This is a genomic window from Ruegeria sp. BA2 (assembly GCF_056539605.1).
Window position 1 is genome coordinate 115,343 of the sequence record NZ_JBQFVE010000009.1, and the last position, 57,671, is coordinate 173,013.

At 57.6% G+C, this 57,671-nt stretch carries 41 protein-coding genes (2 of these 41 running past the window's edge); 24 read left to right on the top strand and 17 right to left on the bottom strand.

Annotation, left to right across the window (positions count from 1 at the left end):
- Positions 1-448: the 5' portion of a CopD family protein gene (locus tag ACR0NN_RS17885; RefSeq protein ID WP_170684710.1), read on the bottom strand. The gene continues 2 nt to the left of window position 1, outside the view; 448 of the gene's 450 nt are visible here — the first part of the coding sequence; its start codon is at positions 446-448; only part of the stop codon is in view: it crosses the left edge, with 1 base visible at position 1.
- Positions 449-853: 405 nt separating this feature from the next.
- Here ACR0NN_RS17885 and ACR0NN_RS17890 point away from each other — a divergent pair, with 405 nt between their 5' ends.
- The 4 genes from ACR0NN_RS17890 to dnaQ are packed head-to-tail and all read left to right on the top strand — an operon-like array spanning position 854 to position 3,588.
- Positions 854-1,453, top strand: coding sequence for a nucleoside triphosphate pyrophosphatase (locus ACR0NN_RS17890; protein ID WP_170722720.1), 600 nt, complete (start codon positions 854-856; stop codon positions 1,451-1,453).
- The gene (locus ACR0NN_RS17895; protein ID WP_170722717.1) at positions 1,450-2,283 is read left to right on the top strand and encodes a shikimate dehydrogenase; all 834 of its coding nucleotides are present in this window, start codon (positions 1,450-1,452) and stop codon (positions 2,281-2,283) included. The genes ACR0NN_RS17890 and ACR0NN_RS17895 overlap by 4 nt, the downstream gene beginning before the upstream one ends.
- Positions 2,280-2,873, top strand: a complete 594-nt coding sequence (gene coaE / locus ACR0NN_RS17900; RefSeq protein ID WP_170722714.1) for a dephospho-CoA kinase — start codon at positions 2,280-2,282, stop codon at positions 2,871-2,873. The genes ACR0NN_RS17895 and coaE overlap by 4 nt, the downstream gene beginning before the upstream one ends.
- Positions 2,866-3,588 carry a DNA polymerase III subunit epsilon gene (gene dnaQ, locus ACR0NN_RS17905; RefSeq protein WP_170722712.1) on the top strand — a complete coding sequence of 241 codons (723 nt, stop codon included), beginning with the start codon at positions 2,866-2,868 and terminating at the stop codon, positions 3,586-3,588. The genes coaE and dnaQ overlap by 8 nt, the downstream gene beginning before the upstream one ends.
- Before the next feature lie 25 nt (positions 3,589-3,613).
- On the opposite strand, the gene secB is transcribed toward dnaQ, so the two are convergent.
- Both secB and ACR0NN_RS17915 read right to left on the bottom strand, forming a co-directional pair.
- Positions 3,614-4,117, bottom strand: coding sequence for a protein-export chaperone SecB (gene secB, locus ACR0NN_RS17910; protein WP_170722710.1), 504 nt, complete (start codon positions 4,115-4,117; stop codon positions 3,614-3,616).
- A gap of 54 nt (positions 4,118-4,171) precedes the next feature.
- Entirely contained in the window at positions 4,172-4,672 is a 501-nt protein-coding gene (locus tag ACR0NN_RS17915; RefSeq protein WP_170722707.1) for an FxsA family protein, read from the bottom strand.
- A gap of 108 nt (positions 4,673-4,780) precedes the next feature.
- On the opposite strand from ACR0NN_RS17915, the gene ACR0NN_RS17920 reads away from it, so the two are divergent.
- The 6 genes from ACR0NN_RS17920 to ACR0NN_RS17945 all read left to right on the top strand — a co-directional run bounded on the left by ACR0NN_RS17920 (position 4,781) and on the right by ACR0NN_RS17945 (position 25,685).
- On the top strand, positions 4,781-5,440 hold the full coding sequence (locus ACR0NN_RS17920; RefSeq protein ID WP_170684697.1) for a Tim44/TimA family putative adaptor protein: 660 nt from the start codon (positions 4,781-4,783) through the stop codon (positions 5,438-5,440).
- Positions 5,437-6,477: a murein transglycosylase A gene (mltA, locus tag ACR0NN_RS17925; protein WP_170722705.1), complete on the top strand. Its 1,041-nt coding sequence runs from the start codon at positions 5,437-5,439 to the stop codon at positions 6,475-6,477. Before ACR0NN_RS17920 ends, mltA begins: the two co-directional genes overlap by 4 nt.
- The gene (locus ACR0NN_RS17930; protein WP_170722703.1) at positions 6,477-7,064 is read left to right on the top strand and encodes a Smr/MutS family protein; all 588 of its coding nucleotides are present in this window, start codon (positions 6,477-6,479) and stop codon (positions 7,062-7,064) included. Before mltA ends, ACR0NN_RS17930 begins: the two co-directional genes overlap by 1 nt.
- 367 nt (positions 7,065-7,431) lie before the next feature.
- Positions 7,432-15,330 (top strand): SpvB/TcaC N-terminal domain-containing protein, encoded by a 7,899-nt coding sequence (locus ACR0NN_RS17935; RefSeq protein WP_170722697.1) that lies wholly within the window; start codon positions 7,432-7,434, stop codon positions 15,328-15,330.
- Between the two features lie 28 nt (positions 15,331-15,358).
- Entirely contained in the window at positions 15,359-22,306 is a 6,948-nt protein-coding gene (locus ACR0NN_RS17940; protein ID WP_170722695.1) for a neuraminidase-like domain-containing protein, read from the top strand.
- Positions 22,307-22,325: 19 nt separating this feature from the next.
- Entirely contained in the window at positions 22,326-25,685 is a 3,360-nt protein-coding gene (locus ACR0NN_RS17945; RefSeq protein WP_480685245.1) for a Tc toxin subunit A-related protein, read from the top strand.
- Positions 25,686-25,708: 23 nt separating this feature from the next.
- Here the strand turns inward: ACR0NN_RS17945 and ACR0NN_RS17950 are convergent, their stop codons facing one another.
- Positions 25,709-27,238: a sulfatase-like hydrolase/transferase gene (locus ACR0NN_RS17950; RefSeq protein WP_170722689.1), complete on the bottom strand. Its 1,530-nt coding sequence runs from the start codon at positions 27,236-27,238 to the stop codon at positions 25,709-25,711.
- 367 nt (positions 27,239-27,605) lie between these two features.
- On the opposite strand from ACR0NN_RS17950, the gene ACR0NN_RS17955 reads away from it, so the two are divergent.
- From ACR0NN_RS17955 to ACR0NN_RS17995, 9 genes are all read left to right on the top strand, one after another.
- Positions 27,606-28,409 (top strand): inositol monophosphatase family protein, encoded by an 804-nt coding sequence (locus ACR0NN_RS17955; RefSeq protein WP_170722687.1) that lies wholly within the window; start codon positions 27,606-27,608, stop codon positions 28,407-28,409.
- Between the two features lie 4 nt (positions 28,410-28,413).
- A complete protein-coding gene (locus ACR0NN_RS17960) occupies positions 28,414-30,114 on the top strand; it encodes a Na/Pi cotransporter family protein (RefSeq protein ID WP_170722685.1) in 1,701 nt (566 codons plus the stop codon).
- Positions 30,115-30,121: 7 nt separating this feature from the next.
- Complete coding sequence (locus ACR0NN_RS17965; RefSeq protein ID WP_170684686.1) at positions 30,122-30,961, top strand: EamA family transporter; 840 nt, start codon at positions 30,122-30,124, stop codon at positions 30,959-30,961.
- A 178-nt stretch (positions 30,962-31,139) separates the two neighbouring features.
- Positions 31,140-32,033, top strand: coding sequence for a DeoR/GlpR family DNA-binding transcription regulator (locus ACR0NN_RS17970; RefSeq protein ID WP_170722683.1), 894 nt, complete (start codon positions 31,140-31,142; stop codon positions 32,031-32,033).
- Between the two features lie 20 nt (positions 32,034-32,053).
- On the top strand, positions 32,054-34,093 hold the full coding sequence (locus ACR0NN_RS17975; RefSeq protein ID WP_170722680.1) for an ABC transporter substrate-binding protein: 2,040 nt from the start codon (positions 32,054-32,056) through the stop codon (positions 34,091-34,093).
- A 61-nt stretch (positions 34,094-34,154) separates the two neighbouring features.
- Positions 34,155-35,159 (top strand): ABC transporter permease, encoded by a 1,005-nt coding sequence (locus ACR0NN_RS17980; protein ID WP_170684680.1) that lies wholly within the window; start codon positions 34,155-34,157, stop codon positions 35,157-35,159.
- A gap of 4 nt (positions 35,160-35,163) precedes the next feature.
- On the top strand, positions 35,164-36,294 hold the full coding sequence (locus tag ACR0NN_RS17985; protein ID WP_170722677.1) for an ABC transporter permease: 1,131 nt from the start codon (positions 35,164-35,166) through the stop codon (positions 36,292-36,294).
- Entirely contained in the window at positions 36,291-37,286 is a 996-nt protein-coding gene (locus ACR0NN_RS17990) for an ABC transporter ATP-binding protein (protein ID WP_170684678.1), read from the top strand. Before ACR0NN_RS17985 ends, ACR0NN_RS17990 begins: the two co-directional genes overlap by 4 nt.
- Positions 37,283-38,281 (top strand): oligopeptide/dipeptide ABC transporter ATP-binding protein, encoded by a 999-nt coding sequence (locus ACR0NN_RS17995; protein ID WP_170722675.1) that lies wholly within the window; start codon positions 37,283-37,285, stop codon positions 38,279-38,281. Before ACR0NN_RS17990 ends, ACR0NN_RS17995 begins: the two co-directional genes overlap by 4 nt.
- 7 nt (positions 38,282-38,288) lie before the next feature.
- Here the strand turns inward: ACR0NN_RS17995 and ACR0NN_RS18000 are convergent, their stop codons facing one another.
- Together ACR0NN_RS18000 and hslU are read right to left on the bottom strand one after the other, a co-directional pair.
- Positions 38,289-39,386: an alpha/beta fold hydrolase gene (locus ACR0NN_RS18000; RefSeq protein WP_170722673.1), complete on the bottom strand. Its 1,098-nt coding sequence runs from the start codon at positions 39,384-39,386 to the stop codon at positions 38,289-38,291.
- Positions 39,387-39,483: 97 nt separating this feature from the next.
- Positions 39,484-40,791: an ATP-dependent protease ATPase subunit HslU gene (gene hslU, locus ACR0NN_RS18005; RefSeq protein ID WP_170722671.1), complete on the bottom strand. Its 1,308-nt coding sequence runs from the start codon at positions 40,789-40,791 to the stop codon at positions 39,484-39,486.
- Between the two features lie 179 nt (positions 40,792-40,970).
- On the opposite strand from hslU, the gene ACR0NN_RS18010 reads away from it, so the two are divergent.
- Positions 40,971-42,212 carry an MFS transporter gene (locus ACR0NN_RS18010; protein ID WP_170722668.1) on the top strand — a complete coding sequence of 414 codons (1,242 nt, stop codon included), beginning with the start codon at positions 40,971-40,973 and terminating at the stop codon, positions 42,210-42,212.
- On the opposite strand, the gene hslV is transcribed toward ACR0NN_RS18010, so the two are convergent.
- Positions 42,204-42,761 (bottom strand): ATP-dependent protease subunit HslV, encoded by a 558-nt coding sequence (hslV, locus tag ACR0NN_RS18015; RefSeq protein ID WP_170722665.1) that lies wholly within the window; start codon positions 42,759-42,761, stop codon positions 42,204-42,206. The two genes, ACR0NN_RS18010 and hslV, sit on opposite strands and share 9 nt — an antisense overlap.
- Before the next feature lie 199 nt (positions 42,762-42,960).
- Here hslV and ACR0NN_RS18020 point away from each other — a divergent pair, with 199 nt between their 5' ends.
- A complete protein-coding gene (locus ACR0NN_RS18020) occupies positions 42,961-43,158 on the top strand; it encodes a DUF1127 domain-containing protein (RefSeq protein WP_170684666.1) in 198 nt (65 codons plus the stop codon).
- Positions 43,159-43,213: 55 nt separating this feature from the next.
- On the opposite strand, the gene ACR0NN_RS18025 is transcribed toward ACR0NN_RS18020, so the two are convergent.
- Positions 43,214-43,576 carry a Lin0512 family protein gene (locus ACR0NN_RS18025; RefSeq protein WP_170722663.1) on the bottom strand — a complete coding sequence of 121 codons (363 nt, stop codon included), beginning with the start codon at positions 43,574-43,576 and terminating at the stop codon, positions 43,214-43,216.
- Complete coding sequence (locus ACR0NN_RS18030; protein ID WP_170722660.1) at positions 43,573-43,923, bottom strand: Lin0512 family protein; 351 nt, start codon at positions 43,921-43,923, stop codon at positions 43,573-43,575. The genes ACR0NN_RS18025 and ACR0NN_RS18030 overlap by 4 nt, the downstream gene beginning before the upstream one ends.
- A gap of 192 nt (positions 43,924-44,115) precedes the next feature.
- On the opposite strand from ACR0NN_RS18030, the gene ACR0NN_RS18035 reads away from it, so the two are divergent.
- Positions 44,116-44,454, top strand: coding sequence for a hypothetical protein (locus ACR0NN_RS18035; protein ID WP_170722659.1), 339 nt, complete (start codon positions 44,116-44,118; stop codon positions 44,452-44,454).
- An 84-nt stretch (positions 44,455-44,538) separates the two neighbouring features.
- Here the strand turns inward: ACR0NN_RS18035 and trxA are convergent, their stop codons facing one another.
- The 8 genes from trxA to regB form a co-directional block, all read right to left on the bottom strand.
- Positions 44,539-44,859, bottom strand: coding sequence for a thioredoxin (gene trxA / locus ACR0NN_RS18040; protein ID WP_010442999.1), 321 nt, complete (start codon positions 44,857-44,859; stop codon positions 44,539-44,541).
- Between the two features lie 59 nt (positions 44,860-44,918).
- On the bottom strand, positions 44,919-48,278 hold the full coding sequence (gene addA, locus ACR0NN_RS18045; RefSeq protein WP_480685247.1) for a double-strand break repair helicase AddA: 3,360 nt from the start codon (positions 48,276-48,278) through the stop codon (positions 44,919-44,921).
- Positions 48,275-51,202, bottom strand: coding sequence for a double-strand break repair protein AddB (gene addB / locus ACR0NN_RS18050; RefSeq protein ID WP_170722657.1), 2,928 nt, complete (start codon positions 51,200-51,202; stop codon positions 48,275-48,277). The genes addA and addB overlap by 4 nt, the downstream gene beginning before the upstream one ends.
- A complete protein-coding gene (locus ACR0NN_RS18055; RefSeq protein WP_170722656.1) occupies positions 51,195-51,881 on the bottom strand; it encodes a nucleotidyltransferase family protein in 687 nt (228 codons plus the stop codon). Before ACR0NN_RS18055 ends, addB begins: the two co-directional genes overlap by 8 nt.
- Positions 51,878-52,882, bottom strand: coding sequence for a phosphotransferase (locus tag ACR0NN_RS18060; RefSeq protein ID WP_170722654.1), 1,005 nt, complete (start codon positions 52,880-52,882; stop codon positions 51,878-51,880). The genes ACR0NN_RS18055 and ACR0NN_RS18060 overlap by 4 nt, the downstream gene beginning before the upstream one ends.
- Complete coding sequence (gene tsaE, locus ACR0NN_RS18065) at positions 52,879-53,349, bottom strand: tRNA (adenosine(37)-N6)-threonylcarbamoyltransferase complex ATPase subunit type 1 TsaE (protein ID WP_170722652.1); 471 nt, start codon at positions 53,347-53,349, stop codon at positions 52,879-52,881. The genes ACR0NN_RS18060 and tsaE overlap by 4 nt, the downstream gene beginning before the upstream one ends.
- A 41-nt stretch (positions 53,350-53,390) precedes the next feature.
- Positions 53,391-54,899, bottom strand: a complete 1,509-nt coding sequence (locus ACR0NN_RS18070) for a PAS-domain containing protein (protein ID WP_170722650.1) — start codon at positions 54,897-54,899, stop codon at positions 53,391-53,393.
- Between the two features lie 65 nt (positions 54,900-54,964).
- Positions 54,965-56,356 (bottom strand): sensor histidine kinase RegB, encoded by a 1,392-nt coding sequence (gene regB / locus ACR0NN_RS18075; RefSeq protein ID WP_170722646.1) that lies wholly within the window; start codon positions 56,354-56,356, stop codon positions 54,965-54,967.
- Between the two features lie 93 nt (positions 56,357-56,449).
- On the opposite strand from regB, the gene ACR0NN_RS18080 reads away from it, so the two are divergent.
- Positions 56,450-57,067, top strand: a complete 618-nt coding sequence (locus tag ACR0NN_RS18080; protein ID WP_170722643.1) for an SCO family protein — start codon at positions 56,450-56,452, stop codon at positions 57,065-57,067.
- Positions 57,068-57,154: 87 nt separating this feature from the next.
- A protein-coding gene (locus ACR0NN_RS18085; RefSeq protein ID WP_039542641.1) for an ActR/PrrA/RegA family redox response regulator transcription factor crosses the window boundary here: on the top strand, positions 57,155-57,671 show its 5' portion. 38 nt of this gene lie beyond the right edge of the window; 517 of the gene's 555 nt are visible here — the first part of the coding sequence; the start codon lies at positions 57,155-57,157; the stop codon falls past the right edge of the window.

Consider the following 57,671-nt stretch of genomic DNA (forward strand, 5'->3'; position numbering starts at 1 on the left):
AGAACTTCACAACAACCGCGAGAACGATCAAAACCATCAAAATGGTCGGAACCTCGTTCATCATGCGAAACTGCCGCCCTGTGAGCTTATTTCGCCCTTCTGCGAAATCCTTGCGCCGCGCCATCAGCCAGTGATGAAACCAAGTCATACCAAGCACGGCAGCACCCTTCACCCAGGGCCATGACCAATCCCAGCCGACAATCCCCGGCGTGAAGACCATGATAAGACCACAGACCCAGGCCACGATCATCGCTGGGCGCATGATCACGCGCAGAAGCTTTTCTTCCATTTCAAAGAAAATCTGTTCTGCCCCATCCACTGACTGGGCTTTTTCCACGTGATAGACAAACAGTCTGGGCAAATAGAACAACCCTGCCATCCATGCGATCACTGCCATGATGTGCAACGACTTCACCCATGGATAGATCGAGAAAAGAAGATCGGTCATTCCGGCTCCGAATGTTGTTCGGGACCCTCCCTAATAAAAAAATAAGAAAAGAAAAAGGATGATGGTTTTGTAGGGTGGTCAGATTCCGTGGATTACTTTTTTACTCATGCGTTTTCCCCAGCAAGGATAAGATTGCCTATGGCTGCTCTGATTCTGTTGATGGCGAAATTAATGTAATTATTTCAATGTATTATTATCAAATGGACGATCATACCATGTGGATAAATGATAGGGTAAATTGGGACATCCAGGTTATCCCAAGGATTGAAGTTATCCTTGTCCCGGATGGATATTATCCGGGCGACTCGGAGATGTTTTTGACGAAACTCTTAGGGTTGCGTGTCAACCGGAAAACCATACAAAACACCCCAGATCAGTCATCGAATTGCTCACGGGGTTTTCCACATGTCTGTCCCCATCATTCTGGCTTCGGGTTCAGAAATCCGCGCGCAACTGCTGCGTAACGCAGGTGTGCCGTTTACGGCCCAATCAGCGCGCGTGGATGAAGATACTGCAAAACGCGCATTGCTGGCTGAACAAGCCTCGCCTCGTGATATTGCAGATACGCTGGCCGAAATGAAAGCGCGCAAGATCAGCGACAAATCCCCCGGCGCGATGGTGTTGGGCTGTGATCAGGTGTTGGATTTCGAGGGTCAGCTGCTGTCTAAGCCCGAAACGCCTGAGATGGCGCTGAAGCAACTGAAGATGATGCGGGGCAAGCGACACATGCTGCTTTCAGCTGCGGTGATCTATCAAAATGGTGAACCGATCTGGCGGCATGTCGGGCAGGTGCGGTTGCGGATGCGGATGAGTTCGGACGCTTATCTGCGGGACTATGTTACGCGGAACTGGGATAGCATTTGCCACGCAGTTGGGGCCTATAAGCTGGAAGAAGAAGGTGTACGCCTGTTCGCCACCATTGACGGAGACTATTTTAACGTCTTGGGTATGCCCCTGCTTGAGCTACTGAATTTCTTAGCGATCAAAGGTGTGATTGAACAATGACCAAGACCAAAATACCTCTGGCCGGAGTCATAGGGCACCCGATCGCGCATTCGAAGTCCCCCGTTTTGCACGGGCATTGGCTGAAATCCTATGGGCTGACCGGTCACTATATACCGATGGATGTGGCGCCAGCAGATCTGGAGCAGGTGTTACGCACATTGCCAAAGGCCGGCTTTGTGGGTGCAAATGTCACCGTCCCCCATAAAGAGGCGGCGTTGCGCATTGCAGATCACGTGTCGGACCGCGCTTCGGTTATTGGGGCCGCGAATACGTTGGTGTTTCGTGAAGATGGCTCGATCCATGCGGATAACACGGATGGCTATGGGTTCATGCAAAACCTGCGCAGCGGTGCGCCAGATTGGGTTCCCGGCGATGGCCCTGCTGTGGTTTTTGGTGCGGGAGGTGCCGCGCGCGCTGTTTTGCAGGCATTGGCCGAGGCTGGTGTGCCAGAGATTTTGCTGACAAATCGAACACGCGCCCGTGCTGACCACCTGAAAGAGGAATTTGGCCAGCGGATCACCGTGGTTGACTGGGTGCAAGCTGGAAATGTGATCGAAAACGCGGAACTGGTGGTCAACACAACCTCATTGGGAATGCAGGGTCAGTCGGAATTGCGCGTTCCACTGGATGGGTTACAGCCTGGAACCGTGGTGACCGATCTGGTCTACGCGCCTTTGAAAACCCGCATGCTGGAACAAGCGGAAGAAGCCGGATGCACAACTGTCGATGGCCTTGGAATGCTGCTGCATCAGGCAGTTCCGGGATTCGAACGGTGGTTCGGTATTCGTCCCGAGGTGAATGACGATTTGCGCGCGGCTGTGTTGGCATGAGTTTTGCTCTGGGGCTGACGGGCTCGATCGGGATGGGCAAAAGCACCACCGCGCAGATGTTCGTTGATGAGGGCTGTGCGCTTTGGGATGCGGATGCGGCGGTGCATCGGCTGTACGCAAAAGGCGGAGCCGCTGTTGGACCAATGGGCGAAGCTTTTCCCGAGTCGATAATTGATGGTGCCGTCAGTCGCGACGCATTGAAGCGGATCATCGCAGCGGACACCACAGCGCTGAAGCGAATCGAGGCAATTGTGCACCCTTTGGTGGCAGCAGACCGCGCGGCATTCCGGGATGATGCCACAGTCGATATTCTGGTTTTTGACATTCCGTTGCTGTTCGAAATCGGAGGAGATGCCGCGATGGATGCGGTTGCCTGTGTCTCGATTCCGGCGGATGAACAGAAACGACGAGTGATGGATCGGGGCACGATGACCGAAGTGCAGTTCGAACAAATCCGCGCCAAGCAGATGCCGAATGACGAAAAATGTGCACGGTCGGATTTTGTGATCATCACAGATACTCTGGACCATGCGCGCGCACAGGTGCAGGATATCGTCAGGCAGATACGGGCGGGGATGGCAGATGCGTGAGATCGTACTCGATACCGAGACCACAGGGTTTGATCCAGAAAGCGGCGACCGGATTGTTGAAATCGGCGCGGTTGAGCTGTGGAACCACGTAGCCACGGGTGAGACCTATCATGTCTACATCAACCCCGAACGCTCGATGCCCGATGAGGCATTTGGCGTGCATGGCATCGGCCCCGACTTGCTGGAGGCACCGCGCCCGCCGGAAAAAGGTGAGGTCACGCTGAAGGATAAGCCGGTATTTGCCAAAGTAGGTCAGGGGTTTCGCGACTTTGTTGGTGACGCCAAGCTGGTGATCCACAACGCTTCGTTCGATATGAAATTCCTAAATGCCGAATTGGGCTGGATGGGTGTCCCGCTGATCCCGATGGATCAGGCGATTGATACGCTGGCTATTGCTCGCAAACGGTTTCCGGGCTCGCCCGCCTCGCTGGATGCCCTGTGCCGCAGGTTTGGCATCGACAACTCGAACCGCGTACTGCACGGCGCTTTGCTCGACTCTGAAATTCTGGCCGAGGTGTATCTGGAGCTAATCGGAGGTCGCCAGCCAGACTTTGGTCTGTCCACCTCGACTTCAAACGCGGCAGGTGGTGCCGATGAATGGCGCCCAACGGCACGATCTACCACCCTGCCGTCCCGGATCACCGAGGATGAACGTGAAGCTCATCAGAAATTTGTAGAGAAACTGGGCGATAACGCCTTGTGGGCCCGCGCCTGATCACAGCCAGCCGCGGGTCAAAGCCTCAGGCGTCGGTCTTTTGTTCTTGCGCTGCGGCCTGACGGCGCGCCAGTTCGTTGCGATACAGGGCAACGAAATCGATGTTGTCTAGGTTAACCGGCGGATAGCCACCATCACGAGTGATGTCGCTGACGATACGGCGCAGGAACGGGAACAGCATGCGCGGGCATTCGATCATCAGGAACGGATGCATCTGATCCTCGGGCACACCTTCCACGTGGAACAGTCCACAATAGTCGATCTCGCACAGGAACAGAATGTCTTCCAGTCCCTTGGCTTTCGAGGTTAGCTTTAGCTTGATCGAAACTTCGTATTGATGATCAGGCGTGCGCTTCTTCGCATCCAGGTTGACCTGAACAGCAATCTCGGGCTGCACGTCGCCTGAAACGCCTTTTTGCGCCATGACATTTTCAAAGGACATGTCGCGAATGAATTGTCCCAGAACACGCATCTGGATTTGCGGGGCTGCCTGTGCGGCGGTGTTTTCTGCGGGGCTTTCGTCAGCCATGAAACTTCTCCGGAAATGAAATTCGCCACTGCTTAGCAAGTTGGGCCGGATAGCTCAATGCTGGTGCGGGCCTTCCACCCACTTCGACGGCTTTCCGGGGTTTTGGCGGGGGCGAACTTCGGTGAACTCACCATCAATTACATCATCCTGATCAAACGGATCGGGGCCTGAGCGGAACTGCGCACCTGTTCCCATCTGAAAATGAGTGATGGTTGCCTTGGATTTCAGATAGCGAAATACAGCAACCCGAATGCCTGGCACCAGCAGAGCAAAACCGATGGCGTCGGTGAAAAAGCCCGGCGTCAGAAGTAAAACACCCGACAGCAGGATCATCGCTCCATGGGCCAATGGCTCGGTGGGATCGTCCAGCTCGGCGAATGACCGCTGCAGATTGGCCAGCGCCGTGCGGCCTTGCGTTCGCACCAGAACGGTGCCCAAAACTGCCGTCAGAACAACAATTGCCAGGGTTGGCCATAGCCCAATCAGACCACCAACCTGTATGAACAGGGCGATCTCGATGATCGGAACCAATAAAAAAGCCAGGAACAGGTACATATGCGGTATCCTTTAGCATGTCTCGGGCTGTGGACTTGCACCCGACTGTCACCTACATAGTGACAGAGGGCAGCGTATACAAAGCCCGGGTTCTGAAATGAGGACAAAATGAACTCACCCCTGATCCAGCTTCTGGTGCTGGCCGGAATTGCCATTTTCCTGATCCTGCGGCTGAAAAGCGTGCTGGGAACACGTGAAGGTTTTGAGAAACCACCCCTGCAGCAGCAGCCAGATACCAATGGCGCCCGCCGCGATTTCGAAGTGATCGAAGGCGGGCCGGATCATGACATCACTGACCATGTAGCGGAAGACAGCGAACAGGCGCAGACCTTGGCCGCGATGAAGCGGGTCGAGCCCAGCTTTTCTGTCAGCGAATTCGTACAAGGTGCGCGCGGCGCTTATGAGATGATCGTGATGGGGTTTGAAAAGGGCAATCTGGACGAAATCCAGCCCTTCTTGTCCGAAGAAGTTTTTGACAGCTTTGTCTCGGTGGTTGCGGATCGCGAAGATAAGGGTCTGACCATCGAGGCCGAGTTTATCGGCGTGCGCGAAACCACCCTGGCAGACGCGTCGTTCGACAAGGACAGCAATCAGGCCGAGATCACGATGCGCTTTATCGGTGAGCTGACCTCGGTCGTGCGCGATCGTGGCGGGGATATCATCGAAGGCAATCCGAACACCGTCAAACGTCAAAAGGACAGCTGGACCTTTGCCCGCGTCATGGGCTCGGATGATCCAAACTGGCTGCTTGTCGCCACGGACGCATGATTGCAACGCTCCGGTCGCTTTTTCTGGGGGTTGTCATGACCACTGCCAGCGCCGCCGGAGCCGAGGCGACGCGATCCATCCTGTCATTCGATGACCTTGAGGGTTGGGCTGCCGACGATCACGGGGCAGCCCTTTCGGTTTTTCTGAATACCTGCGGCGATCTGAAAGACCCGGACTGGCAAGCGCTGTGCAGCGCCGCCCGGACATACAAGCCCGGCGCTGCGCGGTCATTTTTTGAACTGTTTTTTCGCCCTGTTCTGGTCGAAGACGGAAAGGATGCGCTGTTCACCGGGTATTTTGAACCTGAATTGGATGGTTCGAAATCCCCGTCAGGCAAGTACCGCTATCCCCTTTACCGGATGCCGCCAGAGGCGCGTGAGGCGGGCCAATGGCTTAGCCGTCGCGAATTGCTGACGGGTGACGCAATGACGGGTCGTGGGCTAGAGATTGCGTGGGTCGATGACCCGGTCGAGCTGTTCTTTTTGCAAATTCAGGGCTCGGGCCGCATTCGTTTGCCGGATGGAAGTGCGTTGCGGGTGGGCTATGGTGGCGCGAACGGGCACCCCTACCGGTCGATTGGGGCAGAGCTGATCCGTCGGGGTGCGCTGGGCGCGCATGAAGTGAGCGCGCAGATGATCCGTGCCTGGGTGCGCAAGAACCCAGAAGCTGGGGCCGAGTTGTTGTTTCACAACCCCTCATACGTGTTCTTTCGCGAGGTGAACCGGGTTGCTCCGGAACTAGGACCGCTTGGAGCAATGAATCGATCAGTCACCACGATGCGCAGTATTGCCGCCGATCCGGCCTATACCCCATTAGGGGCCCCGGTCTGGGTTGAGAAGGATGGTAAGGCGCCTCTGCGGCGGCTGATGATCGCGCAGGACACGGGATCGGCGATCAAGGGTGCACAGCGGGCAGACATATTCTTTGGAACCGGGGATGAGGCTGGACAAGCCGCTGGTCGATTGAAAGATCCCGGCCGTATGGTTGTTCTTTTGCCAATCCAGCGGGCCTATGCCATGTTACCGGATGAATTCTGATGACACGGCGCAAACTGACGTCAGAAGAGATCGAGCTATGGCGCAAGGTCGCCAAACAGGCTGAGCGGATGCATCCCGAACTTCCGCAGACGGTGCATCCCACCACCTTGCCAAAGCCCAAGCCATCTAAAACACCCAAGGTGCGGATCGAAGCATTTGAGCTGGGTCAGACTGTGCAAAGCAAACCCGCACGGAACAATCTCAAGCCATCGATCACCGAAGGACTGCGGGCAAATCCGGTGCAGATGGATACAAAGGCGTTTGGTCGGATGAAGCGTGGCAAGCTGAAGCCCGAAGGCAAGCTGGATCTGCACGGGATGCGGATGGCCGCGGCGCATCCCGCCTTGGTGCGGTTTATCCTGACGGCTCAGGCTCAGGGCAAGCGGCTGGTGCTGATCATTACCGGCAAGGGCAAGGATCGCGACGAACCCGGACCGATCTCGACGCCGCGTGGTGTGTTGCGAAATCAGGTGCCACACTGGTTGTCGATCCCGCCACTGGCGCAGGCGGTGTTGCAGGTAACACCTGCACATGTCAGCCATGGCGGCGACGGGGCTTACTATGTTTATCTCAGGCGTGTGCGTTAACCTTCGCGCGTGAGTCGATCCGATTCGCGTGGGAATCGCATATTTTACAGACAGTCTTACCGACCAAATCCTCTTGGATCCAGGGGCTCCGAGACCAGTAGCGGGAACTTTGATGTCGTCGAAACTTTGCTGCCTTGTCCAAAACTTGCGAGGCAATGCTTAACACCACAACCAGAGCGATATGGCAGACTATTGCCCATTCTGTTTGATTGCATTGACCGGGCGGATTTCGATTGCTTACCCTGAGTAAAGCGCCATTTCAGCGCTGATATTTTAATGACGAATTTATGGTGGCCGAATGTTAGGCTCCGCTTCTATTTCTCGACCTAAAAGGTCGGAGGCATCCGCCATCTCTAGCGACAGTGGCGTGGGCAAAAATGCGCTGTCCCTGAAACTCCCCAAGGGTGGCGGCGCAATTTCTGGCATCGGTGAAAAGATCACCTCGAACCCGGTCAATGGTTCCGCTTCGTTGTCGATCCCGATACCGGTTAGTCCAGGACGCGGTGGATTTACGCCAGAACTGCAACTGACCTATGAGGCCGGAACCAGCAGCGGCGTCTTTGGCTTTGGCTGGGCTTTGTCGCTGCCCGAGATTTCGCGCAAAACCGAAAAAGGCCTGCCCCAATACGACGATACCGCAGGATCGGATGTCTTCCTGATATCGGGGTCCGAAGATCTGGTGCCTTTGCTTAACCCTCAAGGTGCAAGATGGGAAGACCGTGCGCGCGTTCCGGGTGTGACCATCCACAGGTTCCGACCTCGGATCGAAAGCGCCTTCGCCCGTATTGAACGCTGGACAGATGAGGCGACCAGCATCGCGCATTGGCGTGTCACGTCACGTGAAAACGTAACGTCGATCTATGGCGCGTCAGACCTGTCAAGGGTCGCAGACCCAGATGATCCCGCACGGGTGTTTCGCTGGCTGCTGTCCGAGACCTTCGACGACAAGGGCAACGCCATCCGCTATGAGCATGTGGCCGAAGACGCGGTTGGCGTGGATCACGCGCAGGCGCACGAGGCCAACCGGGTTCGCATTGCCGAGCGGTATCTGAAACGCATCCGCTATGGCAATCGTGTCTCTCGTCTGATTGATCCAGATGTGAATGCGGGTGGATGGCTGTTCACGGTCGTTTTCGACTATGACGAAGATCATCTGTTGCCAATTGCACCCGATCCCAGCGTGGCGGCAGACGCACAGCATGATCTTGTCCATGCATCCGCTGATCCGGGCCAAGGCTGGCAGGTGCGCCCCGACCCCACATCTAGCTATCGTTCGGGTTTTGAGGTCCGGCGCTATCGCCGCTGCCATCGCGTTCTGACCTTTCACGACATCCCTGACCTGCCGACGGGCGAACCGGGTTATCGTGGTCTGGTCAAGGCGACCGAGTTTTCCTATGGGGATTTTACCCCTCCGGGTGCTGATACGGATGCCGAGCGAGAGCATACCGGCAGTACGCGCTATGGCTCGTTCCTTATGGGGGTTGCGCAGTCAGGTTTTGCGCCGGACGGCTCAGTCGCGCCGCGCGATGTGAATGGAAACACTTTCCATACCTATCGACGTCAGGCGATCCCACCGGTCGAGTTCACATATAGCCGGGCAGAGGTAAACGAAGTCGTGCATAGCCTTGACCGGGGGCAGGCCGAAGGTGCTCCGGCCGGGCTGAGCGATCCGGCAAATTGGGTTGATTTGTATGGTGACGGCGTTGGCGGGATTTTGTCCTCGACGTCGGGGACTTGGCATTTCAGCCGAAACCTTGGGCCGATGAACGGCACAGCGCGGTTCGAAGCACCCGCCCAAGTTGCCGAAAGACCCGCTTTTGCAGGGGCAGGCCAATGGATGGACCTTGCCGGTGATGGCCGCCCTGATCTTGTGGTAATGGACCGGGCCACTCCGGGCTTTCACGAGCGCGACGCGCAGTCCGGCTGGTCTGGCTTTCGCACGTTTGAGCATTGGCCGCATGTGGACGCGTCAGACGACAGCATGAAGCTGGTTGATCTGACCGGTGATGGCCTTGCCGATATTCTTCTGACCGAAGACACCGCTTTTGTATGGCACCCCTCCCAAGGCGAAGCCGGGTTTGGCACTGCACTCAGACAGGTGCAGCCCTGGGATGACAATGACGGACCCCGGCTTGTATTTTCCGATCCGGAGGCCGCGATTTTCCTAGCCGATATGTCGGGCGACGGGTTGTCGGACCTAGTTCGCATTCGCTGTGGCGAGGTCACCTATTGGCCCAATTGCGGCTATGGGCGTTTCGGTTCCAAAGTAACGATGGATGACGCGCCACAGTTCGATCGCCCCGAGATGTTTGACCGCAGCCGCCTGCGTCTGACGGATATCGATGGCTCGGGTACGACGGATATCGTCTATCTGGGCGCGGATGGCGTGGACCTCTATTTCAATGTGTCGGGCAACCGGTTGGCCCCGCGTCGGCGGCTTGGGAATCTGCCACCGATCGAAACAGAATCTTCGGTTGATCTGATTGATCTGTTCGGAACGGGCACGGCCTGTCTTGTGTGGTCCTCGGCCCTGTCCCGCGATGCAGGCCAACCGTTGCGATATGTCGATCTGATGGGTGGACAAAAACCGCACCTGATGACCCGATACGCCAATAATTTCGGTGGCGAGACCGAGTTGCGTTATGCCTCGTCTTCGCGGTTTTATCTGCAAGACCTTTACGAGGGGCGCCCGTGGGCCACGCGCCTGCCGTTCCCGGTGCAGGTGGTTGATCGCATCGTCACACATGATCGCGTAGCGCAAACCAGGTTCGTATCTCGCTTTGCGTTTCACCATGGTCACTTCGACGGGGTCGAGCGCGAGTTTCGCGGCTTTGGCATGGTTGAACAATGGGATACCGAGGAATTTGCGGTTCTTTCAGAAGGCTCGCTGGAGCCGTTGGCCGCCAACGAAGACCTGGAATCACATGTGCCGCCCGTGCTGACCAGAACATGGTTTCATACAGGCGTCTATCTTGACCATGGCAATCTGCCCGAAGTTTTGGCCGGGCTGCTTGATGGGCAGGATCGTGGTGAATACTGGCGCGCACCCGCATGGCGCGATGATGATGCCGAGGCGCGACGGCGGCTTTTGCCCGATACAGTGTTACCGCCTGGACTGACCACAGAAGAAACGCGCGAAGCTGCCCGCGCATTGCGTGGCACCGTTCTGAGACGCGAAATCTACGCGCTGGACGGTGTGACCGAGCCTAACTATCCCAATGGCCATCCCTATCAAGTCGTCGAGCAATCGCAGACCGTGCGTCTACTGCAGTCTCGCGGTCCCAACCGCCATGCCGTGTTTCAGACTCATGCAAGGGAAAGCCTGACTGCGCATCACGAGCGGAGTCCCGACGATCCGCGCATTCAACATCAGGTCATATTGGAGGCCGACCCGTTTGGCACCGAACTGCGCCGCGTCGATGTCATGTATGGTCGTCAGACGCCTGATCCCACGCTTACGCCCGTAGATCAGGCGCGTCAGGCGCAGCTACATGCGGTGCTGCACACGCGGCGCGTCACGGACCTGATTGCGACTGATCAAACCTATCGCGCTCCGGTGTCATGCGAAGAACAAAGCTTTGAACTGACCGGACTGAGCCCCGCACCGGGTGCGCGTCTGTCATTTGACGAGATCGAGAGAGAAGCCAGCGCAGCGACTGACCTTGCCTATGAGGCGACGCCAACCCCGGGTCAGGTGCAGCGTCGCCTGATCGAACACCGTCGTCAGTATTTCCGGGATGATGTGCTGACCGGGCCACTGCCGCTGGGCCAGATGGGCAGTTTGGGTCTTCTTCATCAAAGCTTCCAACTGGCCTTCACCCCGGGTCTTGTTGCGCAGGTTTACGGGGGTCGCGTTGGTGCGGCCGAGATGGCGCAGGCGGGATATACCGAGGTTGATGGCGACGGCCAGTGGTGGCGCCCATCGGACCGTCAGCTTTTGTCGCCTTCAAGCTCAGACACCCCAGCGCAAGAGCTGGCTTTTGCGCGTCAACATTTCTTTCGACCGCACCGATTGCAGGACCCATTCCATCAGCCTGCGACACCAACCGAAACAACGGCCCGCTACGACGCGTTCGATCTGCTGATCGAGGAAACGCAGGATGCTTTGGGCAATCGCATGTCGGCTGGGGTGCGTTCGGCTGGTCCTGATGGTCCGATCGCGGAGCGTCGGCAGGATTATCGCGTCCTGCAAGCCTCGGTCCTGACGGATGAGAACGGCAATCGCAGCGAGGTCGCGTTTGATGCCTATGGGCGGGTGACAGGCATGGCCCGAATGGGCAAACCCGATGCGCCCGACGAAGGCGATAGACTGGATGATTTTGATCCAATGCTGGTACCCGCAACGGGTACCCAGTTGCTGGTTGATCCGCGAGGACCTGAAGCGCTTGCTGCCCTTGGGCGTGCCACGATGCGTTATGTCAATGATCCTTGGGCCTATCATCGCACACGTGAAAATTCTGTCCCTTCTCCGGTCGTTGGCCTTTTCCTACAGCGCGAGGTTCACGACAGCGATCTTGCACCGGGTCAAACCACGCCGTTCCTCGCCGAGCTCACCTATTCAGACGGGATGGGTCAGGAAATTCAACGCAAGATTCAAGCCGAGGATGGCCCGGTCCCAACGCGCGATGGATTAGGGAGTATCGTGCTGGGTTCCGATGGTCGACCGATCATGTCAGCAGCGCCATCGCCACGCTGGGTCGGTACTGGCTGGCAGGTGCGCAACAACAAGGGCAGCCTTGTCCGGCAATTTGAGCCGTTTTTCACCGAACGCCCGGCCTATGAATCCGACATCCGCATCGGCGTCAGCCCGATTTTCTTCTATGACGCATTGGGCAGAGAGATCGGTATTCTGAACCCCGACCACACCTGGAGCAAGCACCGTTTTTCCGTTTGGGAACAAACGACGTGGGATCCAGGCGATACCGTGCTGATTTCGAACCCCGCCCAAGACCCTGATCTTGGCGATCATTTCAGCCGATTGCCGCAAACTGCCTACCTGCCTACCTGGCACGCGCTGCGCACTGATCCGGCGCAAGCCCAGGCGCTGGCGGCCCGTTTCCCCGATGCCGATGACCGTCAGCGCGCCACCGAGGCGGCATCAAAATCGGCGCTCTATGACGACACACCGATGCGGGCGGTGGCGGACACGCGCGGTGCGCTTATCGCGCGGATCACCTTGAACCGCACGCTTTATAGCAACACTGCCCCGGGTACATTGCCGACCGAGACGCCCCATCGTGTGGCAACCGAGATCGATATCGAAGGCAACACGCGCGGCACGTGGGACGAGCTTGGGCGTGAGGTTCATCGCACGGCCTATGACATGCTCAGTACCGCCATTCGGACCGATAGTATGGAGGGTGGAACCCGTTGGCGACTGACGGATGTGAGCGGAGAAACCGCGTTTACGTGGGACGCGCGCGACCACCGGTTGCGTAACGAATTCGACGTGCTGCGCCGACCCATTGCCACGCATCTAAGCATTGATGGTGCCCCGGAACTACGGATCGACGAAACGATCTATGGGGAAACACTGTCGACGCCCGAAGCGCTAAACAGACGCAAGCGTATTGCGATCAGCCGAGATCAATCCGGCATAATGGAAGTGCTGGCTTATGATTTCAAAGGCAATGCAGCCCGCACTCAACGTCAACTGGCGCAAGAGTTTCGCACTACGATCGACTGGGCAACGCCCGTGGCAACAGAGCCTGAAACATTCGCGGGGCTCACACGGTTTGATGCACTGGATCGACCAATCCAGATGGTGCCGCTGCAACCGCAAGGGCCGGGAGCGCGTATCCAGGTACTGCAATACGGCTATAATCCATCTTCGCGGCTTGATCGCATTGATACCTGGCACGCGCAGCCTGGTGCGCCGGATGGCTTGTTAGACTCTTCAACAGCTGATCGCGCTTTGGTCACCAGTATTGCCTATAACCCTTGGGGGGATCGCGAACGCGTCATCTATGGCAACGCAGTTGAAACCGAAATTCTGCACGATCCACTGACCCGTCTGACCGAACGCATCTTAACTCGGCGTGATGGGGCAAGGTTCGCCTCGGACTGTCCCAACCCACCGGATGCGAGTTGGCCCGGATGCCACCTGCAGGCGCAGCATATGGTCTATGACGTATCCGGTCACGTGACCCACATTCGCGACAGCGCACAACAGCAAATCTTTTTCCGCAATCGTCGTATCGATGCATCCAACGACTATACGTTTGACGCTTTGCATCGATTGATTGAGGCGACGGGCCGCGAACATCTGGGTCAGCTGGGCGGCGCGCCCGGGACCCACAGCTATAACGATGCCGCCCGAACCCGACTGCCTCACCGAAATGATGGCCTCGCCTTGGGCCGGTATCTTGAGCGTTTTCACTATGACAATGCCGGAAACCTGATCGAAATGCGCCACCGGGGCACTGATCCGTCTGCGTCAGGTTGGACGCGGACCTACACCTATGGCGAGGACAGCGCTTTGTCTGCGGGCGTGACCTCGAACCGGCTGACTCAGACGACGGTCGGCGCGTTGGATGAGGTCATCAGCATGGCCGGAGATGGTTATGATGCAATGGGCAACATGCTGCGCCTTTCCCATCTGGATCAGATCGAATGGGATCATGATAACCAGCTGCGGATGTGCCGCCGTCAGGCGATTGGGCCTGATGATGCAGATGGTCTCGCTCATCAAGGGGACCGCACATTCTTTGTTTATGCCGCTGATGGAACCCGCATCCGCAAGGTGACGGAAACCGCCGCAGGAACCATCCGGCGTGAAACGCTTTCGCTAGGCGGATTCGACATTGTCCGCGAAACGGGCGCAAGCCCACGTACGCGAGAGACCCTGCATGTGGGTGACGAAACCGGTCGCATCGCATTGGTTGAGACCACGATCGCGGGAGGTGCGGTCAGCCGTGTCATTCGGTTTCAGCAAAGCAACCATGTTGGCAGCGTTGGGATCGAGCTGGATCAGAACGGCGAAGTTCTGTCTTACGAGGAATACAGCCCCTTCGGCAGTACAACTTACCAAGGCGTTGCCACTGCAGGTCTGGGGCCAAAGCGGTTCCGATACACAGCGATGGAGCGGGATGCCGAAACCGGGCTTGCCCACCACGGTGCGCGCTATGCGGCCCCCTGGCTTGGCCGATGGGTCAGTGCTGATCCCATCGGTATCGAAGGTGGGCTGAACCTGTATGCCTACGCCTATAACAATCCCGTCACGCTCAACGATCCCGGGGGCACGGCGCCGCCCTCTGTTCCTGCCGGAGGTCTTGAAGTTGCTTCGTTGCAGAAGGGTCTTGAGACGCTTGATGAGCTGGCAACGCATGTCAGAAACACCGAAGGCAGCGTTCAGGAATTTGCGCTGATCAAGGAAAACAACACGTTCAAGATACTGAAAGGCACGGCCTCAAGTCCCGAGGTCTCGATCCCCAAGGGTACGACAGCGATCGCACACACGCACCCGCCCGGTGCCTTGGTCACCTTTGCAGACGTCAATACCACCCATGCGCAAGGGGTAAAGGTTGCAGGGGTTCGGTCTCATCTGGTGGCGCATGGCAATGGCAATTGGACGCTGATCGAGATTCCGAAACAGGGCAACGGAATGTTGACCTCATTCGACACCAATACCGGCATGATCAAAGGCACGGTGCAGGTCTATCGTCCGGGTGCTGCGCCCGACCATGCAATGATGGTGCAAAAGGCCGACACCATGAACATGGTGAACAAACAAGGCAAGATCACCTCGATCTCGAAACTGGCGAAGGCCCTGAAAGGCAGCAAAGCCGTGTCGCAGACCCTGTCCGGTGGCCGCGCCATTTTGGGGGTCATGGGCCGTGGTGTCATGGTTATCGGAATGCTCGCCAGCGGCATTCAGGTTGGTACAGGGATCACGCAAATCGCCGAGGGCGAGACCGGCGTGGGCACTGCGAATGTGGTCGAGGGTACAGCCTCGGGCTCGCTCAACGTGGTCTCAGTGTCGGGCAAGCTGGTCGCTGGTGGTGGCGCTGGTTCGCTCTTTGCTGCTGGGCTCGCCGCGTTTGGCTCAATCGCGTTGGCTGGAACCGAAGCCCGCTCGGCCATCAAAGGCGAAAAGACTGCCGCAAGCGAAGCGGCTGATTTTTGGGTCGACGAGATCAATGCAGGCAATCGCCAGGGTGGCGTGGGCGGCTTTTTCCGCAGTTCCGCTGGCTACCTAGGCCTGGGCGCTTCGGGCACGATATCGATCCTGCAAGGCCAAGGGATCAAAGGCCATTTGAAATGGTGAACGCAGTTGTCAGAAAGGGTATCTCCTCATGACCAAAGTTACGCATCCGCTAAAGCCCAGAATGCGCCGTACCACGGTGGGCGATCTGCAATCTGCTTTGCTGTCACTGCTGCGTGAAGGGCTGTTGCTGGCCAATGACATCAGCGCACGCAGGGCGCTGATCGATAACGTATCTCGCGAGAAAGACGGTCGCGTACCGACCTATGGCAAGGGCACGACCGAGGCCGTCCGCCTGATCCAAAAAGAGACAGATCTGTCTCCGACCGGAAGCGTCGACAAAAGAACGGCGGCTGTGATCAACGATCTGGTTGCCCGTCTCGATACACCTACGGATTTTGGCACCTACCGTGTCAGCGGCAGCGTCATAAGTGCGCAAAGTGCGGCTGTTGATGACCTTGCTGTTGTTGTAGTCGACAAGGGTGTTGGTGGTGACGTTGAGCTGGGTAAGACGACAACCGGTAAGCGCGGTACCTTCGAGATTGTGTTCTCGGGTGATCAGATCGCAAAGCGCGACAAGGATGCGCCCGATCTGCAGGTGCAGGTTCGCTTGGATGGCGACGTGGTTGCCGCGTCCGAGGTCGCCTATGACGCGGGATCGGATACCGAGTTGTCTGTGGTTCTACCTGCGGAAATTGCTGGGAAATTGTCGTCTGAGCACGCGACGTTGACCAAGGCAATCTCGGGGCAGTTCAACGGCACGCTGTCAAAGCTTGAAGAAAGCGAAACCCGTCAGGACATCTCCTATCTTGCCAACAAGACGGGTTGGGACGCGCGTGCCGTGGCGCTTGCATCTCTGTCTCAGCAATTGTCGGACAAGACTGCTGGCCGGCGGGGTCAGCGTATCGACTCTGGTCTGTTCTATGCGCTATTACGGGCAGGTGTTCCCGCTGATGACACAGCGATATTTCGAACACCTCCGGCCAAAGTGGTACAAATTTGGAAATCCGCACTGGATGAGGGGGTGATCGACGCCAAACTGGCGGGTCAAACAGATGCGGCGCTTGCCCGGTTTACCGAAATGTCTGCGCAGGTCAGGCTGGATACGCCACCGCCAGGCGCATTGGCTGGAATGCAGCCCTTGCTTGCGCTGTCTCTGAACCGGGATGAAGAGCGTGAGACTTTTGCGGCGCTTCATGCAGCGCATGGTGATGACCTCAATACCTTCTGGACTGAGGTTGAGGGTAAGTTGGGCCAGGATAAAGCAGCCCGGCTGCAGACCGATGGCAAGCTTGCTTATCTGACGCTCAACAATCCCAAACTGGTCGAGCGCTTGCACCGTGACACCGATGGCGATGCGGGCGGCACATTAGGCGGGTTGGTTAAGGCGGGCTTTCACAAAACCGACGCCTGGGCTGCGATCATGGATGATGCTGACCCTGTGCCAGAGGCGGTTCAGGGCCGGGATGCAGCTGAGAGGCGCGCCAACTACGCCGAGTTCATGGCCGCTCAGATCCGGCTGTCATTCCCGACTGCAGTTGTTGCGGAAATGGTTCGGGCTCAGGAAACACCGTTGGCAGATACGGGGCTATCGAACAACGTGCATGATTTCTTGGCGAAACATGCAGATACATTCCAGATCGGCCAGCAGCCGGTTGCGCGCTTCATCGCGCAGAACGCACTGGATGAACCGCCCGAGGTGGTGCGCGAAATCTCACGCATTCAGCGGGTTTATCAGATCACGCCCGACGATAGCAGCATGAATGCCATGTTGGGTGCGGGGTTGGATTCAGCCTATGCCATCGTCGCACTGCCACAGGATGAATTCCTACGCGCCAACAAGGCTGTTCTGAACGAGGCCGTCGCGATGCAGATCTACCGCAAGGCGGAGCAGGTCCATGGTGCGGTTTTGAATTTGGCGACCGCCTATATGACCCATCGGATGATGCCTGCCATCGGCCCCAGCGCGAACGCTGTCGAAGGGTTCCTGAATCCATCGCCGGGTGGGTCAGACAATTTTGGCGACGTACTCGCCTATTCCACCCTGGAAGAGCTTTTTGGTTCAATGGATTATTGCGGGTGCGAGCATTGCCGGTCGGTCCTCAGCCCCGCAGCCTATCTTGTGGATCTTCTGCTGTTTCTCGATCGCCCGGCAACCGAGATCCCGAATGGCTTCACCAATCCGCTGGATGTATTGCTGGATCGGCGGCCCGATATTCAACACCTGCCTTTGACTTGCGAAAACACCCTGACACCCGTTCCGTACATCGATCTGGTGAACGAGGTGCTGGAACATTTCGTCGTCAACGGTATGTCTTTGGGTGGATATCAGGGTCATTCAACCGATGGTCAGACCCCGCCTGAGGAATTGCTGGCCAGCCCGCAATTTGTGCGTGATGCGGCTTACACCACGCTGGCCACTGCCCAATTCCCGGCCCCCTTGCCGTTTGACCGATCTTTGGAGGCGCTGAAGGCCTTGTTTAATCGTTTCGACGCACCTTTGCACCGGGTTATGGCTGATCTGCGTTCGTCCGATGCGCTGGATGATGCACCATATGGTTGGCGTGACATATGGTTGCAGCGCTTGAACATTTCGCGCGGCCTCAACGCAGTCCTGACCGAGAGCGTATCGGTTGCTGGCGCGGCTCGGCCTGACCTGACCGCGCGCGCGCTTTATGGGTTTGATGCGGGTGCCAACGCGGCTGAGATTCGCGACGGGCTGGAAAGCGTGCGTGATCTGTGCCGCCGAACCGAGATCACGCCGGTTGATCTGGTGAATATCCTAAAGACAGAATTCATTAACCCCGGTGCCGCGCTGATCCCGAAGCTCGAACATCTGGGATTGGGTTTCGACGACATCCGCGCTTTTCGGGATGGTGCGATCAACTCGGCCGAACTGCAAAGCCGGATGGCTGCCGGGGTCGAACCTGAACGTTTTGGTGGTGATATCGAAGCATGGTTACTTGATGACACCACGTTCGATCGGATCATGGGGCTTATCGTGCTCACCAATCCGCAAGACCCGTCGGATATGTGCGATCTGAGCGCACTTGAACTGCGTCATCCAGACCCCGATCCGCTGTCCAACCGCCTTGATTGGAATGAGTTTATCCGGATCAACCGGTTTGTCCGCCTCTGGCGTGTTCTGGGCCTTAGCATTGCCGACACGGATGCCATCATCTCGGCGCTTTATCCATCGGATCAGATGCCGGATGGTGCTGATGCGCAGGTTGATCTGGGCCGCATGGATGCCGGATTTGCAGTACTGCTATCGCAGCTGGGCATCGCCATGTCGGCCCTTGATGCACTTGAGCTTAAGCCCGAGGCGGCGCTGCGCCCGATCCTCGCTCTGTTTGGACCCATTGGCACCCACGGAACTACCGCGTTGTTCCGCGAAATGTTCCAGCGGCCTGCTCGTGAAAATCCCATCTTTGCCGAAGACGGCTTTGGAGGAGTTCTCACCGATCCCGCAGCCCTGCTGCTGCCCGAGGCGGAAACTTTGCGCGCAGCCTTTTCGCAGACAGGGCCGGAATTCAACCGGATCGTGGCTGTTTTGGGGTTCGACGATACGACCCCTCTGACAGTCGAGACCGTCAGCGCCATCTATCGGCGCGGTTGGCTGGCGCGTGCGCTTGAGCAAAGCGTGCCCGGATTGGAGCATCTTCTGCAGGCCACTGGCCTTGATCCTTATGGTCCGCAAGACGCCACCGGACCCGCATTACTGGCAGTCATTGATCTGGTGCGCCGCCTGTCTGATCTTGGCCTGTCGCTGGAAACCGCTCTGGCGCTACTGCTGAACCATGACCCAAGCGGCCAGACGATCCCGCCTGCGGAAAACATCACGACCCTGGCGCGTGATCTGCGCGCTGGATTCATGGCGATCACTAATGATTTTGTGCTTGTGGATGACCCGGATGGCGGCATTGCCCGCTCTCACATGGCATTGGTCTATGGGGCCGAAGCGACAGAGCAGTTCTTTGGATATCTCGAGGCCACGTCCACGACCGAGGTTGTGTATGACCATTCTGCGCCAGCATTGGAGCCTGCGATCCTGGCCGAGGCGCCCGATCAAATCACCTATGACGATTTCCGCAAGGTTCTGACCTTCAATGGGCTGATGTCGACCACGATCAGGGATGCGCTGCAGGCTGTGGGTGGAACACCTGCTGCCTTTGGTCCCGCGATCGATGCGTTGTTCAACGCCGCTCAGGCGCAATCTGAGCCGTTCTTCACCCGATACCCCGAATTGCTGCCCCGTCATGACGCCTACCGCAGTTCTGCCGCACCTAAGGCCGAAGCGTACCGCGCCTTGCTCGAAGGTATTCTGCCGCAGTTGATTTCAAGGCGTAAACGCCAAGTGGCACTACAGCTTCTGGGCACCGCGATCGAGGTGGAAGCCGATATGGCGACCGCCTTGTTCGAAAAGGCCGAGGTTCTGCATTCAGCCACAGATCCGGCCAGCCCTGCGCTTGAGGACGCATTGATGCTCGAATCCGGTGGGTTGAGTGCTGAAATCAGCGATGGCCCCGCCCACACCGCGCCGCCAGCGCAGGTTGAAACCCTGTCGAGTGCGATTGATTTTTCCTCAGGCGGGACACCGCTGCCGGATAATCCAACCACACCGGGCGCTCCTATTTCGATCCGCTTTCGGGGTTATCTGGAAGCGCCTGAAAATGGGAACTTCAACATTGCCATCGAAGCCGATGCAGGCGCGACCGTAACGCTCAGCATCGCTGGTGACCCCGTTCCCTTGGCCGAGGTGGGCGGTATATGGACAAACACAAGCGCCATCGAACTGCGCGCGGGCAATCTGGTCGAGATCTCGCTGGGCGCAGTGAATGTGGCCGACCGTCTGGCATTACGTTGGAGCGCGCCGGGGCGCGGAACCGAGGTCATCGGCGCATCGCATCTTTACCCGGCTGATCCGGTCTCGCATCTGGGCGCATCCTACCTGCGCACACGCCGTATTGCACGGCTGTCCGAAACTCTGAAACTCGGTGTTGCTGAGGTCTTGCACCTGACGACACATGGCGATCTGCAAATTGCAGGTGCGGCGTGGCCCAACAGCTTGCCCGTTGTTGGTACGCCCGATGACCCGACCTCTGCCGCGTTGATTGAAGTGCTGGTGGCTCACTTGCGTACGGCCCGGCTAAAGACGGCTTATGCTCCCGACAGCGCCCGGCTGATCTCAATCGCAGCGGATCCTGCAAACGCCATCGCGGACGCTGAGGCAGAACTGTTCCAGGTCACGCGCTGGGATCCCGCAGACATCTCTGCTCTGCTGGCGCATTTCGGATTGGCTCCGGCTGACATCGGCGATCTGGGCGTCTTGGAGCGGCTTCACGAAATCTCCCAATGGCTCACGGCACTTGGAATACCAGCAACCGCGCTGATCGCTGCCGCGACACCCGCTCCGACCGGACCCGTTGTGCGGAATTTCCGTGCCGCCCTTCGCGCGCGCTATAGCCCGGATGACTGGCTGAAAATCCTGCAGCCGATTAATGACCTCCTGCGTAAACGCCAACGCGACGCGCTGGTGGCGCATATCCTGCACGATCTGCGCGGGCGTCCGGATGCGGCGCATATCAACACCCCCGAAAAGTTGTTCGAATACTTCCTGATGGATGTGCAGATGGAACCCTGCATGCTTACCTCACGCGTCCGTCATGCCTTGTCCTCGGTCCAGATCTTTACCGAGCGTTGCCTGATGAACCTTGAACCCCGGGTGGCCGCATCCAGCCTCAGGTCCAAGCACTGGGACTGGATGAAGCGCTATCGCGTGTGGGAGGCAAACCGCAAAATCTTTCTGTACCCCGAAAACTGGATGGAGCCCGAACTGCGCGACGACCAGTCGCCCTTCTTTCGTGAAGCGATGAGCGAGTTGCTACAGGGTGATATCACCGAAGAACGCGCAGCCACCTCGCTAATCGGGTATCTTCAGAAACTGGAAGAGGTCGCCAAGCTGGAAGTTTGCGGCCTTTACCAGATCGATGGTGATCCGGGTGCTGCAGACGATGTGCTGCATGTGATCGGGCGCACCGCCGGGGCCAAGCGCAGCTATTATCACCGGTCTCGCGCCTATGGGTCTTGGAGTGCGTGGGAAAAAATCTCACTCGATATCGAAGACAACCCGGTGCTGCCGCTGGTTTGGGACAATCGTTTATTCCTGTTCTGGATCAAGATGATGCCAGAAAATACGGCGCAGGGAACACCCAATGCGGGATCTGGCCCGCTGGCCGAGGTCGAGGCGTCATCGCTGATGGATGTTGATGAGCCCGCGTTTGACGTCAAGGTCATGCTGAACTGGACAGAGCGCGTGGATGGCGTGTGGCAGCCACCCCGCAGCTCGGACCCGGATGAGCCCTTGTTGCTGCGCGAAAACGTTCCGGCCCAAGAGATGCGCAACTTCCGCAAAGGCATCCGCCTGTCTTCGTTCCCATGGACCAACGGAATGCGCATTTCGATCTCGTACAAGGATTGGCTGGGTGTTTCGTTCTTCATGTACAACACGTTCAGCACGCCTGATACGCGTTCGCCCAAGAAGGCACCGCACTTCCTGCCGAAACGTATCACATCAACCGGATCGAACCGTCTTACCACGATCTATTCCCATGACGGGATTACGCATCGGTTGCTGTCCAACAAAGCGCCTGATCAGGCCACGCAACCACATCATCCGACCAAAGGCGAAGCCTGGGAATCGCCGTTCTTCTATGCCGACCCGCGCCACGTGTTCTACGTGTCCACGAAACAGAAGATCGTCGAAGTTGTAACCTGGCTTGATTTTGGCCGCGCTGCTGAGGTTGATCCAACCATCGAAAGCATGGTGCTGGCGTTTGAACCATTGGCCAAACAGCCGGACCGGATAGAAACCGTGACTGCCATCCCCGGCTTTGGCAGCGCCGATCTGAGCACTCTTCGTGCATTCGTGACTGAAGATGCATTTGTGTACACGGCCTTGGGCACCGGTGGCACGGTCCGTTTTGGTGATCGTGAGATCGGCCCGATGGGCAGCACTGTCCGCATGCGTCGCACTTGAACCGGAAAGGATTTTGATCATGGATACCAGCAAGATCAGCACCTACGGCTATCATCACCTGCTTGATCAGAACATTTTCGGCCCCCAAAAGGTCAAGCTTACCAGCTATGAAAAGCACTGGGACTATACGTTCGAGAACTTCTTCCACCCCTTCGTGTCACAGTTGGTCGAGCGGTTGAACACGCAAGGCGTGTCCGGGATGTTGTCCCCGGATTTCCACAAAAGCCTGCGCAAATCGTTCTTCAATTCGCTCTATTCCCCGCAGGAAACCGACAAAATCGATATCCATTCGTTTCCAAAGGAAATCGACACGCGGATGGGTGGGCCTTATGCCAACTACAACTGGGAACTGATGTTCCATGTGCCGCTGACCATCGCTGTGCACCTGTCAAAGACCCAACGCTTTGCCGAGGCGCAGCGCTGGTTTCATCTGATCTTCGACCCAACCGAAAACGACCCTAATGTGCCGGCGCCCACACGGTATTGGCGTTTCCTCGCGTTCCGCGAGGGCGAAGCCCAATCCATCGATACGCTGCTGGCCCTTCTCAGCAAACCGAACGACGAATGTACCGATGCGGAACTGGCCGAGAAAGAAGCGATCCTCAACGGCTATGAGGCGGTGCGAAACACCCCGTTTCAGCCCTTTGCGGTCGCGCGCACCCGGATCATTTCGTTCATGATGCATGTGGTGATGAAGTACCTCGACAATCTGATTGCCTGGGGGGATCACTTGTTTCAGCAATTCACACGCGAAGCCATCATGGAAGCGCTGCAGATCTATGTGCTCGCCTCGAACCTGCTGGGGGACAAGCCGCAACGCTCACCTGCAGGCGGAACAACCACACCGCGGACATTCGCGCAACTTCGCGCCCAGGGGCTTGACCCGATGGGCAATGCGCTGGTCGAACTTGAAGGTGCTTTCCCTTTTAACTTCACAACGCCTACTGGTGCAGGCACCAGCGAGAGTTCCGCGCCGCTGTTTGGCATGGCCCGCACACTGTATTTCTGCATCCCGCACAATGAAAAGCTGCTGGGCTATTGGGATACGGTTGCCGACCGGTTGTTCAAAATCCGCAATTGCATGGATATCGAAGGGCAGGTTCGTCCGCTTGCCCTGTTCGACCCACCAATCGATCCCGGAATGCTGGTCAAGGCGGCAGCGGCTGGACTGGATATCGGCTCTGTCGTATCAGGCTTTAACCAACCGGTCAGCCCGGTTCGTTCGCGCGTGCTGATCGAAAAGGCGGCAGAACTGGCCGGTGAGGTTCGCAACATCGGATCGGCCTTGCTGACCGCCTTGGAAAAACGCGACGCCGAAGCGCTCGCCCTGTTGCGGCAAGGTCATGAAGTCAGTTTGCAGAAACTGCAGGTCGATCTGCGCTATCTACAATGGAAAAACACCGAGGCAGCGACCCAAGCCCTGATCGGCAGTCGCGGCGCGGCCCTTGAGCGATTGAACTATTACAAGCGCTTGCTGGGTCAGGAAGCTGATCCAAATGCACCCGAGACCCTCGATTTGACCCGCCAGACCCTAACAAAGGCCAATTTCGACGAAGCCTATGAGGCGCTAGTTGCGCAGTATGACGTACCGGTTCAGCAGTTGGAATTCTCAAACCTTGAACGTCCGGGCGATGGCGATGGTGCGCAATCGTCGGGTCAGACCGGAGGCGGAGACCTTCACCTGTCGCAGAAAGAGCATGAAGAACTTAATGTTCTGTTGCCGATAGCCCGGGATACTGCGCTGGCCAAATCGGTGTTCCACGCGATTTCAGCAACCCTAACCCCGATTCCCGACCCGAAACTGGACCTGCATTACTGGGGTCTCGGCGGCACCATCGACTTTAAGGTGGGAACCGTGCTGTCCTCGGTCATGCGGATTGCGGGGGATGTATCTGGGATGGTCGCGGACTGGAACCGTGATCAGGCCGGGATGGCGGCCCGCACTGCTGCCTATGAACGCCGCGCCGACGAATGGATTTTACAGCACAATCTGGCGGCTCATGACGTGATGCAAATCGGGCGTCAGATTCTGACCTCGTTGATTGCAGAGCAGGCGCAGCATCGCGAATACCAGAATATAAAAAAGGCAATTCGCTTGACGGAACAGACCCGCGATTTCCTGCAGGAGAAATACACCAACGAAGAGCTTTACGGTTGGCTGCAGGGTGAGTTGTCAAAGCTGTATTACGAGTACTACCGCTTTGCTTTCGATACCGCGCGGCGCGCCGAGCAAACCATGAAGGCCGAGCTGATGCGGCCCGAGCTGGATCAGAAAACCTTGGTGCAGTTCAACTATTGGGACGGTGGTCGCAAAGGGCTGTTGGCAGGCGAAGCACTGCTGCTGGACATCAAGCGGATGGAGCTTGCCTATCATGAACACAATCGCAACGAATACGAGTTGACCAAACATGTCAGCCTGCTGCAAATCGATCCGTTGGCTTTGGTCAATCTACGACGCACGGGTAGATGTACCTTCAGAATCCCCGAGGCGCAGTTCGATCTGGATGGGCCGGGGCATTACTTCCGCCGGGTCAAGAGCGTGGCGCTCAGCCTGCCTTGTGTCACGGGGCCATATATCGGTACGCATGCGAAATTGGTGCATCTCAAAAGCAGCATTCGCCAAAGGCCGGATATCGGGGATGGCTATGTTCGCACGGGACCCGAAGACAATCGCTTTGCCGATATCCATAGCGCGGAAAGCAATGTGTTCAGTGCGGCGCAGATGGAGACCGGTCAGTTCGAGGGCATGCCCGACGACCGCTATTTGCCGTTCGAAAATGTAGGCGCTGTCAGCGAATGGCGGCTGGAGCTGCCAGCGGACCCAACGCAAGGCGATCCGCAGCAATTTGACTATGACACGATATCGGATGTGGTCCTGCACCTGCGCTATACCGCGCGCGATGGCGGCGGGCCTGTACGGACTGCAGCCGTTGATCAACTGAAGGCAGATATCGCGGCAGACGGCACCATCGGTAATGTGCGGCTGTTCTCGCTGCGGCACGAGTTCCCGACAGAATGGGCACGCTTCCGCCGTGAAACACCCGCCGCGGGCGGACGTCACGAGCTACGTTTGACATTCAGGCCCGAGCATTACCCCTATTGGTCGGCTGGTCGCCTCACGACGCTCAAGCGGTGTGATCTGTTTGCGGAAAGCAGTCTGAATGCAGCACCGGCAACCATCACCGTGTCGGATCGTGCCGACACCAGCGACGGAGCCGTGATTCAGGACACGCTGACCCGCCGACCGGAACTGGGTGATCTAGCGGTCGGTCAGTTGGCGACGGTTCCGTTGCCCGCAGGCCCGACGGGTGAGATCGTGCTGTTTTTCGACAACGCAGAGTTCGAGGATATGCTGATGACTGTGACCTGGGGCGGCTGACGATCGTCAGCGGCACGTGGATGCTACGGATGGAGCGGCCCGTCCGGTGTAATCATCCAGTTCGACAAGGTCTTGTCCATGTTCCGCATTCGATGGCGCAACATGTCACGCGTCATGCGTGTCAGGGTGGCGGCATGTTCAGGATATTCGGCCACATTCTCCATCTCTCTTTGCCCGTTGCTGTCGAACAGCAGAGGTGGGAGGTCTGCAGCGAACTCAACCAAAGTGAACCGGTCGTCGCGCAAGATGTTCAGGCAACTGTCCTCCAGCCCTGTATCCAGATCGCGTTGCCAGCGGGTCGGGGTCAGTGGGTCAGCAAAATCAAGCTCTGAGAATGAATAGCGGCGCCAGTTCTCGGGAGCTGAAGATTCTGCGTGAAGGAAAGGCATAAGCGAATTTCCATTCATGGAGTCCGGTATGGCCTGACCGACCCAATCGAGAATTGTTGGAACGATATCAATCGATTCCGTGGGTGCAGTAAATTGCTTATCGCGGGCACCATCGGGCATGCGGACGATCAATGGCGTGTGGTAAGCCGCGTCATAGACCGACATTTTGCCCCAGCTGTGTCGATCCCCCAGCATCTCGCCATGATCTGCGGTGACCACCAGCAACGTGTTGTCGTACTGCCCCGTTTCTTTCAGGAATGACACCACCCGGCCAATGTGATGATCCACTTCTGTGGCGAGACCCAGATAGACCGCGCGCAGCGTCTGAACCACCTTGTCCGTTGGTTCAAGATCCGGGAAACCTTCAACAAATCCGGCAACTGTGCTGTTGGCGCGTGCGGGTGCGAAAAACGGATGCAGAGCCTCCTCTGCCTCGGGCGTCGGCAGGCGCGATGGCATTGGCAGCGAGGCGGGATCGTACATTCGGTTGTACGGAGCCGGGGCAACCAGCGGCGGATGCGGGCGCAAGTAAGTCAGGTGCGCGAACCATCCCCGGTCATCATCTGCATAGGCTGGCATGGTTTCCAGAAACCGGTCCGTCAGAAAAGCGGTATCGCTATCCTCGGCCGTGTACATGGCGGGATCATTCAGCGCGGGCGCGCGGCCATCCGGGGCGACGGGTTTGAACACGTCGAAATAGGTGTCGAATTCGTATCCACGATTTTTCAGATGAGATCTCCACGGAAAGGACATCTCCATCCGCATTTCAAGCATCTCCTGAAACCCGGCCATGTGAAATTCATACGACCTGAGCGCCGGGTCATTTGCATCGAATACGCGAGGGTCTTGCGAGGTGTCAGTATATCCAAACAGCATCGGCAGGTAACCCGCCTTGCGCATCTCGCTAGCGATGGTGGGCGTATCGTGGCGTAAGGGCGTGCCGTTTCGCACAGACCTATGGTTCATTGCGTATTGCCCGGTCAGCAATGAGGCGCGCGATGGACCGCAGGGGTTGGTCACTGAAAAATGCCGCGTGAAAGAAACACTGTCTCTCATCAATGCCCGCATGTTGGGTAGGTCTACATGTTCTGTAAGGGCGCCGAACAGGCAGTCTGCCCGCATCTGGTCGGTAATGATGAACAGGACGTTGCGTTTGACGGACATATCCCGGTGCTCCTGATCGCCGAGCCGAATTTCGGGCTCAGCGTGTGTATCTCTGCAAGCGTACGGTGTGCTCGCTTTGCCTCATGATGGCGGTTGCCGCCTTTCAAAATCCACAAAAAGACTGCCCAATCAACCAAAAACGGAACAAAAATATTGAATAAGTTGGTTTTTGTGGATTATTGTCGATGTGTTTTGTGGAGTTTTATGACGTTGATTCCTCTGATGTGCCGCGCAAAGCAGCGTTTCAAAGTGACGATACAACTGGAAAGCCTGTGTACAACAACGATCTGCTATGCATCCGGTTTTCCCGTCACATATTCGCGTGCCGCAACAGGGTACCGGGTGCCGTGATGAGGGATAGATCCAGATGCTGACGCCACCGGATACGATTACCACCCCAGAGGGCATGACAGATATCGCATCCCACGCCACCGAGATCGCGCGTATCGCGGCGCAGGCTGCACGAGGGTTTTTTCGCGGACGGCTGGGCGTAGAATTCAAGGCCGATGAAAGCCCGGTCACCCAGGCCGACAGGGGTGTCGAAGCCGTGGTGCGGCAGTATCTGGCTGACCACTTCCCCGACGACGGAATCTTTGGCGAAGAACAGGGATTTGATGGACAGGATCGGCAGAATGTCTGGATCGTGGATCCGATTGACGGCACCCGCTCGTTCCTGTCGGGGCACCCTTTGTTTGGGTTTCTGTTGGGATATCTCAGAGATGGCGCGCCTCAATTGGGTGTGATCGGAATGCCCGCGCTGGGCGAAGTTCTGATTGGGGTCAAAGATCACGGGGCAACGCTAAATGGCGAACCTTTATCGGTTGGCGCGACGCGGCATCTCAGCGATGCGGTCCTTTTCGTCAACGAAGGGGATAAGATCTATCGGGATCACCCTGCGCTATTTGATCGGCTGATGAACTCGGGACAGACTCGACGCTTTGCCTATGACTGCTACCCGCATGCGCTGCTTGCGATGGGGCATGTGGATGCGGTGATCGATTATGATCTGCAGCCTTACGACTACCTGCCCGTCTCAGTAGTTGTCCAAGCGGCAGGCGGTATCATGAGCGATTGGGACGGCAATCCGCTTAACCTGAACTCGGACGGTCGGGTGATATCAGCTGCCACGCCGGAACTGCATGCTGAGCTTCTTAATCTGGTGAACGGATAACGGGATGGCGATTGTCAGTTTCCTCATAAGTCTGGCCGGTGCAACGATGCTGCTGCTTTTTGCCGTGCGCATGGTGCGGACCGGGATCGAGCGCAGCTATGGTGCTTCATTTCAGCGGGTGATGACAGGGCAACGCAGCTATGCTCAGGCGTCGATGGTGGGCGTTGCCATGGCGGTTGTTTTGCAAAGCTCAGCAGCCGTTGCCTTGCTGACTTCAGGTTTCGCCGCAGGGGGAATGCTGGCCTTTCCAACAGGGCTGGCGATGGTGCTGGGCGGGGATCTGGGCTCGGCACTGATCATTCAGGTGCTGTCCTTCAAACTGGACTGGCTGGTGCCGATGCTGCTTGCGATCGGCGGCTACCTGTTCGTCAAGACCGAGGCTAAGAAGGCGCGCCAGCTGGGCCGTATTCTGATGGGTATCGCCTTCATCCTGATCTCGCTGCGCTTTTTGCGCGAGGCGATGGACCCGATCCGTGATAGCGCCTTTCTGCCTGCTATTGCCGAGTATCTTGCCCGCGATTACATCACGGCATTCCTAGTCGGCGGGGCGCTGGCTTTTGTCATGCATTCCTCGGTCGCTGCGATTCTGATGTGTGTGACATTGGTGCAGATCGGGGCGATCCCCTTTGCTGCCGGTCTTTCACTGGTGCTGGGTGCCAATTTCGGCTCTGCTTTCATCCCGGTCTGGCTGACCCGTGGTATGGACCTGTCCGCCCGGCGCATTCCCTTCGCCAATCTTGCATTGCGGGGTAGCTGGTCAATCGTCTCGCTGTTTGCTGCCAACGTTCTGCTGCGGACCGGGGTGTTGGGCGAGTTGCAAGGTGGGCAGATGCTGGTGAACGCGCATCTGTTATTCAACGCCTCGCTGCTGATCCTGGCCCTGCCGTTCTGCGGCATGTTGCGCGCCCCGTTTGAGCGGCTATTGCCCGATCCCAAAAGCACTGAAAACAGCGCGCAGCCCGGCCAATCGATCAGCGCCTTGGACCTTGGCACCATTGGGCAGCCCAGCCAGGCGCTTCCAAACCTCAAGCGTGAGCTTTTGCGGATGAGCGATATGGTCGGTTCGATGTTCCGACCGATACTGGAGCTCTACCGCAGCGGCGAGAGAGAGCAGATCAGGGCGATCCGCGACATGGACACAAACGTGAACGAGTGCCTTTCGGGCATCCGGCAATATGTGGCGGCGATTCCTGCGGATGCGTTTGGCAAGGAAAACGCCAAGATCGCGCGGGATCTGATGGAATATGCGATCCGCCTGGAAACGGCGGGCGACGTCGTGGCCAAACGCCTGACCGCTTTGGCGGATGAGATGCGCAAAAAGGGCGCTTCGTTTTCGAAAGAAGGCTGGTCCGAGTTGATCGCGATGCATGAGGGCATTTTGGCCAACCTCAAACTGGCCTCAAACGTTCTGATCTCGGACGATCTGGAAAGCGCGCGCCTGCTGAGTCTTGAAAAGACCGAGATCAAACGGGCCGAACGTGACAGCCGCAAACGCCATCTGAAACGTCTGCAACATGGCAGTGCGGAAAGCTTCGAGACCAGCGATATCCACCTTGAAACCCTGCGCGCGTTTCGCGAGTTCAACAGTCACATCGCAGCGGTCGCCTATCCGATCCTGTACCGCAACGGGCAGTTGCTTGAAACGCGACTGATCGAGGAACTGCCGCAGATGGAGCAGGACCAGGATACAGAGATCAAAGGGTGATCTGACGGTGAACATCGGCATCGTTCTCATAATCCTTGCCGCCGCAATGCTGCACGCGATCTGGAACACCGTCGTCAAAACCGCCACCGACCGGACCGTCACATTGGGGCTGGTCGCCTTGGGTCACGTGGTACCCGGCGCGTTGATGGTTATGGTTCTGCCGCTGCCCGATATTGCAAGCCTGCCTTATCTGGTGGGCTCGACCGTTGTGCATTTTGGGTACTTTTACATGCTCAATCAGGCCTATCGGCATGGCGACCTGAGCGTTGTCTATCCGATCGCACGCGGGGTTGTGCCTGCGCTTGTGGCACTTTGGGCGGTGATCTTCGCTGGTGAGCATTTGCCCATGCAGGCCTGGATCGGAATAGCAGTCATTGCTGCAGGCATTCAGGTGTCCAGCTGGTCGGTCCTCAGGCAAGGTGTTGGTAGGGCATCGCTTGTTTTTGCGTTGGGTACAGGCTGCTGCATTTCCGTTTACTCACTCGTCGATGGGCTGGGTGTGCGGGTTTCGGGTAACATCCTGAGTTACTGGGCCTGGCATTCGGTTCTGCACATATTCGTTGTTGGTTTCGTCGCAATGCGGAGGGGCACGCAGCTGCTGGCTTTGCCGACGCGAACCTGGGTGATCGGGTTTGTGGGTGGCATGGTCTCGATGACCGCTTACGGATTGGTTTTATATGCCAAGAACTTCGCACCGCTGGGCGTTGTCTCAGCTTTGCGCGAAACCTCGGTGATCTTCGCAGCCTTGATCGGATTCCTGTTCCTGGGCGAAGGCAACCCAATGCGCCGCCTTCTGGCGGCTGTGATGATGGCGGCAGGCGTTTCCATGATCGCATTGTCGTCATGAAGACGCGCGCGACCGGCTTAGGTGATTCTAGCACGAGGCTTGGATTCCACCCGCCGCCCCACAGGAAAACGCAGATACATTTTGCTAAGATGACCGAAAAAGGCAAAAAAACCAAAATTGTCGCAAAAGATTTACATTTATTGTGGATTTTTGCGCGGAAATGTGACCGAGTTTGAATATGGATGATGACAACGTAACCATCCCACATCGCGGCCGAGAGCTGTTGGATGTCCTTGCGCGGCTGGGGGGATCAGCGCGCAACACTCAGATCGCCCAAATCATGGACGTTTCTGAGGAAACGGTGCGTCGGCTGGTCAAGGCGTTGGCGCGCGTCAACAAGGTCGAGCGTGTGCATGGTGGCACCTATCTGTCGCGCGCACAGGATACGCCCATGTTCTCGGGTGCGCTGGAACACAATGCCGACGAGAAGACCAAAATCGCCAAGCGCGTTTGCGCGCTGCTTGAAGATGAGATGGTGCTGTTTGTCACCGTCGGGTCTACGATGACCCATGTGGCCGAGCAGTTGCGCGAATTGCGTGGATTGACGGTCGTCAGCAATTCGCTTTCGGTGGTGGCCTCATTGGCCGATCACAATGGCACACGGGCTGTTCTGGCCGGTGGCGAAGTGATCCGGTCCGAACGCGGAAGCTTTGGCCGCGCAGCTGAAGAGCTGGCCTGCCAATACAGCTATGATGCGGTGATCTGCGGTGCAGATGCGCTGTCGCTGGTCGGTGGTGTGCTGGCCTCTAACCCGCTTGAGGCGGATCTGACTCGCGCGTTGCGTGGAAACGCACATCGCATGATTGTTGCGGCAGACCATACGAAATTCGGTGCGAGGGCAACCAACGTGTCGTCTCCGTTCGACAAGGTAACCGATCTGGTGACTGATGTCGCCCCGCCTGACGCCTTTGTCCCAGTCCTCAAGGATGCCGGGGTCAAACTGCACATTGCGTCGCATCACGATGTCAAATCCGGGCCGGAAAAAACAGAGCCTCGGAAGCAAAAAAAGAACAAGGAAGCCGCCGTCAGCAAATCGACCAAGTCGAGCGCTCGGAAACGCAAAGCATTATGAAATAAACCTAGGGAGAAACCATGAAAAAGCTTCTTATGTCTGGTGTGGCCTTTGCCACAATTGGGGGCGCGGCCTGGGCCAACTGCCCCGCTGCAACCGTCGCCGATATGCAGGGTGTATCTGCCGGTGCTTATCCGCAGCAATTTGATCTGTCCGAGTTTCAATCGGCTGCAAACTGCACGCTTAGCTTTGCCGAGAATCCGACGATTGGGGACCTGAACGGTATGATCCGAGGCAACGGCGATCTGCCCGCCGTGGCAGATCGCCTGCCTGCTGATCCGCTGGTCATCGTACCCTATGACTCGATCGGCCAGTACGGCGGTGTTTTGGATGCGCTGTCCAACGCCACCGAAAGCGGAACATCGGACTTCCTGTCGGTACGTCACGTGAACCTGTTCCGGTATTCGGATGACCTTCAGACTCTGGTGCCCAATGTGGCGAAATCCTGGGAATGGAATGATGACTTCACCGAGCTTACCGTGACTTTGCGCGAAGGTCACAAATGGTCGGACGGTGCGCCGTTCACCTCAGCAGATGTTGTGTTCTGGTACGATAATCTGATGATGGACACCAATGTCATCGCCGAGGCGAAAGACTATGCCTTGGCTGGCGGCGAACCCATGAAGGTTGAGGCGGTGGACGATACCACCGTTCGCTTTACCCTCGCTGCGCCCAAGCCAGGCCTGACCGAGACATTCTCGTTCACCTATGTGCAGCCTTACCAGCCCAAGCATTTCTTTGAAAAGTTCCACCCGGCGCTGGATGAGAATGCAGATGCCAACGCGCAGGCGCTTGGATACGAAAACGGGTACGAGCTGATCAAGGCCTATTATGGCAACTCGGACTGGATGGATACACCCTCGCCGATGCTGACTGCAGGCGACAAGCTGGCCGGTCTTCCGACTGACACCATGCCAACGCTTGAAAGCCACATCCTTGTGAAGGAAAGCACCGAGGGTCGCCATTATGTGGCCAACCCCTATTTCTTCCAGGTCGACACGCAGGGCAATCAGCTGCCTTACATTTCGGAGATGGATGAAACCTATGTACCGGATGAAGAGGTGCGCACGCTCAAGCTGCTGAATGGCGAGGTCGACTATAAGTCGCAAGGTGTGAACCTCACATCGGCTCCGGTGCTGCTGGAAGGGCAAGAAAACGGAAACTATACCGTCGAGGTGAAGCCTTCGATCGGCTACCCGGTTCTGACCTTCAACGTGACCGCAGAAGACGAAGCCAAGCGGGCGATCTTCAATGACATCCGCTTTAGAACCGCGATGTCTGTTGCGATGGATCGGGATCAGTTGAACGAGGTTGTTGCCTTTGGACTGGGAACGCCGACGCAGTATATCGGCTTCTCACCGCGTCCGGATTTCATCGATGAAAAGTGGGCGAACCATGAAATCGCCTTCGACGCAGACCGTGCCAATGCGCTGCTTGATGAGATTGGTCTGGTCGATCAGGACGGTGACGGCTTCCGCGATCTGCCAAACGGTGATCCGTTTGTTCTGGATTGGCAGTTCTCAACCCAGTCCGCTTCGGCGCAACTAATTGAACTGATCGCACAGAACTGGAAAGACGTTGGCGTCAACACCGCGATCAAAGAGGTCACCTCGGACGAGTTCCGCGCCGCTCAAACGGCGAACTCGCTGGATATGGGTCTGTGGCTGAAAAGCCAACCTGCCGGTTCGATCCTTGGGGATGGTGAGATCTGGGTGCCTCCGTTCGACGGTTATTTCGACGTACGCACAGGGATGCTCTGGGCAGAATACATCAGCTCGAACGGCGAAAATGGCGTTGAACCTCCGGCGTGGGTCGCTGAGTTGAAGACTGCTCTGGATACTTACCAGTCCAGCGCGCCCGGCTCGGATGCCTCCGTTTCCGCCGCGCGGAAGATGGTTGAAATCATGACCGGTGAGCTGCTGTTCCTGGGCACTGTGAACGCCCCAGCGCCGATCTATCACTCGAACAATCTGCAGAACTTCACGGAGTTCAAAACGCAGTCTTACGAGTTCTATCGGACCTATCCCTACCGCCCCGCCCAGTGGTGGCTGAGCGAGTAAGGGTCAGACGACAAGAAGGTGGGCGCCTGCGCCCGCCTTCACGCATCCTGCGGGGACAGACATGTTGCAATTCGGTCGATTTGCCGCCACTCGGGCGGTCATGGCGTTGGTCACTCTGGTCATCGTTTCGCTGATCGTTTTTTCGTTGATGGAGCTGGTGCCCGGAGACTGTGCCGAGCGCTATTTGGCGTATAAGAACACCCAAGGTTCCGCGATCACCGTTGCAGATGTTGCAGCCGAACGTGCCCGATTGGGGCTGGATCAACCGTTCCTGACCCGTTGGGCCACGTGGTTGTCGGGGGCGTTTCGTGGAGATTTCGGCGAAAGCTGCATTCTGCGCGTGAACATCGCCCAGCTTCTGGGCGACAAGTTCTGGCTGTCGCTGTGGATCTGCCTTGGCGCTTTGACGCTGGCTTATGCCATTGCCATCCCTGTGGGTATCATTTCCGCCGCCTCGCGCAGTGCCGTTCTGAACAATTCGCTGCGGATTGTTAGCTATCTGGGTCTGGCGATGCCGAACTTTCTGCTGGCCCTGATGGTGATGCTGGTTTCGACCGTCTATTTCGGCGAGACGCTAACGGGCTTGTTCTCGCCCGAATACAAAGAAGCGCCATGGTCATGGGGCAAGTTTCTTGACTTGCTGAAACACGCCTGGCTGCCAATCTTCATTCTTGGTTGGTCGGCTACCGCCTTTGCGCTGCAAACCGTTCGCGCGTTGATGTCGGACGAGATCGGCAAGCTATATGTTACGGCCGCTGCCGCGCGGGGCATTTATGGCCGCCGCCTGCTGTGGCGCTATCCGGCCCGTCATGCGCTGGGGCCGATCGTCAACAGCCTTGGCTTTGACCTGAACCGGATTTTCAACGAACTCCCCATTGTGGCGCTGATCCTGACATTGACCGAAGCCGGGGCGCTGTTGCTCGAAGCACTGGCGCGGTCCAATGACCAGCAGCTTGCAGGGGCCATCATCTTTCTGCTGACCGCTTCCATCGTGACGTTGAATTTCTTCACAGACATTCTGCTTGCGGCCATCGACCCGCGCGTCCGCAAAAGTATTCTCAGGTGACCAGATGAGCGTGACATCCACCAACCAAAAGGCGAAAGAAGCCTATTTCACCGCCTCGCAACGTCAGTTGATCTGGGCAAGGTTCAAGAAACAGCGCGCGGCAATGATTGCAGCCACTGTTCTGGTTGTGCTGATCCTGTCGGGTATCTTCGCCCCGTTCCTGTCGCCATATGATCCCACCGCAGCGGGGCGCGACAAAGACTATCTGAACGGTGCCCCGCAGATCCCGAAATTCTGCGACAAGAATGGATGCTCTATCCGCCCGTTCTTGCACGGGGTGACCCGCGAACGCTCGCTGGCGACAAACTTCCGCTGGGTCGAGAAGGTGAACGAGGATGAACGCAGGTACATCCAGTTCTTTGTGCGGGGCGACAAATACAAGCTGTTTGGCTTCATCCCCGGTGACATCCACCTGTTTGGCGCCGATGAGGGCTATGTTCATTTGTTCGGAACCGACAGTGCCGGCAAGGATATTTTCAGCCGCACGCTGCATGCGGTTTGGACGTCGCTGCAGGTTGGAACGCTTGGGGTCATGATCTCATTCGTACTGGCGCTCGCGATCGGGGGGGTCGCCGGATACTACGGCGGAATGGTGGATAGCGTGATCCAGATGATCACCGATGCGATCCGAACGGTTCCGGCCATTCCCCTTTTCATGGCGATTGCCGCCTTTATCCCGCCGGAATGGTCGGCGGAGACACGGTTTTTCGTGATAACGGCGATATTGGGATTGGTCGGCTGGCCGACGCTGGCACGACGGGTGCGCACCCACTTGCTGACGGAGCGCAATCAGGAATACGTGCTGGCGGCCCAGCTATGCGGCGCGTCTCCGGGTCATGTGATCCGGCGCCATCTGTTGCCCAGCTTTACCAGCTATATCATCGTCGATCTGGTTATCTCGTTTCCCTACATGGTACTCAGCGAAACGGCGCTCAGCTTTATTGGGCTTGGGCTGAAAGACCCGGTCAACTCACTGGGTGTGATGCTGCAGAACGTGACCAAGGCGGATGTTCTGCTGAACTACCAATGGTACTTCATCCCGGTCATCTTTTTCGTCGTTCTGGTGATGTCATTTGTGTTCGTGGGCGATGGCCTGCGTGATGCGGCCGATCCATACTCGGAGACCCGCAAATGAGCTTGATCGATGTCAACAACCTGACCGTCCAATTCAAAACCGACGAAGGGCTGATAACGGCTGTTGAGGACGTATCGTTCTCGCTGGCTCCGGGTGAGATCATGGGGTTGGTTGGCGAAAGCGGTTCCGGTAAATCGGTGACGGCCAAATCGCTGATGAAACTGAATCCGGCAAACACCGTTTATTCTGCTGAAAGCGGCATCACGCTGCATCTCGACAGTGGACCGGTCGACGTGATGGCTCTGAACCGGCCCCGCGATATGGAGGTCGTGCGCGGCGGCGCAATCAGCATGATCTTTCAGGAACCGATGGCCAGTTTTGCCCCTGCGCTGACCATTGGCAAGCAGATGGTGGAACAGCTTTTGGTTCATTCCGATATGAACAAAAAACAGGCCAAAGAGCTGTCGATCGAGATGCTTGATCGGGTTGGCATCTCTGACCCGTCAACCCGCATCAACCAATATGCGTTCGAGATGTCGGGCGGCATGCGCCAGCGGGCGATGATCGCCATGGCGCTTTCGACCAGACCCAAGCTGCTGATCGCGGATGAGCCAACAACCGCTCTGGACGTGACGATCCAGGCGCAGGTCATCGATCTGATGAAAGACTTGGTGGCCGAGTTCGGAATGGGCATCATTTTCATCACCCATGATCTGGGTGTTGTGGCGCAAACCGCCGACAAGGTGGCGGTGATGTATCTGGGCAAGATGATCGAACAAGGCCCGGTGCGCGACGTGATCCGCAACCCGTATCACCCCTACACTCAGGGCCTGATCGATGCTCTGCCGCAGCTTGATGATCTGGACAAACCTCTGACTCCGGTGCCGGGGGATATCCCATCGCCGCTGGAGCGGCCCGAAGGCTGCGTGTTCCACACCCGGTGCGGCAAGATCGTTGGCGATATCTGCCGCACAACCCCACCCGATTGGGCGCAGACTGGGGAAAATCACCGCACTGCCTGTTATCTTTGTCACGAGGGCCAGCACGCATGAGCGGCGATAACCTGATTGAAACCCACGACCTGTCGGTCGGCTTTCCAGTGGGCGGAAAAGTATTCAATAAGCGCGTATTGAAGGCGGTGAACAAGGTATCGTTGTCGATCCCGCGTGGTTCATTCTTCGGTGTAGTAGGCGAAAGTGGATCCGGCAAAACCACATTTGGCCGTGCCCTGCTGAATGCAGCGCCGATCACCGAAGGCACGGCGCAGTATGACGACGGCGAGGTCAGCTATGATCTGGGCGCTTTGGAGGGCGCGGATCTGAAAGAATACCGCCGCCGTGCGCAGCTGATCTTTCAGGACCCCTATGCCGCCCTGTCCCCACGGATGACCGTGCGCGATATCATTGCCGAACCGCTCGAGGTTATGGGCCTATGCAAATCACGCGAGGAAATCGACGAACGCGTACGTGAGATCGCCAGCCTGTGCCGGTTGAACCTTGAGCATTTGCGCCGGTTCCCTCATGCCTTCTCAGGCGGTCAGCGTCAGCGTATCTCGATTGCCCGTGCATTGGTGTCACGCCCGCGCTTTGTGGTGGCGGATGAAAGCGTCGCTGCGCTGGATGTTTCGATTCAGGCGGATATCCTGAACCTGCTGAAATCACTTCAGGACGAGATGGGGCTGACCTATCTGTTTATCAGCCACGATCTTTCGGTCGTGGCGCACACCTGTGATCATGTGGCGGTGATGTATTTGGGTCAGATCATGGAATCCGCGCCTACCCGTCGGTTGTTCCAAGCTCCGCGCCACCCCTATACCAAGGCCCTGTTTTCAGCGATCCCTTCACTGGATCCCGACGATCGCGGCAAGGCACAAAAACTGGTGGGTGAGATCCCCTCGCCCACCGATCGGCCAAGTGGGTGCCAGTTCCATACGCGCTGCCCCTTTGCCACCGATCTGTGCATTCGCGAGGAACCAAAGATGGAAACCTGCGAGAACGATCACTCTGTGACCTGCCATCGCTGGCGCGAGCTGCAATTGGCGGATTAAGGTGACGTTACGGCGTGCTGACTTGCGCCTGCCCGGTTTCGGTCAGGACGATCTCGGTGGCGCCGTCTGTGTTGCGCTCGCTGGGTGGCACCAGAACATCGATGCCGGGTCGATCGGGGCCGAAGGTGTTGCTGACCCGGCGGACCGAACTGAGAATGGCCAGCAGCGCCGGAGAGGTCGCCGCCACGAAATGCGAAGACCCTGCATCGCTGTTGAATGCCGTGGTGTCGACTACACTGATCGGGTACTCGGCCAGTTCGTCGACCGAGCTGATATTGCCCAATCTTTTGCTATCTGCTGTGCCGCGCAGACGGGCTGACAGGTTCAGGATCTTGTCTTTCTTGGACACCATCACCAGAAACGGGTCGGGCGGCTTCTTGATGGCGTTCATCTGGGAGCGGAACAGATCGACATCCAGATCGGGCGAAATCAGGATGACCCCTTCCAGATTTCGGTGTGACCAGCCAGGTTCGCGCAATTCTGCCTGGCGCATCATTTCCATCGATAGGGCACCGCCCATTGAATGCGCGATCAGGATGACCCGTTTCACGCCCATGGATTTGAGTGTTCGAATTGTCTGCTCCAACCCGTCACGGGCAAACAGCATACTGTCCAGATCATAGGCATAACCAGTACCCCGCGCCTGGCTGGGCCATGAATAGATCAGCGTGGTTCCGGGAATACCGATATCATGGCTCAGCTGAGCGGCGCGAAAGGCGGTTTCGGTTTGCGTCGCGTTGTAGCCGTGTACAAAGATCACCACGTCATCCACACCACGCAGCCGGGATTTCAGATCTTGTGGCCCTGAAAACTCGGTGACATCGGCCACAACGAATTGTTTGTTCGGGTTTGGGTTCGCGTAAGAGAACTCAAGCTCACCCGGCGTGTGCGACGGCGGGATCGAAACGGTCATCTCGAGATACCGCAACGCCTCAGCTCGGTTGGCGCCATAGCTGCCGTCTGGCTCGCGCGCGCGGGTGGTGGCAGCAAAGACCGTGGCGGGGGTGCCGACTTTCAGGGCTTCGGGTGTGATCTCGGTAACGGACCGATCTACACAGGCACTCAGCCCCAACAAGGTTACAAAGATGATCAGATAGCGCGGCACGGTCTGCCCTTACACGGTTACGGCACTACGCTATCTCATTCCCAACTCGCGTCCAGCCCGACGACACAAGCAACCGGCAAAAACCGGCTGGCTGCTGTTACAAAACGTAACGGCTGAGGTCGGTGGATTTAGTCAGCTCACCCAGATTGTCGTTCACGAAACCTGCATCAACGGTGATTTCAGCGCCTGCCTGATCGGGTGCGGTGAACGAAAGTTCTTCGAACACGCGCTCCATCACCGTGTAAAGCCGCCGCGCGCCGATGTTTTCGATGCTTTGGTTCACATCCGCTGCGATCCGTGCCAGCGCCGCGATACCGTCGTCGGTAAAGCTGACCGTGACCTCTTCGGTGCCCATCAGGGCGGTGTATTGGCGCGTCAGAGCGTTGTCAGTCTCGGTCAGGATGCGCACGAAATCTTCTTCGGTGAGCGCCCGCAACTCGACGCGGATCGGCAGACGACCCTGTAATTCCGGCAAAAGGTCCGAGGGCTTGGCAATGTGGAACGCACCAGATGCGATGAACAGGATGTGGTCGGTTTTTACCGGACCATGTTTGGTGCTGACAGTTGTGCCTTCGATCAAAGGCAGCAGGTCGCGCTGCACCCCCTCGCGGCTGACGTCACCGCCGCGTGCTTCGGCCCGCGCGCAGACCTTATCGATCTCATCCAGAAACACGATGCCATTCTGTTCAACCGACTCCAACGCTACGCGGTTGACGGTTTCATCATCCAACAGCTTGTCAGCCTCTTCCCCGATCAGAGCTTCGTAGCTATCGGCTACGGTCATACGCTTCTTGACGGTGCGCCCACCAAAAGCCTTGCCGAATATATCGCCCAGATTCATCATCCCCATCTGGCCACCTGGCTGACCCGGAATGTCGAACATTGGCATCGGGTTCGAGGTCTCGGACAATTCCAGCTCGATCTCGGTATCGTCCAACTCACCGGCTTTCAGCTTCTTGCGGAACATCTCGCGCGTGGCTTCGCGGGCGTCAGTGCCTGCGATGGCCTCGATCACGCGATCCTCGGCGGCCTGATGGGCGCGGGTTTTGACATCCTCACGCATGTATTCGCGGGTTTGCAGGATTGCCGCATCAGCCAGATCACGCACGATCTGTTCCACGTCACGACCGACATAGCCAACCTCGGTAAACTTCGTAGCCTCGACCTTGATGAAGGGCGCGCGCGCCAGCTTCGCCAAACGGCGGCTGATCTCGGTTTTACCGACACCGGTGGGGCCGATCATCAGGATGTTTTTTGGATAGACCTCATCGCGGATATCATCAGGCAATTGCTTGCGCCGCCAACGGTTGCGTAGCGCCACGGCGACGGCGCGTTTCGCGTCTTTCTGCCCGATGATGAAACGGTCCAGTTCCGAGACAATCTCGCGCGGGGTCAGGTCGGTCAAGGCGCAGTCCTTTCGGTCGGCAAGGCTAAACTTGGGCTTAAGTAGTCACCGCTGGAATGAAAACAACAGTGGCAGCGTTGGTTAGCAACGCACCATCCGGTTTGCAAATGCTTTCCATAGGTGAAACGCGCACCCTCTGTTACTGTGTTATCAAGGCGTTGCGGGTCAGGAGAGTAAATATGTCGAAAATAGCCAAGATCACCTTGCTGTTTGTGGTCTTTGTCGACCTGATCGGGCAAGGGCTGGTGTTTCCCATCATTAACTCTTTGATCATGGAAACAAAGTCGGGCTTCCTGCCGGAAAGCACGGCCATGGGCACCCGGCATTTCTATTACGGTCTGGTGATCGGCTGCTTCTTCCTGTCCTGGTTTTTGGGGGTGGTCTATGTATCGAAAGTCTCGGATTCCATCGGGCGCAAGAACGCCCTTTTGGTCTGCTTGACCGGGGCACTGGTTGGCTACGCCCTGACCATCGCGGCGCTTTATCTCAACAGCCTGCTATTGCTGATCATTGGCCGGTCGATCACCGGGTTTACCGCTGGCAATCAACCCATTGCTCAAGCAGCGATGATTGATGGCAGCACCGATGCCGCCGACCGTGACCGTAACATGGGCTATATAGTGACCGGCGTCAGCTTTGGCCTAGTGGGTGGGCCGATCATTGGCGCAGTTCTGTCCGATGCGGCCTTGCTGGGCAGCGCTGCGACGTTGAAAACTCCCTTCTACGGGGCCTTTGTCCTAGTCCTCATCGCGATCTTCCTCGTGACCACTTTCTTCAAAGACACAAGGACCGAGCGCGAGCCCTTTGTCTTCCGGCCCCGTGACATCACCGATAGCTTGATCGCTGTTCGCGGGCACCCCCTGGTTCTGAAAATCATGCCGGTCTATGCGCTGTTCATGATCGCCAACGTCACCTTCTATGTGTTCGTTGACAATTTCCTGACCAGCGCCTGGGGCTACGGCGTGATCGGGGGCAGCATGGCGATGGTGGTCATCGGATTTGCACTGGCCTTTTCCAGCACCTTCCTGGTGAAACCGGCGCAGGAACGGTTCAGCAAGCACCAGATCATCTATACCTCATTGGTCATAATGGTGATCTGCGGCTTTGCCTTTGCTTTCAGCCCAAGCGGCGTGCTGAGCTATGTTCCGGTCTTCTTCTTCTACTTTTTCTTCGGAGTCTCTTATCCCACGCTGTTGGGCCTGTTCTCCTCCAGCGTCGCCGAAACCGATCAGGGCTGGGTCATGGGTGTGACAACAGCCGTGTTCTGCCTTGCGGGCGGCATCATGTCCCTGATCGGAGGCGGATTGATGAGTATCGACATCCGCCTGCCTTATTACATCGTGATCGCTACCGCCCTTATGGGTCTGGTCGGAATGCACCTGCGCTGGAAAGGGAAAGAGATCAAGGCACTGCTAGCCTGAGATCGTCTCGACCGTCAGATTGCCGTTGGTGTAAACGCAAATGTCAGCGGCGATCGCCATGGCTTCACGTGCCACATCCTCGGCAGGTTTTTCGCTGTCCATCATCGCACGCGCAGCAGCCAACGCAAAGTTGCCGCCCGATCCGATGGCGGCCACGTTGTGTTCGGGTTCCAGAACGTCCCCTGCCCCGGTGATCACGAACAGATCCTTGCCGTCTGTTACGATCAACATCGCTTCAAGCTTTTGCAGGTATTTATCTGTGCGCCAATCCTTGGCCAGCTCGACCGAGGCACGGGCCAGCTGGCCGGGCGTGGCCTCAAGCTTGGCCTCCAACCGTTCCAGCAAAGTGAACGCATCGGCGGTCGAACCGGCAAAGCCAGCCACGATGTCAAACCCACCCGGTGACAATCGGCGCACTTTGCGGGCGGTACCCTTGATAACAGTCTGGCCCAGGCTGACCTGCCCGTCCCCGGCGATGACAACCTGCCCGCCCTTCTTGACGCCAATGATGGTGGTGCCGTGCCATCCGGGAAATTCGTTGTCTGCCATAAATGCCTCCGTACTCCGTGGCGCTATATATGGGCCGGGCGCGCGGTCTGCGCAACCGGTTCTCAAACTGCTCAAAAGATATGCAGAAAACGCAAACCGGGCCTGTTGAGTCAGCATTTGTGAGACTCACCGATCAGAGTTACATCGGCCTCACAACCGACAACGGGTCGGCTGTTTCTGTTCAATAAGGAATACGCACATGGCAAACGCAATCGCAAAAACCCATGCGCCGCGCGGAGCAGTCACCATCCTGCACGCAGTGGACGCATTCTCGCACGCATTCGAAAACGTTGTCGAATGGTACCAGTCTTACAAGACACGCAAAGAGCTGTCGGAACTGACCGACGTACAGCTGCAAGACGTCGGCCTGACCCGCGCCGATATCGCCAAATTCTGATCCGCGATCAGATAAACCGCAAGATGAGCCGCTCAAACGAGCGGCTTTTTCTTTGTCAGCTTTCTATGAATTTTCCGGCAAGATCAGGCAGATAGGCCTCGATCGCTGCGGTGGCGATTACATGACGCGTACCGGCCTCGGCGTCATCAACATTCAGCCCGCCTTTGACCGCCCGGACCGATGCGCGTCCACGCGGCAAATCAGCGGCAACAAGATCGCAATCGACTGCATCGGGCTGTTTAACACCGATCGTAACCTCGACGCGCATTTCTTCATGGCTGATGCCCAGCTTGGAGAACAATGTGATCGACGAGTGATGCAGAGCATCCTGCACGGCGCGGCGCGCGGCTTTGGTATAGTCCTGACCGTACAGATCGTTCCCGGTTCCCATCTCAAGAATGATACGCTTCTCGGTCATTGCGTGGGCTCCATATCGAACGAGACGATAATCGCGGCATTCGCAATCACCGTGTGGCCATCGGTGTGGGGCTTGTCGATATCCAGCCCTCCATGCGTGACCGTGATATTTGGCTGCCCATAGGGAAACACAGCCTTCAGCACCTCGGTATCGACGCGATCCGGCTGCTGAACCCCAATCTCGGCGTCAATGATCATGGCTTCCTTCGGAAACCCGAACAGTTCGGCCATATTGACCGAGTTATGCCAGAGCGCATCCTTAAGCGCCCGCAGCGCTGCTTCGGTATAGTCTTCTCGCCTGAGCGACGTGCCCATCCCGAATTCCACCAATACCCGTGTTTTGGGCATGTCGCCTCCTTATTCCTGATGACCCGACAATCTGCATGAGTCCGTACGAATTGAAAGAACCAAAACAAGGAATTGCATCCGGCCAATCCACAAAACCCGAATGTTTGGAGTATATCGTCCGATCAACTAGAATTCGGATTGTTTAAGCACGTGATCAAAGAAAGGCTTGTTTCCATGGCGAATTTTCGGCTCATGTCATCATTGGTTATGTTTGGATTTCTCGCGGCTAGCGTATCCGCCGAAGAAATTGAGAGCAAAACGAAGTTCACAGACCTGATCGTTGGTAAAAAGCTGGTTCAGGGCGAGACATGGGTGATCATTAACAAGGACGGGACGGTTGAGGGCAAAGGCCCGAATGGTGGCAGTATCAGCGGTACATGGGAGTGGAAAGACAGGTATTACTGTCGGGAAATCGTAATCGTCGGCGAAGTGATGCCCCATGACTGTCAGGTGGTGTCTATCGAAGACAACGCTGTGACGTTCACTCACAAAGATGGTGCCGGAGTATCGGTGAGGTGGACAATCGAATGAGTCTGACCTCGTGTCACATAAGGTTTCCAACAAAAAAAGGCGTCCAAAGCAGGACGCCTTTGTGAATTCGTGATTTAGCGAAACTCAGATCGACTCGTCGATCCAGCTTTGCAGTGCGGCTTTGGGGGCAGCGCCTGCGCGGTTGGAAACCACTTGGCCATCCTTGAAGATGAACAGCGCCGGAATGCCACGAACACCCATCGCAGCAGCCGCGTTCGGGTTGCTGTCAACGTCCACTTTGGCGATCTTCACCTTGCCGCCATATTCGCTTGCCAGCTCTTCCAGGGCGGGGCCGATCTGCTTACAGGGGCCGCACCACTCGGCCCAGAAATCCACCACAACGGGGATATCGGAATTTTTGACTTCGGCGTCAAAGGTGTCGTCGGTAACGGCTACGGTCGACATGTCTGTCTCCTGACTCGGGAATGCTTGGGCTCAGAACCTAGGTGCGGCACCGGGCAAGGTCAAGATATAGCGCTGCGTGCCAAGGCGTCTGTCACCATATCGTGTGGCAGCCACATCAAATGCGCGGTTCGGGTCCACAGGATTGCGGTGCGGATTTGATGATCCGGATAGATCTGCGACAGCGCATGGGCATAGGCTCCCATCTGGCGCAACAGCCCCTCGGGGCAGGTTTCAGGCCGGTCCGGAACCGTGGCGTTTGATTTGAAATCAATCACATGGACCTCAGAATCCGTGACAATCAGCCGGTCGATGACCCCATGTAGTCGTGTGCCATTCAGATCGGCCGTCACCGAAACCTCGGCCAGCGTATCCGCAGCAAAGACGGGTTTCATATGTTCGGCTGTTAGGACTGCGCTGGCCTCCGTCAGCAGCTCTTGCCGCTCCACCTCTTGCATATCGGCCAGAAGCCGCGTGCAAAGCTGTGGCCATAGATCACGCGCGACTGCTGGAAGGTGTTCCAGCAGCAAGTGCAGCTGCGTTCCACGCCGTTTCGCCGCCTCTTCATCTTGCCCCGCATCCCCTGGCAAAGCCTTGGCACCCCCAAGGTCCGAGGGGCTGAGCGTTTCTTTCGGTACGGGTGCATCAGGTGCGGGATGGTCGAAAAACGCAGGCAAATGCTGTTCGAATTGCGGGGCGCTGTCCTGTTCTACGGCAGGCAAAGCATCCCAATTTCCATGTGCCAGTCGAAGGGTCTGAGTGCCAGGCAGTTGCGTGGCCCCTGCCCGCGCCATCGCGGCCTCAACCATCTGATACCAGCTGTTGCCATCCTTGCCTACGTCCCCGGCAGCGGCCACGATCAGCCACTTTTCTGCCCGTGTTAGAGCCACATATAGCAGCCTCAACCGTTCATTTTCTTCGCGCGCTCGGGCGTCCTCGCGAGCTGTTGCAACCAGCGCGGGTGAGGCATCAGCGGGCACTTTCCACAACGGGGTTTCACCGGCCATCATGATCTCGGCATCGCGTGGCGGTTGGCGCTTGCCGGTATCCGGCAGGATCACAATTGGCGCTTCCAACCCTTTTGATCCATGAACGGTCATCACGCGGATCATGTTGCCGACACCGCTCATCTGGCGTTTGATCTCCAGATCGTCGGTTTGCATCCAGACCAGAAATCCGGTGAGGCTGGGAATATCGGTGCGCTCATAAGCCAGCGCTTGTGACAGCAGCGCATTGATCCCGTCTTCAGCCTCAGCCCCCAGACGACCCAGTAGTTTCCTGCGCCCATCATGGCGCGTCAGTATGCGCTCGATCAGGTCATAGGGGCGTAAAAAGTCGGTTTGCCCGCGCAGATCGTTCAAAACGGCCAGCGTTTCGGGGAATTCCTCCGATCGATTGCGCAGCGCAGCCCAAAGGTAGGTTTCCTCTCGGCGATGGGCCAGATCAAAAAGCCGTTGTTCCGTCCAGCCGAACAGTGGAGATTTCAGCACTGTCGCCAGCGACAAGCTGTCCTCGGGCGTGGCCAGAAAGCTCAGCAAGGCGGCCAGATCCTTAACCGCCAGTTCTGCGCCCACTTTCAGGCGGTCTGCACCCGCAATGGGCAGGCCCTCGCTTTTGCAGGCGCGAATGATCTCGGCAAACAGGTCCGAGCGGCGCTGGACCAGGATCAAAAAGTCCCCGGGCCGAACTTTACGCCGAACAAATTTTCCGGGCGTGTCACCATCGTCAGGGATGGTTGTGCCATCCCTGATCATATCTCTGATCGACCGCGCGATCTGTTCGGCCAGAATGACCGTGTGATGCCGTGCGCCGGGCCGGTCAACCGGGTCGGTCCAGTCGGTTTCATCGTCGTCTTCGACTTTCTCGACAACGGGCCAAAGGTCTACGCGCCCTGGTAGATCAGTTTTGAACGCACGGTGCAGCGCATCCTTGTGAAACCCTGCCTCGGCACGGTTTTCGAACAGAATATCAACCAGCCCAAGGATCGCACTGGATGATCGGAATGAATATTCCAACGTCGAATCCCACAGTTTAGAGCCTGATTCCTGCAGTTTTCGCCCAAATTCGGCCTGCATCCGGTCAAAGGCCTGTGGATCGGCCCCCTGGAAGGAATAGATCGACTGTTTCTTGTCCCCGACCACAAAGATCGTGCGCTCGATCCCGGATCGGGCCCCCTCCCCGCTGGTGAATTCCTGCGCCAGCTTTTCGATCACATCCCACTGCTCAGGGCTGGTGTCTTGTGCCTCGTCCACCAGAATATGGTCGATGCCACCGTCCAGCCGATACAGAACCCATTCCGCCACCGCCGGGTCATTAAGAACTTGCCGGGCACGCAGGATCAGGTCATCGAAATCCAGCCAGCCGCGCAGTTGCTTCTGCCGCTCGTATTCCGGCAGGAAAGCTGCGGCAAAGCGGTGCAAAACATGGGATTTCTGTGCTGTAACTAGAGCCAACCGTTGTTCCCGCGCGGCCTCAACACGCAGCATCAGGGCCTCAAGCTGTGGCATCCGGTCAGCCAGGGCACTTTCGCGGAGCGCTTTGGTTGGAAAGCTGCCGAGTTTGGCGGTAAAACGTTCTTTCGCTGACCTTCCCGTCAAAAAAACACTTTCAAGAACTGGCAGGCTGCTGAGTTTCGCCTCTGTGAAAGTAGCAAGTTTATCAGCCGCTTTGGCATTGTTGCCCCCGCTTTCAGAAAGCGCGGGCAGGATAGATTGAACCAACTCGACCTCACCACCCAAAAACACGCTGTGCAGCAAGGCCTGCTCATCAAATCCATCTGGAAGTTCAAAGCGTTGCAAAAGCTCTGACCAATGCAGCGCATGTTCGAACTGGTTCCTCCGCTGCGTGATAGCAGCAGTCAATTTTTCAAACCCGGCATCGGTGACAAACCGGGCCACATCCTCAATCAACGCGGCTTGAGGACCTTCGGCGAAATCCTCGATAATCTCTTCGCGCAACAGCGCAGCAGCGCGATCTTCCATTTCAGCAAACTGAGGGCTGACCCCGGCTTCAAGCGGGAACCGTCGCAGTAGCGAGGCGCAGAACGAGTGGATTGTCTGGATCTTCAACCCGCCGGGCGTCTCGATGGCGCGCGCGAACAAAGTGCGTGCTTGTGCCAACCGATCGGGATCGATCACTCCGGGAACGCCGAGTTCGATCAGCTCGTCCTGAAGGGCATCATTGTCCAACATCGCCCATTTGCCCAGACGCTTGAACAATCGGTTCTGCATCTCGCTGGCCGCGGCTTTGGTATAAGTCAGGCACAGAATGTGCTGAGGCTGTACGCCATCCAGCAACAGCCGCGCCACCCGGTCGGTCAACACCCGCGTCTTGCCCGAGCCCGCATTGGCCGCCAACCAAGTGGACGCATCGGGGCGCGCGGCCTGAACTTGCCGTTCTGTCGCGTCGTTGCGGGGGGTCATGTTAGATCCTCCGGGGCGGTCTCAGCAGAACGATCCCATTCGCCGAACCGGGCGAGGTGATCGTAATCCCCGATATCGGTGTCTTTGTGCAGCATTCGACGGGACGAAAATCCCTGATCAGGCTCTAAATAGGCCGAAATCAGCTCTTTCAGCTCGGCCAGAACCTTGTCGGTCGGCTCTTTCTGCAGTGGTGCAGGCACCTCTTTGTAGGTTCCCCCCATGCCGATGAAGATCGCCTGTGCAACGGGCAGCGGGTCGACCCCGTCGATTCCCCCTTGCTCGGCCATCGCAGCCTCGATCAGCAATTGCTTGTCGAATTTGGTCTGCTGACTTTCTGTTGGCGGGGTGCCGGTCTTGTAGTCGATGATCCGCAATGCGCCCTGCCCGCTTCGGTCGATCCGGTCGGCGCGTCCGACTATCGTGAAATCCAGCGGGGTCAGCTCTGTCCGCATTCCCACTTCAAAGGCCACCGGGCCACCATCAGTGCGGCGCTGAATTTCGGCAGATAGAAAACTGTCGGTAATCCGCTCCAGTCGTGCCAGCCACAGCTTGCGCGCCGTCGGCCAAGCAACGTGATCCTCAAGCAAAGCCTCGGCCCGTTTCAGAAAATTCTCGCGGCTCAGCAATGCCGGATCCAGAACGCTGTCGCGCACGAATTGTTCCATTACTTCGTGGATCACAATGCCGCGCAACAGCGCGTCCGGCGCCTGGACCAGCGGGTCAAGCGGTTTCAGGCGCAGGACATGCCGGGCGTAGATCGCATAGGGATCGCGGATCAGCCGCTTGATCTCGGTCACCGATAGCCGTCTCGGGCGCGCAGCTACCGGCGGCCTTGGGGATGGGCGAAGTGCAGGCGCAATCGGGGGCGCCTGTTCCAACACATCAGCCCAATCCAGCCATTGCTGGCCCCGCGCGCGCATCGCAGCCAATGCGTCCGTTCCGCCCTGATCCGGCAGGCCCTGCATCAGATTGGTCATGCGGTTCAACCAACGAGACGGTACAGTTTCCGCATCATCCGACCGGATGGCGCGGGTCAAAACCACCTCGGGTGCCCCTGCGGCTTGCTGGAAGTCATGCGCGGACAGGCCGATCCGGCGTTCGGGCAACAAAAGCCCGGCGTCATTGCGCATCTGGCGGTTCAGCCAGGGGTCGGGCGCCGCGGCCTCGGGCCAACTGCCTTCGTTGAGGCCACCCAAAATCAACAGATCAGCGCCTTGCACACGGGCTTCTAACGTGCCCCAGATCATCAGATGAGGGTGCGGCGCATCGCGATCGCGAACCTCTTCACCTGCCAGCAAAGCGCCTAACAGATCGGCGAAATCATGGGCGGTCATCGCACCGCCGTGAGACGCTTCGTCTTCCAGAGAGGTAATAACGGCAAGCGCCTTCTGGCCTGCGTTCTTGTCCCACAATGTCCCCGGTTCGCCTGTTGCACCGGCCGAAATTGCATCGGCTAGTGTACGAAGCCGGGCAACCCAGTCAGAAAGAGGTCGCTCGCCCTGGCCGTGTTTATCGCAGAAGGCATCAGTGACCCAGCGGATCCAGCCCTCAGGCGCATCGGTGCGGATGGCAAAGGCGGTCAGGCTGGCGCTGTCGGGAAAGGGCGGGCCATGGCGGCGGAGATCTAGTTCCAGATCGCGGGTATGCAGCAGGTGGCTCCCCCGATCGCCGCCATCATGGCACAGCGGATGCTTGAGCAGCGTCAGCAGTGCCTCACCATCCAGACGACGCGCAAACAAACCGGCGACATGGCGCAGAAACCGCCCGGGCGGAGACAGCTGCAGCGGCAGGCCCGCGCTGTCATCAGGTAATATGTTCCACCGGTCCAGCGCGGCGCTGACCTGACGCGTCAACATCCGATCGGGCGTGATCAGGGCTGCCGATTGTCCGGTCTCGGTTGCTTGGCGCAAGCGTAGCGAAATCGCCAAGGCTTCAGCACGGGGCGAGGACGCCTCGATCAATGTCACATCTTTGGTGGCACCGCTCAGATCGGGCAGGTTCGGGCCTTCTGTCATCCATGCGTCGGTTACCGGGGCAGGGCGTAACGCAAGCGAAATCAGCTTGTTACGGGTGGGCGAAGGGGCGTCAGCCGCTGTCCATGGCCGGATTTGTTTCGGGCCAAGGCCAAGTTCCAGCATCAGTTTGCGAAAGCGATATTGCGGATGATCCTCTGACGTCAATGCGTCATCCAGATTGCGCCAGACATGCTCGGGCTGGACGAAATCATAACCCGGCAGCACCAGCGCCCCTTGCGGCAGGCGGGCGATTGCCTGCATCAGCATCAGTGTCGTCCCGCGCGACCCGGTTGAGCCCGCCAGTATGACCGGATGCTGGGGTGGGGCAACCTGCCAGCGTGCAATCAGGGCTTCGACCACACGTCGTTGCCGGGCTTGCGCGTCAAGCGCGTCCGCCCCGGACTCCATGAACTGGTCAGCGATCCCGATAAAGGCCTGTGCCCGCGCCCAGTGTCCGGACATGTCGCCGACATCCAGTTGCCGGATCGCCTCGGGTGAGACGCCTTCGCCCTGCATCTCATCGATCAGTGCGGCCAGACTGTCGGACAGATCGAACAATGAGGATCGCGCGGCCAGATCGGGTTGCTGGTCCAGCAGTTTGGCGATCAGTTGTGTCAGCTCTAGCCTGCGGCGCAAAGGAGGGATCGCGCGTGGGATCTGCGCCAGATCTGCGCTTTCGCCCAGATCGGTGACCAGTGATAATCGAGGCAGCAGGCAAGGAGGGCCGTGGTCAAACAGATCCCGGACCCGGCGCGCCATGCGACGGGTATTGATCACTAGCTGAACCCGAGCCAGCGCATCTGGCGGCTGACCAGCAATCTGCTGACGCAACCCATCGACCAACACCTTCGGGAAATCCGCACCCGGCGGCACCGCGAAAACCCGGGGCAGGGTGCTGGGTTCAAACATTAGCAATCAGCCCCTCGGCCAGCGCAATGCCTTCGGGCCGCCCAACGTCGCACCAACGACCCGGGTAGCGCAACGCAAACAGGCGCTCTTGCTGTCGCATTTGATCCCACAATACGTTCAGCGAAAACACCTCGTCGCCGATATCATGCAAACCATCGGTTTTCAGGATTTGCGCTCCGCCGTAAACCAAACCGGCCCCGCGGGAGATCCGCCCCAAGCTGTCCTGCGTGAAATCACCCGGACCTGCATGGCCAAGAGTTTGTTCCACCGGAATGCACATCAGCAGCGCATCCATCACATCTGGATTCCAATGATTTTTTAGCAGATTCAGGGGGTTGGGTCCGGCCCAGATCGCGTCGCTGTTCAGGGTAAAAACCGGCCCCGACCCAAGCAGCGGCAGCGCCGCGCGCAATCCTCCGCCCGTATCCAGAATGTTCGGCTCTTCCCGCGACAACGCCACGTCGCGGCCTGCTAGATGATCCGCCAGCTGATCCGCATGATAATGCAAGTTGGCAACAATGTTCAAAGGACGCAATGCATCGACCAGATCCAACGTGTGATCGATCAAAGGCCGCCCGGCAACCTCGATCAGAGGCTTGGGCCGGTCTTTGGTCAGCACGCCCATGCGGGTGCCAAAACCCGCAGCGAATACCATTGCAGCTTCGGGCGTGTCGGTCATTGCGATCTCAGCTTTGCAAGGTTTTCCGGGCTTGGTTCAGGCAGTGCATTGTGCAGCAGGTCAGCCACCGGAACCAACGCGGGATGTTCCAGATCGCGCATCAGATGCGCCCAGGCAGCCGGGATCAGGTCCACGTAGTGCGGCTTTCCATAATCCGTCGCCAGTCGGGCAAAACCGCCCAGGATCCGCAGATTACGTTGTGCGCCCAGCACCGCATAGGCGGTGCGGAAATCATGCCCGTCGACGCCGGTCGCGGTGATATAGCGGTCGATCATCCGCATTTCGATTCCAACAGGGACCGTCCGGCGCACATCTTGCAGCAGCGACATCAGGTCATACGCAGGATGCCCCAGCATCGCACTTTGAAAATCCAGCAGACCCACGCGCGCCAGACCGTCACGTTCGGGCAGCCAGATCAGGTTTTCCGCGTGATAGTCACGTTGCACAACCACGCGCGTTCCGCCGGTTTCGCGGTGCAGGATATCGGCAAAGCGCAGTTCGAACCGGGCGCGCGCCTCTTCATCATGCGAGCCTTGAATGCCCTGCGCATATTTCGTGAACGAAAGCGCCGCAAGTTCGGTCATCAGGGCCGGGTCATAGCTGTCGAGCGAAATCGTGGGCGCCGCGTGAAGATGCACAAGCAAATCAGTTGCCGCGTCATACAGGGTACGCTCAAGCGTTGGATCATCCCGCAAAACGCGGGCGAACAGCGCGTCCCCCAGATCTTCGAGCAATAGAAAGCCGTATTGGCTGTCTTCGGCGTAAATCTCGGGCGCGCTCAGCCCGATCGAGCGCAAATACTCCGACATACGCACAAAGGGTTCGACATCCTCACCCTTATCGGGCGGGGCGTCCATCAAAACTGCTGTCCGGCCCGTCGCTGGGTCGGTCAGCCGCTCGTATCGGCGGTTCGAAGCGTCACCCGCCAAAGGTGCGTGTTGAGCACAGTTCCAGGGGGTCTGCGCGATCAGGGCTTCAGCCAGAATGGCCCGGTTCGTCATTGGATCCTCTCCAGCATGGCGCTCCATTTCGGGTCTGTCCAACTCAGCGCAAGGTGCCGCGTTTCCTGAAATTCGGGGTCGGTGGTGAACCGGATCAACAGGGCTGAGGCTGGTGTAAGCGGGCCCAGCTTTTCTGGCCACTCAACAAGGCAAATACTGGTTTCGAAGGCCTCGACCAAACCCAATTCTTCGATCTCTTCTACCGACGTGAGCCGGTAGAGGTCAGAATGCCAGACCTCCCCAATTTCTGTTTCATAAACTTGAACCAGAGTGAATGTGGGCGAGGGTACATCCTCGGGAACAGACAGGGCCGATTGAATCAGAGACCGCGCAAAATGGGTTTTGCCACTGCCGATCGCACCTTCCAGTAAGATGGTATCACCAGCACGCAGCGCACTGCCCAATCGGGCAGCAAGATCAGCAGTGTCCTGAGGGGATTTTGAGGTTAATTCGAGCGGTGCATTCATGGCGCCACAATGAACCTGCGCCCGGTTGGCTGCAACCCGGTTCAGGCGCTGATTTTTTGCATATCCGCCATGTTGTCGACCGCATTATCCGTCGCGAAGCGCACGATCGTAGCCCCGTTTTGCATGGGGCTGACTGTACAAGTCAGTGTCCCGCCTGATTTCAGGGTCAATTCGCCTGACCATTCGGCTCGGTTCTCACGTGCTGTGACGAATTCCCGAATTTCTCCGAGGATAGGTGTGGCGGCGCATTGGTCCTGCCATTGGCGGGTGATCTCAAGCACGGTCGCTGGTTCAAATCCGCTCTCGTTGCTGTCGCCCCATAGTTTTTGATAGGCGTAATTTGTTGTAGCTAGGATCCCGTCATCCGAGAAAACGGCGATGGGATCGGCAAGCTTGTCCAGGATGGATTGCATGAGGTCCATCTCTGCGCGAAATCGCCGGGTCAGAGTGATTTCTGCGGTGATATCCTCGAACAAAAACGCCACGGCCCCGTCGGGGTGGGGTCTGCCGCTGACGGAATAAACCGAACCCGAGGGCAACGACCATGTTTCCTGATAGTTCCCGTCCCGGGCCGCTTCGAGCAAATCATTCATCTGACGCCGCCAACTGCGATAGTTCTTGGGTTCAGGCATCATGTGCTGATCGCGCAGCCGATCGAAGAAGCTGGACAGGCTTGGACGTACGCTCAGAAAGTCCGGGGGCAGGGTGGTCAAGTCGATGAGTGCAGGATTAAACAAGGCCAATTGTCGATTGCGGTCGAATATGGCCAAGCCGATCGAAAGCTGCGCAAAGGTCTTTGTCATGGTTTGCACAAATTTGCGCTGGGCAATTTCCGCTTCGACAATCGCATTTATATCGACCGCATAACACAGCTGATCCCCATCGCGGGTCACGCGCGTCAGATCGAACCAAAGCTTGGCGTCGCTATCTTTGACCGGGATAGACACGCGGGTTTTCCGGCCCAACTGCGCCTCATCCGTGAGCGATGGAAACAGCGGATCTGTCAGATCTGCGTCTTGGCCAGAAATTTTGCGCACTAATGCTACGTAAGCTGCATTACACCATCTTACCTTGTTGCGATTATCCACCGACCATACCGGATAAGGGGCCTGCTCCATTGCCAATCGAATTGGATCGCTGGGGTCACGACGTGGGGTATGCGAATTGCCCGTTAGATCGCGCAGTTGTACGCGGATAATTCCATCGATCCATTCGCACAAAATCTCGCGCTCTACAGTACAATCAATGGCGGATACGGAAATGCTCCCTTGTGATCGGACACTCTCGGGTGTTTCGGGGAAGGCAGGGAAATCGCGCTGAAGCAGACGCCGAAGATCTTCCCAGTTTCTGACGGATTCGTATCCTGCCAAGGCAACGTCCGAATGGCTGATCAATTGATCTCCATCGAATAGAAAGACCACGTCGAACAGCGCGCCGGGGGTTGATAGCCCGTAGTCACTTGCTCTGGCCTGTCGGTGCGGCAGCAGCCATAGTATTGCAAAGCAGGCCGAAACCACGCTGATTGTGGCCAGCACGATCCAATCGGCCATCGATCCTACGCCCTTGTCAAAAATCCCGAACCTGTATGAACAACAATAGTTAACAGGGTCTTAACTCAGATCTGGAACGGTTGATTTGCACCGGACGGGACCGGTGTATCACCGGTTTGCGCATCAATCAGCTTGCGCGGCCAGACAACTTTGACAATTGCACCTTTGCGGCCAGGCTGATCGCTCAGGGTCTGATAGGGATCTGCTCCATTGGCGAAGTAAAGCTCGGCCCCGCTGCGTTCCAGCAATGTCTTGGCAATGAACAGTCCCAATCCCATCCCCTCATATTCAGGTCGGCTGCTGCGGTCGGCCCGGCGGCGGCGCATAAAGGGGTCGCCGATGCGTCCGATGATATGCGATGGATAACCCCGCCCATCATCCATGATTAATACGCTGATCTGATCCGAGGTCCACTCGGCCTCGACCCAGACATTCGACTTGGCGAAATCCACCGCATTTTGAATCAGGTTGCGCAAGCCGTGGATGATTTCGGGCTTGCGCAGGATTGAAGGCTGCTGAACATCACCATCGGCAACAGGCCCTTCGTCGAAATGCACCGCTTTGCCACGGTTGATATGCGGCTCGGCCGCCTCATGAATCACTGTAGACAAGGGTGCCTGTCGCAGGTGCAGATCATCTTTGCCAGCCCGCCCCATATCGCGCAGGATGTCCCTGCAGCGATCGGCCTGTTCACGGATCAAAGCGGCGTCTTCCTTTAACTCGGGCTTATCGTCCAGCTCTTCGATCAATTCGGAACTGGCCAGCTTGATCGTTGCCAGCGGCGTACCCAACTCGTGCGCCGCCGCAGCCACGACGCCGCCCAGATCGGTCAGCTTTTGCTCGCGCGCCAGCGCCATATGAGTGGCCGACAGCGCTTCGGACATCGACTGCACCTCGGAACTGATGCGATGTGAATAGGCGCCAATGAAGACGATGGCGATGATGATCGCAGCCCAGTTTCCGAACAAAAGAACATCGGGGATATCCAGCACAAGGCCCAGATCGGTCCGCAGTGGCAGATGGAACTGCGCCAGCAACGTTGTCAGGATCACCGCAACGCTGCCGATAATCAGAGTGGACCGGGTGCTCATCACATTTGCCGAGATCGTCACCGGACCAAGTAACAACAGCGCAAACGGGTTGTTCAGCCCCCCTGTCAGATACAGAAGAACCGACAGCTGCAGTAGGTCGAACAGCACCATCAAGAAGTTCTCGAATTCCGACAGGCGCTTGTTTTCCGGGAAAAGCAGAATGGCCGTCAGGTTGCCCATGACCGAAACGCCTATGGCGAAGTAGCACAAAGCCAGTTCAAGCTGAACGTGGTAGTATTTCTGTGCAACCGTGATCGCGGTGAACTGGCCGATAATCGCGACCCATCGCAGCAGGATCAGCGTGCGCAGCCTGATCCAGGTGCTGCGCTCCTGCCCACGCCAAAGACTGGTGTTGGAATCCGTCATCTGTCGATTATGTCCTATTGCGTCGGTCCGCCATGTTGATAGGTGTCCCGGCGGAAACGATCAACAATCCCTTTACGTATCAGGATACGCACCATGATCCGCCTTTATGCTATTCTTGCAACCGTTGTGCTGGCTGTGGGCCTGGGTGCCATGTGGCTGCTGACACGTGGCGGGGGTGACGATAAATACGCACAATGCCGCTCGTCCCAGATCGCGGGGGGGAGCGCGGCAATCGGCGGGCCGTTCGAACTGATCAACGCCAAGGGCGAGACGGTGACAGACAAGGATGTGATCACCGAACCGACGCTGGTTTACTTCGGTTATACCTTCTGCCCGGATGTCTGCCCCTTTGACATGTCGCGCAATGTCGATGTGGTTGATTTGCTGGCAGAGCGTGGCCAGTCTGTGACGCCTATGTTCATATCAGTTGACCCCGACCGCGATACCCCTGAGGCGGTTGGCGATTTCGCCTTCAACTTGCATGAGCGCCTGATCGGCCTGACCGGAACGCCCGAGCAGGTCAAAGCGGCGAGCAAAGCCTACAAGGCCTATTACAAAGCGCATGACAAAAGTGATGAGTATTATCTGGTCGACCACTCAACCTTTACCTATCTGATGACGCCCGAAGATGGGTTCCTTGAATTCTTCAAGCGCGACGACACGGCCGAGCAGATGGCAGACCAGATTGGCTGCTTCCTTGACAAGGCCTGATCCACAACAGCCGGTTTGACGTTTGAAATGGCGCTGCTATTACTCTTGATTAAGCCAATCGGCATGAAATAGCGGAAAGACCCACATATGGCAGACAGTTCTCAGCTTGAAATCGGCCCCGACAAATCGCTGCTGCTGGTCGATGATGACGAGCCGTTTCTGAGACGTCTGGCCAAGGCCATGGAAAAACGCGGGTTCGAGGTTGAAACCGCAGGTTCAGTCGCCGCAGGTCGCGCAATTTCCACAGCACGCCCCCCTGCGTACGCCGTGGTTGATCTGCGGCTTGAGGATGGCAACGGGCTGGATGTGGTCGAAGTGCTGCGTGAAAAACGCCCCGACAGCCGTGTTGTGGTTCTCACCGGATACGGCGCGATTGCCACCGCTGTGGCCGCTGTCAAAATCGGTGCGACTGATTACTTGTCTAAGCCCGCCGATGCCACCGACATCACCAATGCGCTGCTGGCCAAGGGCGATGAACTGCCTCCGCCACCGGAAAACCCCATGAGCGCCGACCGCGTTCGCTGGGAACATATCCAGCGCGTCTATGAGCTGTGCGACCGCAACGTCTCGGAAACCGCGCGCAGACTGAACATGCACCGCAGAA

Bases quoted from the DNA above. Each gene is read 5' to 3' on its own strand.
- ACR0NN_RS17890 (WP_170722720.1), top strand. From the start codon at position 854: ATGTCTGTCCCCATCATTCTGGCTTCGGGTTCAGAAATCCGCGCGCAA.
- ACR0NN_RS17895 (WP_170722717.1), top strand. From the start codon at position 1,450: ATGACCAAGACCAAAATACCTCTGGCCGGAGTCATAGGGCACCCGATC.
- coaE (WP_170722714.1), top strand. From the start codon at position 2,280: ATGAGTTTTGCTCTGGGGCTGACGGGCTCGATCGGGATGGGCAAAAGC.
- dnaQ (WP_170722712.1), top strand. From the start codon at position 2,866: ATGCGTGAGATCGTACTCGATACCGAGACCACAGGGTTTGATCCAGAA.
- secB (WP_170722710.1), bottom strand. From the start codon at position 4,117: ATGGCTGACGAAAGCCCCGCAGAAAACACCGCCGCACAGGCAGCCCCG.
- ACR0NN_RS17915 (WP_170722707.1), bottom strand. From the start codon at position 4,672: ATGTACCTGTTCCTGGCTTTTTTATTGGTTCCGATCATCGAGATCGCC.
- ACR0NN_RS17920 (WP_170684697.1), top strand. From the start codon at position 4,781: ATGAACTCACCCCTGATCCAGCTTCTGGTGCTGGCCGGAATTGCCATT.
- mltA (WP_170722705.1), top strand. From the start codon at position 5,437: ATGATTGCAACGCTCCGGTCGCTTTTTCTGGGGGTTGTCATGACCACT.
- ACR0NN_RS17930 (WP_170722703.1), top strand. From the start codon at position 6,477: ATGACACGGCGCAAACTGACGTCAGAAGAGATCGAGCTATGGCGCAAG.
- ACR0NN_RS17940 (WP_170722695.1), top strand. From the start codon at position 15,359: ATGACCAAAGTTACGCATCCGCTAAAGCCCAGAATGCGCCGTACCACG.
- ACR0NN_RS17945 (WP_480685245.1), top strand. From the start codon at position 22,326: ATGGATACCAGCAAGATCAGCACCTACGGCTATCATCACCTGCTTGAT.
- ACR0NN_RS17950 (WP_170722689.1), bottom strand. From the start codon at position 27,238: ATGTCCGTCAAACGCAACGTCCTGTTCATCATTACCGACCAGATGCGG.
- ACR0NN_RS17955 (WP_170722687.1), top strand. From the start codon at position 27,606: ATGCTGACGCCACCGGATACGATTACCACCCCAGAGGGCATGACAGAT.
- ACR0NN_RS17960 (WP_170722685.1), top strand. From the start codon at position 28,414: ATGGCGATTGTCAGTTTCCTCATAAGTCTGGCCGGTGCAACGATGCTG.
- ACR0NN_RS17970 (WP_170722683.1), top strand. From the start codon at position 31,140: ATGGATGATGACAACGTAACCATCCCACATCGCGGCCGAGAGCTGTTG.
- ACR0NN_RS17975 (WP_170722680.1), top strand. From the start codon at position 32,054: ATGAAAAAGCTTCTTATGTCTGGTGTGGCCTTTGCCACAATTGGGGGC.
- ACR0NN_RS17980 (WP_170684680.1), top strand. From the start codon at position 34,155: ATGTTGCAATTCGGTCGATTTGCCGCCACTCGGGCGGTCATGGCGTTG.
- ACR0NN_RS17985 (WP_170722677.1), top strand. From the start codon at position 35,164: ATGAGCGTGACATCCACCAACCAAAAGGCGAAAGAAGCCTATTTCACC.
- ACR0NN_RS17990 (WP_170684678.1), top strand. From the start codon at position 36,291: ATGAGCTTGATCGATGTCAACAACCTGACCGTCCAATTCAAAACCGAC.
- ACR0NN_RS17995 (WP_170722675.1), top strand. From the start codon at position 37,283: ATGAGCGGCGATAACCTGATTGAAACCCACGACCTGTCGGTCGGCTTT.
- ACR0NN_RS18010 (WP_170722668.1), top strand. From the start codon at position 40,971: ATGTCGAAAATAGCCAAGATCACCTTGCTGTTTGTGGTCTTTGTCGAC.
- hslV (WP_170722665.1), bottom strand. From the start codon at position 42,761: ATGGCAGACAACGAATTTCCCGGATGGCACGGCACCACCATCATTGGC.
- ACR0NN_RS18020 (WP_170684666.1), top strand. From the start codon at position 42,961: ATGGCAAACGCAATCGCAAAAACCCATGCGCCGCGCGGAGCAGTCACC.
- ACR0NN_RS18025 (WP_170722663.1), bottom strand. From the start codon at position 43,576: ATGACCGAGAAGCGTATCATTCTTGAGATGGGAACCGGGAACGATCTG.
- ACR0NN_RS18030 (WP_170722660.1), bottom strand. From the start codon at position 43,923: ATGCCCAAAACACGGGTATTGGTGGAATTCGGGATGGGCACGTCGCTC.
- ACR0NN_RS18035 (WP_170722659.1), top strand. From the start codon at position 44,116: ATGTCATCATTGGTTATGTTTGGATTTCTCGCGGCTAGCGTATCCGCC.
- trxA (WP_010442999.1), bottom strand. From the start codon at position 44,859: ATGTCGACCGTAGCCGTTACCGACGACACCTTTGACGCCGAAGTCAAA.
- addA (WP_480685247.1), bottom strand. From the start codon at position 48,278: ATGACCCCCCGCAACGACGCGACAGAACGGCAAGTTCAGGCCGCGCGC.
- addB (WP_170722657.1), bottom strand. From the start codon at position 51,202: ATGTTTGAACCCAGCACCCTGCCCCGGGTTTTCGCGGTGCCGCCGGGT.
- ACR0NN_RS18055 (WP_170722656.1), bottom strand. From the start codon at position 51,881: ATGACCGACACGCCCGAAGCTGCAATGGTATTCGCTGCGGGTTTTGGC.
- ACR0NN_RS18060 (WP_170722654.1), bottom strand. From the start codon at position 52,882: ATGACGAACCGGGCCATTCTGGCTGAAGCCCTGATCGCGCAGACCCCC.
- tsaE (WP_170722652.1), bottom strand. From the start codon at position 53,349: ATGAATGCACCGCTCGAATTAACCTCAAAATCCCCTCAGGACACTGCT.
- ACR0NN_RS18070 (WP_170722650.1), bottom strand. From the start codon at position 54,899: ATGGCCGATTGGATCGTGCTGGCCACAATCAGCGTGGTTTCGGCCTGC.
- regB (WP_170722646.1), bottom strand. From the start codon at position 56,356: ATGACGGATTCCAACACCAGTCTTTGGCGTGGGCAGGAGCGCAGCACC.
- ACR0NN_RS18080 (WP_170722643.1), top strand. From the start codon at position 56,450: ATGATCCGCCTTTATGCTATTCTTGCAACCGTTGTGCTGGCTGTGGGC.